Annotated in this window: 44 protein-coding genes and 1 riboswitch; of the genes, 9 read left to right on the top strand and 35 right to left on the bottom strand. The window is 61.8% G+C overall.

What is annotated here, in order from left to right; genetic code table 11:
• Positions 1 to 145: 145 nt before the first annotated feature.
• Positions 146 to 1,639 (bottom strand): FAD-linked oxidase C-terminal domain-containing protein, encoded by a 1,494-nt coding sequence (locus tag AB8B02_RS30570; RefSeq protein ID WP_120288542.1) that lies wholly within the window; start codon positions 1,637 to 1,639, stop codon positions 146 to 148.
• Positions 1,640 to 1,842: 203 nt separating this feature from the next.
• On the opposite strand from AB8B02_RS30570, the gene cycA reads away from it, so the two are divergent.
• The gene (gene cycA, locus AB8B02_RS30565) at positions 1,843 to 2,238 is read left to right on the top strand and encodes a cytochrome c-550 CycA (RefSeq protein ID WP_089261949.1); all 396 of its coding nucleotides are present in this window, start codon (positions 1,843 to 1,845) and stop codon (positions 2,236 to 2,238) included.
• Between the two features lie 68 nt (positions 2,239 to 2,306).
• Here the strand turns inward: cycA and AB8B02_RS30560 are convergent, their stop codons facing one another.
• The 5 genes from AB8B02_RS30560 to AB8B02_RS30540 all read right to left on the bottom strand — a co-directional run bounded on the left by AB8B02_RS30560 (position 2,307) and on the right by AB8B02_RS30540 (position 8,525).
• A complete protein-coding gene (locus tag AB8B02_RS30560; RefSeq protein ID WP_092139147.1) occupies positions 2,307 to 2,981 on the bottom strand; it encodes a TetR/AcrR family transcriptional regulator in 675 nt (224 codons plus the stop codon).
• 171 nt (positions 2,982 to 3,152) lie between these two features.
• On the bottom strand, positions 3,153 to 3,470 hold the full coding sequence (locus AB8B02_RS30555; RefSeq protein WP_089261953.1) for an AzlD family protein: 318 nt from the start codon (positions 3,468 to 3,470) through the stop codon (positions 3,153 to 3,155).
• Positions 3,467 to 4,216, bottom strand: coding sequence for an AzlC family ABC transporter permease (locus AB8B02_RS30550; RefSeq protein WP_439065887.1), 750 nt, complete (start codon positions 4,214 to 4,216; stop codon positions 3,467 to 3,469). Before AB8B02_RS30550 ends, AB8B02_RS30555 begins: the two co-directional genes overlap by 4 nt.
• A gap of 111 nt (positions 4,217 to 4,327) precedes the next feature.
• A complete protein-coding gene (locus AB8B02_RS30545) occupies positions 4,328 to 5,452 on the bottom strand; it encodes a ribonucleotide-diphosphate reductase subunit beta (RefSeq protein WP_120288541.1) in 1,125 nt (374 codons plus the stop codon).
• Positions 5,453 to 5,591: 139 nt separating this feature from the next.
• Positions 5,592 to 8,525, bottom strand: a complete 2,934-nt coding sequence (locus AB8B02_RS30540; RefSeq protein WP_120288540.1) for a ribonucleoside-diphosphate reductase subunit alpha — start codon at positions 8,523 to 8,525, stop codon at positions 5,592 to 5,594.
• A gap of 119 nt (positions 8,526 to 8,644) precedes the next feature.
• A riboswitch (cobalamin riboswitch) is annotated at positions 8,645 to 8,859 on the bottom strand.
• Between the two features lie 189 nt (positions 8,860 to 9,048).
• On the opposite strand from AB8B02_RS30540, the gene AB8B02_RS30535 reads away from it, so the two are divergent.
• Positions 9,049 to 9,234 carry a hypothetical protein gene (locus AB8B02_RS30535; protein ID WP_147421604.1) on the top strand — a complete coding sequence of 62 codons (186 nt, stop codon included), beginning with the start codon at positions 9,049 to 9,051 and terminating at the stop codon, positions 9,232 to 9,234.
• Between the two features lie 6 nt (positions 9,235 to 9,240).
• Here the strand turns inward: AB8B02_RS30535 and AB8B02_RS30530 are convergent, their stop codons facing one another.
• Entirely contained in the window at positions 9,241 to 10,020 is a 780-nt protein-coding gene (locus AB8B02_RS30530; RefSeq protein ID WP_439065963.1) for a GlxA family transcriptional regulator, read from the bottom strand.
• A 351-nt stretch (positions 10,021 to 10,371) separates the two neighbouring features.
• Here AB8B02_RS30530 and AB8B02_RS30525 point away from each other — a divergent pair, with 351 nt between their 5' ends.
• On the top strand, positions 10,372 to 11,013 hold the full coding sequence (locus AB8B02_RS30525; RefSeq protein WP_120288537.1) for an HD domain-containing protein: 642 nt from the start codon (positions 10,372 to 10,374) through the stop codon (positions 11,011 to 11,013).
• Here the strand turns inward: AB8B02_RS30525 and AB8B02_RS30520 are convergent.
• The 16 genes from AB8B02_RS30520 to AB8B02_RS30445 all read right to left on the bottom strand — a co-directional run bounded on the left by AB8B02_RS30520 (position 10,985) and on the right by AB8B02_RS30445 (position 28,558).
• A complete protein-coding gene (locus AB8B02_RS30520; protein ID WP_199712024.1) occupies positions 10,985 to 12,181 on the bottom strand; it encodes a glycosyltransferase family 87 protein in 1,197 nt (398 codons plus the stop codon). The genes AB8B02_RS30525 and AB8B02_RS30520 overlap by 29 nt on opposite strands.
• Before the next feature lie 166 nt (positions 12,182 to 12,347).
• A complete protein-coding gene (gene ftsH / locus AB8B02_RS30515) occupies positions 12,348 to 14,264 on the bottom strand; it encodes an ATP-dependent zinc metalloprotease FtsH (RefSeq protein WP_093759402.1) in 1,917 nt (638 codons plus the stop codon).
• Positions 14,265 to 14,497: 233 nt separating this feature from the next.
• A complete protein-coding gene (tilS, locus tag AB8B02_RS30510; RefSeq protein WP_120288535.1) occupies positions 14,498 to 15,529 on the bottom strand; it encodes a tRNA lysidine(34) synthetase TilS in 1,032 nt (343 codons plus the stop codon).
• 47 nt (positions 15,530 to 15,576) lie between these two features.
• Positions 15,577 to 16,584, bottom strand: a complete 1,008-nt coding sequence (gene ybgF, locus AB8B02_RS30505; RefSeq protein ID WP_120289126.1) for a tol-pal system protein YbgF — start codon at positions 16,582 to 16,584, stop codon at positions 15,577 to 15,579.
• Between the two features lie 163 nt (positions 16,585 to 16,747).
• Positions 16,748 to 17,242: a peptidoglycan-associated lipoprotein Pal gene (gene pal / locus AB8B02_RS30500; RefSeq protein ID WP_068733555.1), complete on the bottom strand. Its 495-nt coding sequence runs from the start codon at positions 17,240 to 17,242 to the stop codon at positions 16,748 to 16,750.
• A 269-nt stretch (positions 17,243 to 17,511) separates the two neighbouring features.
• Positions 17,512 to 18,252, bottom strand: coding sequence for an N-acyl amino acid synthase FeeM domain-containing protein (locus AB8B02_RS30495; RefSeq protein WP_374725695.1), 741 nt, complete (start codon positions 18,250 to 18,252; stop codon positions 17,512 to 17,514).
• A gap of 161 nt (positions 18,253 to 18,413) precedes the next feature.
• Entirely contained in the window at positions 18,414 to 20,741 is a 2,328-nt protein-coding gene (locus AB8B02_RS30490) for a putative bifunctional diguanylate cyclase/phosphodiesterase (protein WP_089261975.1), read from the bottom strand.
• A 186-nt stretch (positions 20,742 to 20,927) separates the two neighbouring features.
• Positions 20,928 to 22,253, bottom strand: a complete 1,326-nt coding sequence (tolB, locus tag AB8B02_RS30485; protein WP_093760005.1) for a Tol-Pal system beta propeller repeat protein TolB — start codon at positions 22,251 to 22,253, stop codon at positions 20,928 to 20,930.
• A gap of 76 nt (positions 22,254 to 22,329) precedes the next feature.
• Positions 22,330 to 23,361, bottom strand: coding sequence for a cell envelope integrity protein TolA (tolA, locus tag AB8B02_RS30480; RefSeq protein WP_120289124.1), 1,032 nt, complete (start codon positions 23,359 to 23,361; stop codon positions 22,330 to 22,332).
• Positions 23,362 to 23,413: 52 nt separating this feature from the next.
• Positions 23,414 to 23,887: a biopolymer transporter ExbD gene (locus tag AB8B02_RS30475; protein ID WP_120288534.1), complete on the bottom strand. Its 474-nt coding sequence runs from the start codon at positions 23,885 to 23,887 to the stop codon at positions 23,414 to 23,416.
• A gap of 37 nt (positions 23,888 to 23,924) precedes the next feature.
• A complete protein-coding gene (tolQ, locus tag AB8B02_RS30470) occupies positions 23,925 to 24,638 on the bottom strand; it encodes a protein TolQ (protein ID WP_089261977.1) in 714 nt (237 codons plus the stop codon).
• Between the two features lie 388 nt (positions 24,639 to 25,026).
• Positions 25,027 to 25,506, bottom strand: coding sequence for a DUF2852 domain-containing protein (locus AB8B02_RS30465; protein WP_089263604.1), 480 nt, complete (start codon positions 25,504 to 25,506; stop codon positions 25,027 to 25,029).
• A 107-nt stretch (positions 25,507 to 25,613) separates the two neighbouring features.
• Complete coding sequence (locus AB8B02_RS30460) at positions 25,614 to 26,318, bottom strand: TetR/AcrR family transcriptional regulator (protein WP_089261979.1); 705 nt, start codon at positions 26,316 to 26,318, stop codon at positions 25,614 to 25,616.
• A gap of 163 nt (positions 26,319 to 26,481) precedes the next feature.
• Positions 26,482 to 26,907, bottom strand: coding sequence for a YciI family protein (locus tag AB8B02_RS30455; protein WP_089261981.1), 426 nt, complete (start codon positions 26,905 to 26,907; stop codon positions 26,482 to 26,484).
• 27 nt (positions 26,908 to 26,934) lie between these two features.
• Positions 26,935 to 27,351, bottom strand: a complete 417-nt coding sequence (locus AB8B02_RS30450) for a YciI family protein (RefSeq protein ID WP_089261983.1) — start codon at positions 27,349 to 27,351, stop codon at positions 26,935 to 26,937.
• A 265-nt stretch (positions 27,352 to 27,616) separates the two neighbouring features.
• Positions 27,617 to 28,558: a LysR substrate-binding domain-containing protein gene (locus AB8B02_RS30445; protein ID WP_439065886.1), complete on the bottom strand. Its 942-nt coding sequence runs from the start codon at positions 28,556 to 28,558 to the stop codon at positions 27,617 to 27,619.
• Between the two features lie 76 nt (positions 28,559 to 28,634).
• Between AB8B02_RS30445 and AB8B02_RS30440 the strand changes: the two genes are divergently transcribed.
• Entirely contained in the window at positions 28,635 to 29,228 is a 594-nt protein-coding gene (locus tag AB8B02_RS30440; RefSeq protein WP_120288533.1) for an isochorismatase family protein, read from the top strand.
• 136 nt (positions 29,229 to 29,364) lie between these two features.
• Entirely contained in the window at positions 29,365 to 30,126 is a 762-nt protein-coding gene (locus AB8B02_RS30435) for a pirin family protein (RefSeq protein ID WP_120288532.1), read from the top strand.
• Between the two features lie 47 nt (positions 30,127 to 30,173).
• Here AB8B02_RS30435 and AB8B02_RS30430 read toward each other — a convergent pair whose 3' ends face one another.
• Both AB8B02_RS30430 and AB8B02_RS30425 read right to left on the bottom strand, forming a co-directional pair.
• Entirely contained in the window at positions 30,174 to 30,539 is a 366-nt protein-coding gene (locus AB8B02_RS30430) for a nuclear transport factor 2 family protein (RefSeq protein WP_120288531.1), read from the bottom strand.
• Positions 30,540 to 30,544: 5 nt separating this feature from the next.
• Positions 30,545 to 31,192 (bottom strand): glutathione S-transferase family protein, encoded by a 648-nt coding sequence (locus AB8B02_RS30425; protein ID WP_120288530.1) that lies wholly within the window; start codon positions 31,190 to 31,192, stop codon positions 30,545 to 30,547.
• A 331-nt stretch (positions 31,193 to 31,523) separates the two neighbouring features.
• Between AB8B02_RS30425 and AB8B02_RS30420 the strand changes: the two genes are divergently transcribed.
• The 3 genes from AB8B02_RS30420 (at position 31,524) to AB8B02_RS30410 (ending at position 37,050) form a co-directional block, all read left to right on the top strand.
• Entirely contained in the window at positions 31,524 to 33,719 is a 2,196-nt protein-coding gene (locus tag AB8B02_RS30420; protein WP_120288529.1) for a TonB-dependent siderophore receptor, read from the top strand.
• Positions 33,720 to 33,815: 96 nt separating this feature from the next.
• Positions 33,816 to 34,619: an SDR family NAD(P)-dependent oxidoreductase gene (locus AB8B02_RS30415; protein ID WP_092139189.1), complete on the top strand. Its 804-nt coding sequence runs from the start codon at positions 33,816 to 33,818 to the stop codon at positions 34,617 to 34,619.
• Positions 34,620 to 34,803: 184 nt separating this feature from the next.
• Positions 34,804 to 37,050 (top strand): TonB-dependent siderophore receptor, encoded by a 2,247-nt coding sequence (locus AB8B02_RS30410; RefSeq protein WP_120288528.1) that lies wholly within the window; start codon positions 34,804 to 34,806, stop codon positions 37,048 to 37,050.
• A gap of 30 nt (positions 37,051 to 37,080) precedes the next feature.
• Here AB8B02_RS30410 and AB8B02_RS30405 read toward each other — a convergent pair whose 3' ends face one another.
• The 7 genes from AB8B02_RS30405 to AB8B02_RS30375 form a co-directional block, all read right to left on the bottom strand.
• Positions 37,081 to 37,563 carry an anthrone oxygenase family protein gene (locus tag AB8B02_RS30405; RefSeq protein WP_120288527.1) on the bottom strand — a complete coding sequence of 161 codons (483 nt, stop codon included), beginning with the start codon at positions 37,561 to 37,563 and terminating at the stop codon, positions 37,081 to 37,083.
• Between the two features lie 40 nt (positions 37,564 to 37,603).
• Positions 37,604 to 38,803: a multidrug effflux MFS transporter gene (locus AB8B02_RS30400; protein WP_089262001.1), complete on the bottom strand. Its 1,200-nt coding sequence runs from the start codon at positions 38,801 to 38,803 to the stop codon at positions 37,604 to 37,606.
• 254 nt (positions 38,804 to 39,057) lie between these two features.
• The gene (locus AB8B02_RS30395) at positions 39,058 to 39,465 is read right to left on the bottom strand and encodes a VOC family protein (protein ID WP_068733526.1); all 408 of its coding nucleotides are present in this window, start codon (positions 39,463 to 39,465) and stop codon (positions 39,058 to 39,060) included.
• A 15-nt stretch (positions 39,466 to 39,480) separates the two neighbouring features.
• Positions 39,481 to 39,882, bottom strand: a complete 402-nt coding sequence (locus tag AB8B02_RS30390) for a DoxX family protein (RefSeq protein ID WP_439065885.1) — start codon at positions 39,880 to 39,882, stop codon at positions 39,481 to 39,483.
• 169 nt (positions 39,883 to 40,051) lie between these two features.
• Positions 40,052 to 41,386: an RNA polymerase sigma factor gene (locus AB8B02_RS30385; RefSeq protein ID WP_120288525.1), complete on the bottom strand. Its 1,335-nt coding sequence runs from the start codon at positions 41,384 to 41,386 to the stop codon at positions 40,052 to 40,054.
• Complete coding sequence (locus AB8B02_RS30380; RefSeq protein WP_092139199.1) at positions 41,383 to 41,748, bottom strand: YciI family protein; 366 nt, start codon at positions 41,746 to 41,748, stop codon at positions 41,383 to 41,385. Before AB8B02_RS30380 ends, AB8B02_RS30385 begins: the two co-directional genes overlap by 4 nt.
• Positions 41,749 to 41,838: 90 nt before the next feature.
• The gene (locus AB8B02_RS30375; RefSeq protein WP_120288524.1) at positions 41,839 to 42,501 is read right to left on the bottom strand and encodes a TetR/AcrR family transcriptional regulator; all 663 of its coding nucleotides are present in this window, start codon (positions 42,499 to 42,501) and stop codon (positions 41,839 to 41,841) included.
• 99 nt (positions 42,502 to 42,600) lie between these two features.
• Between AB8B02_RS30375 and AB8B02_RS30370 the strand changes: the two genes are divergently transcribed.
• Entirely contained in the window at positions 42,601 to 43,251 is a 651-nt protein-coding gene (locus AB8B02_RS30370; RefSeq protein ID WP_120288523.1) for a glutathione binding-like protein, read from the top strand.
• A gap of 125 nt (positions 43,252 to 43,376) precedes the next feature.
• Here the strand turns inward: AB8B02_RS30370 and phnE (AB8B02_RS30365) are convergent, their stop codons facing one another.
• The 3 genes from phnE (AB8B02_RS30365) to phnD form a co-directional block, all read right to left on the bottom strand.
• Entirely contained in the window at positions 43,377 to 44,225 is an 849-nt protein-coding gene (gene phnE, locus AB8B02_RS30365) for a phosphonate ABC transporter, permease protein PhnE (protein ID WP_120288522.1), read from the bottom strand.
• A complete protein-coding gene (gene phnE, locus AB8B02_RS30360) occupies positions 44,222 to 45,106 on the bottom strand; it encodes a phosphonate ABC transporter, permease protein PhnE (protein ID WP_093759421.1) in 885 nt (294 codons plus the stop codon). Before phnE (AB8B02_RS30360) ends, phnE (AB8B02_RS30365) begins: the two co-directional genes overlap by 4 nt.
• Positions 45,107 to 45,186: 80 nt before the next feature.
• Positions 45,187 to 46,125 (bottom strand): phosphonate ABC transporter substrate-binding protein, encoded by a 939-nt coding sequence (gene phnD / locus AB8B02_RS30355; protein WP_093759422.1) that lies wholly within the window; start codon positions 46,123 to 46,125, stop codon positions 45,187 to 45,189.
• Positions 46,126 to 46,167 lie beyond the last annotated feature (42 nt).

Here is a 46,167-nt window from a genome sequence, read left to right as displayed (position 1 = left end):
CGCCACACGCTCCGGAGATTGGGGTTACCCCCCTCCCCGGCCCTCCCCCCTAGCGAAGCTTTGCTTCGCGCGGAGGGGGGAGGGAGCACTTTGTCCGCGCGTGCTGCAAAAGCAGATGGCACTACTAACTTCACAGTTCTCATCATTAAAACCGCGGCAGATCGGGAAACGCCAGCTTGCCGCCATGCACATGTACGCGGCCAAGTTCGGCGCAGCGGTGCAATGTCGGGAACACCTTGCCGGGATTGAGCAGCCCCTGTGCGTCGAAGGCACATTTGATGCGCTGTTGCTGATTGAGATCGACCTCGCTGAACATCTCCGGCATCAGGTCGCGTTTCTCGATGCCGACGCCGTGCTCGCCGGTCAGCACGCCGCCGACCTCGACGCACAGCCTCAGAATATCTGCGCCGAAGTCTTCCGCGAGCTGCAACTCGCCGGGCTTGTTCGCATCGTACAGGATCAACGGATGCAGATTGCCATCGCCGGCATGAAACACATTGGCGACGCCGAGGCCGTATTTGGCAGACATCTCCTTCATGCGACGCAGGACGAGTGGCAAGGCCGCACGCGGAATGGTGCCGTCCATGCAGAGATAATCCGGCGAGATGCGCCCAACGGCAGGGAATGCCGCCTTGCGGCCGGACCAGAACAGCAGGCGTTCCTGTTCGGAGGTCGAGATCTGGCAGGTGGTCGAGCCGCAGCCGAGCGCTATCTTCTCGACGCGCTTGATGAGTTCGTCGACCTCGACGCCGGGCCCATCGAGTTCGATGATCAGCAGTGCTTCGACATCGAGCGGATAGCCTGCATGCACAAATGCTTCCGCTGCGTGAATGGCAGGCTTGTCCATCATCTCCATGCCGCCGGGGATGATGCCGGCGCTGATGACATCGGCAACGCATTGGCCGGCCTGCTCGACCTCGGCAAAACCGATCATCAGCGCACGCGCCGTTTCCGGCTTCTGCAGGATGCGCACGGTGATTTCGGTGATGACACCCAGCAAACCTTCGGAGCCGGTGATAATCCCCATCAGGTCGTAGCCCGATGTCTCCGCGGTCTTGCCGCCAACGCGAATGACTTCGCCGGACATCAATACAATCTCGCAGCCGAGCAGATTATTGGTGGTCATGCCGTATTTGAGGCTGTGCACGCCGCCGGAATTCTCCGCGACATTGCCACCGATCGAACAGGCGATCTGGGACGACGGATCCGGCGCGTAGTAAAAGCCCGCATGCGCCACCGCCTGGCTGATGGCGAGATTGGTGACGCCGGGCTCGACGACGACGGCGCGGTTGTCGAAATCGATCTCGCGCACGCGCTTGAACTTGCCGAGACCAAGCAGCACCGCGTCGGCCAGCGGCAGCGCGCCACCGGATAATGACGTGCCCGAACCGCGCGGCACCACCTTGATGCCGTTCTCCTGACAATATTTCAGAACTTTTGAGACTTGCTCAGTCGTATCGGGCAACACGACGACCATCGGCGGCTGGCGATAGGCCATCAGCCCATCCGACTCATAGGGCAGCATTTCGGCCGCGCTGGAGATCACCCCCTCGCCCGGCACCAGCTTTCGCAATGCAGCGATAATGGCCTCGCGCCTTGCGAGGACAGCCTGATCCGCCGCCGGCATCATGATGGTCATTGAACGCGCACTCCCGAAGATCGCAGCGATCACTCGGCTGCTTTGCCATGAATCAACCACGTCCGTGTGGCTTTGGGTAGCTTACCAAAGCATGACGCGTCGCATGGTGCCGGAACGCGCGGCAGCCACCATCGCACTTGTGGACTACTCGGAGCGTGTGCAACAAACTAAGCTGGAAAGCCAACCAACAAAAAGAGCCATCCATGAAGTCTGTCACTTTCGGCGCCCTGATCGTTCTTGCCGCCTCGACCGCCTCCTCCTTCGCACTTGCACAGGACGTCGCCGCCGGGAAATCCTCCTTTAACAAGTGCCTCGCCTGCCACGCTGTCGGCGACAACGCCAAGAACAAGGTCGGTCCGGAACTCAACGGGTTGAACGGCCGCAAATCCGGAACCGCCGAGGGCTATTCCTATTCGGACGCCAACAAGAATTCCGGCATCACCTGGGATGAAGCGACATTCAAGGAATACATCAAGGACCCGAAGGCCAAGATCCCGGGCACCAAGATGGCCTTTGCCGGCATCAAGAAGGAATCCGAGGTCAACGACCTCTGGGCCTTCCTCGCGCAGTTCGACAAGGACGGCAAAATCAAGCCGTAAGCGCTGAAGCCTTTTGGTTTGGCGCGTTTTCTTGATGCGAACCGGTGCCCACTGCGCTTGAAAACGCGCTAGGCGCCGGCCGCCATCTTGGTCGGCAGCACGGCCTGCACCACAAGCCCGCGGGCGCGAGCATCCATCACGCCGACGGCGCGCAGCGCCAGCAGCGTGACGGTCTGCACCGCGTCGCGCAGCTTGGCCTGATCTTCGAGATTGTCAGGCGCCATCGGCCCGACCAGCGCTTCATGCAACGCGCCGAGCAGTGCGGCGGCTGCGAGCGCCGTGTCCTGCGCCGGCAAATGACCGGCGCGAATGGCTGCAGCGATGCGGGATTCGATCTCGCCGGCGATCTCGCGGCGGCTGGCCAGTCGCGACTCCGTCACATCGACTTCGACCGGTTCGGCCAGGATGCCCCACGACAATTTGCGGTGAGAGACGACATGCACGGCCACAGTGGTCACCGCAGCGGCGAGCGCCGATGACGGACCCGGCGCGGCATCCGCAGCCCGGCGAATCGCGGCGAGTTCGTCGCGCGAGACGTCAGCGATGAGTTCGGAAATCAGGTCGGCCTTGGACGGGAAATACCGATAAACCGTGCCCGCCGCGACATTGGCGCGAACCGCAACGGGTGCAATCTGAACCGCCGCCATGCCACCTTCGGCACAGGTTTCGCGGGCCGCCGCCAGAATGGCGCTGCGCCGCGCCGCAAGCCGCTTCACGACTTGATGGGTCCGTCGGTAAACCATGAGCGTCTCATCCCCGGCACCCCTTGGACAACCTGACGGCTGTCACAAATAAGGCGCGTAACTTCAAGGTTTTGAGCGAGCTTGAGGGTGCCCGCGATAAGAACTGAACACTAGTTCAGACTCGTTGACAAGGTGTTTTGCGCATAGCGGGATTCAACTTTTCGGGTAGACCTAGCCGCCAAAACCGAGCGCCCGGGCGGCCGCGGCCACCGCCATGCCAGTGATGACGGCAATGAAGTCGTTGCGGCGGATGATGGTCACTGCCATCGCAGCCAGAATGGCGAAAACCACCACCGGCCCGCCATTGACCGCCACGGGCAGCGCGGCGGCGACGATGATCGAGCCCGGCAATGCATCGAGCATCCGCCGCACCCGCGGCGTGACATTGACGTAGCCCATCAGCCAGTAGCCTCCGAGGCGCGAGGCCACTGTGACCGCCGTCATGACAGCAAAAGCGACCATCACATCGCTGCGCAAAAATTCCGTCATGCGGACACGCCCGCCGGATGTTGCGGTTCGGGTTCGTCCATGAGCCCGGCACTGATCGCTCCCGATAGCGCGCCGGCGATGATGAACCACCAGCCCGGCACCAACCAATGCACCGCGAGGGCAACGACGCCCGACACGACCCAAGGGATGGCACGGCGGGGGCCCTTCCATGCGGGCACCAGCATCGCGGCATAGAAGGCCGGCATCACCAGATCGACACCATACTTTCTCGGGTCAGTGAGTTGTTCGGCCAGCAGGAAGCCCGGGATGGCCGAGAACAGCCAGGTGAAATACAGCACGATGCCACCGCCGAGATAGAACGACGCATCGGCCCCGCCATGATCGCGATAGCGCATCGCGGCGAGCCAGCCGCCGTCGGTCACGAGCAGCATCGACGGATAGGCCTGCCATGCGGGCAACGTGCCGAACCACGGGCGCAGTGTCGCGCTCATCAGGAAGAAGCGGATGTTTACGGTGAGTGTGAGCAGCGCCAGCGTCGCGATCGCACCCGGCGTCAAAACATCCGGCCACGACTGCACCGCAACAAACTGTGACAAGCCGCCATAGACCGTCGCCATCATCACCTCGACTTCGGCAAGCGAGAGGTTCTTCTGCGCGCACAGCGCACCGAATGCCATGCCGAAGGCCAGCGTGCCGGGCAGCATCGGACCGATGGCAATGATGCCAGGCACGATGGCGGCCTTCGACCAATAGGCTGGTGCTTTCGGGATGTGGCTGGAATGCATCGACTGATCCGCGTGACGCCCGCAGGCCAATCATGCCTGCGGGCATCACGCGATCAGGTCAAGCGATGCGGATTCATATGCGCCATGCAGCGGCGGATATGAGACCAAAGACTACTCCCAGTTCAGCGCGCCACCATTCTGGTATTCGATCACCCGGGTCTCAAAGAAGTTCTTCTCCTTCTTCAGATCCATGGCTTCCGACATCCACGGGAACGGATTTTCCGTCTCAACGAACACCGGCGCCAGGCCTATCTGGGCGCAGCGACGGTTGGCGATGAAATGCATATAGGTTTCGCACAGCGCCGCATTCAGCCCGAGGAAACCGCGCGGCATGGTGTCCCGCCCATAGGCCGCCTCGAGCTCGGCCGCCGTGCGGATCATGTCGCGGATTTCCTCCTGGAACGCCTTGGTCCAGAGATGCGGATTTTCGATCTTGATCTGGTTGATGACGTCGATGCCGAAATTCAGGTGAATGGATTCATCGCGCAGGATGTATTGGTACTGTTCGGCGATGCCGACCATCTTGTTGCGGCGGCCGAGCGACAGGATCTGCGCGAACCCCGTGTAGAACCACATGCCTTCGAAGATCACATAGAACGCCACGAGGTCACGCATGAAGGCCTGATCGGTCTCCGGCGTGCCGGTCTTGAAGTCGGGATCGTCGAGATGCTGGGTGTGCTTGAGCGCCCAGGCGGCCTTCTCGGTGATCGACGGCACCTCGCGATACATGTTGAACAGCTCGCCCTCATCGAGACCAAGGCTTTCGACAATGTACTGGAATGTGTGCGTATGCACGGCTTCCTCGAACGACTGCCGCAACAGATACTGGCGGCATTCCGGATTGGTGAGATGGCGATAGATCGCCAGCACGATATTGTTGGCGACGAGGCTCTCTGAGGCCGCGAAGAAACCGAGATTGCGCTTGATGGCGCGGCGTTCGTCTTCGGTGAGGCCATCGCGCGACTTCCACAGCGCGATATCCGCCTGCATCGAGACTTCGGTCGGCATCCAGTGATTGTTGCAGCCCGCGAGATACTTCTCCCACGCCCACTTGTATTTCAGCGGCAACAGCTGATTGACGTCGGCGCGGCAGTTGATCATGCGCTTCTCGTCCACCGAGACGCGGCCGCCGGAGCGATCGATGGTGCCGAGGCCGGTGGCGTCGGTGGGAGATTGCGGGATCGGGATGAAGGCGGGGGTTTTGGGAGCGGATGAGGTATCGGACCAGTCGAGCATGGGTGTTCCTGGAGATAGCTGAGTTTGATCGGTCGTCATTGCGAGCGAAGCGAAGCAATCCAGAAGGCCGCGAGCGCGGAAAGAACTGGATTGCTTCGTCGCTGCGCTCCTCGCAATGACGGCGGAGAGAACGCTGCCTTTACTGACACGCCTCGCATTCGGGATTATCGATCGAGCAGGCCATCGCTGCAGACAGATCCGGTGCAGTGACGGCGGAGGATGCCACGAGGATCGGCGCGCCTGCCGTCTTAGCTGTCGCGACCGTCGCCGAGACTGCGTTGAGCTTGCCGTCGGTACCCTTCAGCGTCGATTTCTCCACATGCGTCGCGCTGCGCGAGCGCAGGTAGTAGGTCGTCTTCAATCCCAGCGTCCAGGCCAGGCGATAGAGCTGATCGAGCTTCTTGCCTGAGGGATTGGCAATGTAGAGATTGAGCGACTGCGCCTGATCGATCCATTTCTGCCGGCGCGAGGCCGCCTCGATCAGCCACGCGCTGTCGATTTCGAACGAGGTCGCATACAGCGCCTTGAGATCGTCGGGCACGCGATCGATCGATCCGACGCTGCCGTCGAAATATTTGAGGTCGGAGACCATCACCTCGTCCCACAACCCGCGCTTCTTCAGATCGCGCACGAGGAAAGCATTCACCACTGTGAAATCGCCTGACATGTTCGATTTGACATACAGGTTCTGATAGGCCGGCTCGATCGACTGCGCGACGCCGCAGATATTGGAGATCGTCGCTGTCGGCGCGATCGCCATCACGTTGGAATTACGCATACCGGTGGACTTCACACGGTCACGCAGGCCGTTCCAGTCGAGCGTGGTCGAGCGATCCATCTGCACGCCACCGCGGGCTTCCGCGAGTATCTCGATGGAGTCGATCGGCAGGATGCCGCGGCTCCACAGCGATCCATCGAAGGACGGATAACGGCCGCGCTCGGCGGCGAGATCTACCGATGCGGAGATCGAATGGAAGGCAATCGCTTCCATGCTGGTGTCGGCAAACGCCACGGCCGCATCCGACGCCATCGCGATACCCTGCACCTGCAGTGCATCCTGAAAGCCCATCAGACCGAGACCGACCGGGCGATGCTTGAGGTTGGAACGCCGCGCTTCCGGGATGGTATAGAAGTTGATGTCGATGACATTGTCGAGCATCCGCATCGCCGTGGTCACGGTGCGCTTCAGCTGCGCGTGATCGAGACCGTCCTTGCCGATATGATTGAGCAGGTTGACAGAGCCGAGATTGCAGACCGCGACCTCATCATCGGACGTATTCAGCGTGATCTCCGTGCAGAGATTCGATGAATGGATCACGCCAGCATGCTGCTGCGGCGAGCGCAGATTGCAGGGATCCTTGAAGGTGATCCAGGGATGGCCGGTCTCGAACACCATGGTCAGCATGCGGCGCCACAAGTCAGTTGCGCGCACCTTCTTGAACACGCGGATCTCGCCGCGCGCAGCTTTTTCCTCATAGGCTGCGTAGCGCTCGGCAAACGGCTTGCCATAGAGATCGTGCAGTTCCGGCGTCTCGTCCGGCGAGAACAGCGTCCATTCGCCATCAAGCTCGACGCGCTGCATGAAAAGATCCGGCACCCAGTTGGCGGTGTTCATATCGTGCGTGCGGCGGCGGTCGTCGCCGGTGTTCTTGCGGAGATCGAGGAATTCTTCGATGTCGATGTGCCAGGTCTCGAGATAGGCGCAGACCGCGCCCTTGCGCTTGCCGCCCTGGTTGACGGCGATGGCCGTATCGTTTGCGACCTTGAGGAATGGCACCACGCCCTGGCTCTCGCCATTGGTACCCTTGATATGCGCGCCGAGACCGCGCACGCGCGTCCAGTCATTGCCGAGACCGCCGGAATATTTCGCCAGCAGTGCGTTGTCCTTCACCGACTTAAAGATGCCGTCGAGATCGTCGGCCACCGTCGTGAGGAAGCAGGACGACAGCTGCGGCCGCTGCGTACCCGAATTGAACAGCGTCGGCGTCGAGGCCATGAAGTCGAACGACGACAGCAGATTGTAGAATTCGATGGCGCGGGCTTCGCGGTCGATCTCGCGCAGCGCGAGGCCCATGGCAACGCGCATGAAGAAGGCCTGGGGCAGTTCGATGCGATTGCCCTGCACATGCAGGAAGTAGCGATCATAGAGCGTCTGCAATCCCAGGAACTGGAACTGAAGGTCCCCTTCCGGCTTCAGCGCGGCAGCGATTCGCTTCAGGTCGAAGCGCGCGAGTTCGGGATCGAGCAGCTCGGCCGCAATGCCGGTCTTGATATAGGCGCCGAAATATTCGGCGTAGCGCGTGGTCATGTCGGCCTGCGACGCGTGGGTCGGCGTGCCCCCTACAATGGACAGGACTTCGGTGCGCAGCTTGTCGAGCAGCAGGCGGGCGCTGACAAAGGTGTAGTTCGGCTCCTGCTCCACCAGCGTACGCGCGGCCATGATGCCGGCCAGTGCCAGCTCATCCAGCGTAATGCCGTCATAGAGATTGCGGCGGGTTTCCTCGAGCACCGGGGCGGCATCGACTCCGTCAAGGCCGGCGCAGGCCTCGTTGACGATCAGCGCGAGACGCGCCGAATCGAGAGGCGCGCGCGTGCCGTTGGCGAGCGTGACATGCAGCACCGGTGCGGTGGAAACCGGCGCGGGCTTGGCTGCCAGTTCCTCGGCGCGGGTGCGAGCGCGCTCCTCGCGGTACAGGACATAAGCGCGGGCCACCTTGTGGTGCTCGCTGCGCATCAGCGCCAGTTCGACCTGATCCTGGACGTCCTCGATATGGAAGGTGCGGCCTTCGCCGACGCGGCGAGTCAGCGCCGCCACGACTTCGCCGGTCAGCTGTTCCACCGCCTCATGGACGCGGCGCGAGGCCGCTGCCGTGTGGCCCTCGACGGCCAGAAAGGCTTTGGTCATGGCCACGGAAATCTTGCTACCGTCGAAGGGAGATACAGTGCCGTTGCGCCGGATGATCTGCATCGAGGGTTCGCGCGCAGGCGCAGCAAGCGTTTCCGGGGACAGCTGAATCAGCGGAGCGTGAGCCGCATCGCGGCCGTTGGACAGAGCGGAAGAGGAAGTAGGCATCGGCAAGACCCCGTGTGATGCATCAAGCAATGGGGGCTGGGGCCGAAAGGACGCTGCAAAATACACGGCGGAGATCCGCCGGCATTGCCTGCAAGCGACCGCTGGGACACCCCGCCCATGGACGTTCTGGTGTCGCGGCAGGTCTCCTGGCTCGCAGGTCAATGTCTGTTTCAGCCTTCCCGATGCTTGCGCATCAGTGACTTCAATCGAAACAGACTCACTGCTTACAGTTGCGGGGGCAGCGCCGGAATATGACGCAAAACAGCGTCTTTACCGGCTTCCCTCTTAGCCACCAAGTCTTGCGACAGGGCGGACCGTGACATCTACATTTGGTGTGACCCGCGGTGAAGTGTCAAGCGGGCATTGCGATCCACGGCAACAAATCCCGTAGGGCTGTTGGTTCAGTGGACAACCGCTTGCGTGGCGGAAACCGCGGGATCGTTGGCGGTTTCTGAACGATGCGATTCGTTGCCGCCGAGCACCGCGAAGCGCAGAACATCGTGATCAACCGATGGAGGATGCGATGCGCGACCTGATGACGACCACTGAAAGGATCAACTTCAACGGTTTCGTAGAGCGAGCGGGTGCGGTCACGACGTTCGAGACGACGGATCAGATCGCCCGGCGCCGCCTCGACGAGATGCTGAACGAAGCGCTGAGGGACAGCTTTCCTGCGAGCGATCCGATTTCTTCGCTGCAACTCGCCTGAGCAGAATCAAACCGCTCGAAAGCTGGCCCGATACTGGCTGGGCGTCAGACCCAGCCGTCGCACGAAAACCTGACGCATATGTTCGGCGGTGGTGAAACCGGATTCATAAGCCACCACCTTGAGCGGCAGATCGCTGCCTTCGAGACGGTTACGCGCCGTGTCGATCCGGGCGCCTTCGACAAAATCCGCCGGCGTCATCTTTGTTTCCTGCTTGAATACCCGCGCAAAGGTGCGCGCACTCATGCCCGCAACCTCGGCCAGTTCATCCACGCTGTGCGCGTCACGCAGATGGGCCATCACATGCGCGTGGACCCGCGCGATCGGAGAATGCGGCTCGGCCGGCGGTACCAGATAGGGACTGAATTGCGACTGGCCACCCTGGCGCTGCGCCACCACAACCAGACGCTTGGCTACGGCCAGCGCGACATCCGCGCCATGATCTTCCTGGACCAGTGCGAGACCGAGATCGATCCCTGCGGTGACGCCGGCCGACGTCACCAGCGCGCCGTCGCGGCTATAGATGCGATCGAACTCCACATGCGCTTTGGGGAAACGCAGCGCCAATAGCGGCGCATTCTGCCAGTGCGTCGTCACCGTCTTGCCGTCGAGCAGGCCTGCATGGCCGAGCGCGAATGCCCCGGTGCACACCGAGCCGTAACGCCTCGCCTGGAGCGCCGCATTGGCCAGCCACTCTGTAAGCTGCGGATCCGCCTCTGCCGTCGGCAGCCCAGGCCCGCCGGCCACCAGAACCAGATCCCAGGGTTTGTTCGCATCACTGAACGCCAGATCGGCAGATATCCGCAGACCGTTCGATGCACGCAGGGCGCGCAGTCTGCAGCGACAAGTGTGATGTCGTAGCCGTCGCCCGGCGCGACGAAGCCATTGGCCTCCATGAACACATCAAGCGGACCGGCTACGTCCAGCGACTGGACGCCCGGAAAGATCGCAAGAGCAACGGTCTTCATGGTGATGCTTCATTCCGACGGCGAGGACAGGCCCAAGTCATTCTGAATAGATAGTGGTCTTGCGGCAGGAAATCACGGGCGAATGGCAGCTTTGCAGGGCGCGGCGCGATTGCGAGGACACAGCCCCCGGACGACAACGGATGCATCATAGCGACAGTGCAAGGAGCATCCCATGAGCAAGACCATCGCCGGCATCACAGTCCCCGACAGCGCCCTCGCCCGCCAGGTCGATCAGCTGGTGCGCGACACCGAAAGCGATCTTCTGTATCATCATTCCAATCGGGTTTTCCTGTTCGGCGCGCTCGCCGGACAGCGCAAGGGTCTCAAAGTCGATTCCGAGTTACTTTATGTCGGCGCGATGTTTCACGACATGGGCCTGCAGGCGCCCTATGCGAGCAAGGAGGAGCGCTTCGAAGTCGATGGCGCAAATGCTGCCGCAGACTTTCTGCGCAGCCACAGGATCGATGAGCGCGACATCGACGATGTCTGGGACGCCATCGCGCTTCACACGACACCGGGCATTCCCAAGCACAAGCGGCCCGTGGTTGCGCTTGTGACAGCGGGTGTCGAGATGGATGTATTGGGTCTGGAGTATGATGCCTTCACGGCACATCAGCGCCATGAAGTCTGCGCCTGCCATCCGCGTGGGCATGACTTCAAGAACGGGATCATCGATGCATTCGCTGCGGGAACGATCCACAAGCCGGACACGACCTTCGGCAACGTCAAGGCTGACGTGCTCGACCTCCGCGACCCCACCTACAAGCGCGGGAATTTCTGCAGCATCATCCTGAACTCGGCGTGGAGCGAATAGCCTCGCGCACGCGCATGGCGATCAACGCTGCCACCAGCAGCGTTGCGCCAAAGCCTGTGGGAGCGCCGAGGAACGGATAGGCGATCAGCAGCGCAGCAGCGAGACCGAGCACCGGCAGTTCGTGACGGCGAAAGCCTTCCGCGAGACCTATACGGGCGATGAAGCCGATGGCAATCGCAAGCACCATCACGTCGTACAGGAAAAGGTAGGGCGTCGTGAGCAAGGCGCCGACTGCCAGCGCAGCGGCTTTCAGTTCATAGCGCACGCTGCTGCGCCACAACGGCACCAGCACCGCTACGACGGCACCAATCATGATCCACTGGAACATCCAGGCCAGCGGCTCGCTGCCGTCGAAATAGCGCACCAGTGCAAAGATGCTCTGCATCTTGCCCCATGGCGCTCGGCCTTCGGTGAGGAAGGCCTGCGAGAACATCGGCATCCAGTGAATAAATGCCTGCCAGCTCTCGGTGCCGAAAGCGAGCCACGACACCGCGGCCAGCAGCACGGTGGTGATGCCTGCGCTGACAAACGCCTTCCATTGTGCCGCCGCGATCAGCATCAGCGGAAACAGGAAACCATATTGCGGCTTGTAGCTGAGCAGACCCAGACAGATTCCCGACAGGATCGGCCGCATCGGCAGCAGCACCAGCATGCCGCCGATCAGCGCCGCGGTCAGAAATCCATTCTGCCCGACAAGGCCGTTGGTCATCACCACCGGAAAAGCCGCAGCCAGTAAAAGGCCGAAGGGACGACCGACGACCGCACGCATCGCCGCCAGATACGGCACGAAGCTGACCGCAGCCCAGCCGGCAAAGGCCACGGCATAAGGCAGCTTCGCGAGCAGTGCCGCGATGAACAGGAACGGCGGCGGATAGTGCCAGGCGAAATTGCCGGGATAGCTCTGACCGAGAACAGCGATCTGGACCTTTTTCTGGATGTCCCAGTCATAGGCCCAGGCCGGATGACCATCGAGCACCAATCGCCCGGCAGACCACACATTGACGAAATCGGTGGGCGAGCCGAGGCCGTCTTCATAGATCCAGCCGCGACCGTAGAAGGTCGGGAAGAAGGCGAGATGCAACATCGCCAGGATGATGCAGACAATCAGCAGCGCCGGCGGAATTGGGCCACGCTCGGGTGTCGAAGTCATCGTGAGCGGCGCTGGCATAGGGTCCCCAATGCGCATCAAGGGCGCCGGGCGACAGTGCCGAGGGAAGTTTGAGGAAGGTTTAAGTGGGACGTGGTCCCCAGATCGGGCCTCGCTCCATTTGAGCTACAGATAACAAAAAACGCGGCCTTTCGGCCGCGTTTTGCATATTTACGTGTGTACGACTTTACGCCTGCGGCTGCGGCTCCAGGCCACCGTCCGGACGCGGGCGCGGCTTGCCAGCGGGCGGCACAGCCGAGGTGCGCGGGCCCGACGGCTCCAGCACCGACTCGCGGTTCGGCTTCTTGCCGTTCAGCAAATCCGTGATCTCGTCGCCCGAGAGGGTTTCGAATTCCAGCAAGCCCTTGGCCAGCGTTTCGAGGTCATCGCGCTTCTCGGTGAGGATCTTGGTCGCTTCGTCATAGCCTTCGGCGACCAGACGCTTCACTTCGGAGTCGATCTTCTGCGCCGTGGATTCCGAGACCGCCTGGGTGCGGTTCATCTGCATGCCGAGAAAGACCTCGTCGTTGTTCTCGCCATACGACACCGTACCGAGTTCTTCCGACAAGCCCCAGCGCGTCACCATCATGCGAGCAAGCCGCGTGGCCTGCTCGATATCGGAGGACGCACCCGAGGTGACCTTGTTGCGGCCGAAGATCAATTCTTCAGCAACGCGGCCACCCATCATGATGGCGAGGCGCGAGGTCATCTGCTCCAGGGACATCGACATCTTGTCGCGTTCCGGCAGCTGCATGACCATGCCGAGCGCACGGCCGCGCGGAATGATAGTCGCCTTGTGGATCGGGTCGGTGGCGACGACGTTGAGGCCAACGATCGCGTGGCCGCCCTCGTGATAGGCCGTCAGCATCTTCTCTTCCTCGGACATCACCAGCGACTTGCGCTCGGCGCCCATCATCACCTTATCCTTGGCCTCTTCGAACTCGCTCTGCGTCACCATGCGCTTGTTACGGCGCGCGGCAGTCAGTGCGGCCTCGTTGACGAGGTTCATCAGGTCCGCGCCGGAGAAACCGGGCGTGCCGCGGGCAATGGTCTTGAGGTTGATATCCGGCGCCAGCGGCACCTTGCGGACATGGACCTTGAGGATCTGCTCGCGGCCGACGACGTCCGGATTTGGTACCACGACCTGACGGTCGAAACGGCCGGGACGCAGCAGCGCGGGATCCAGCACGTCAGGACGGTTGGTGGCGGCGATCAGGATCACGCCTTCATTGGCCTCGAAGCCATCCATCTCGACCAGCAACTGGTTGAGGGTCTGTTCGCGCTCGTCATTGCCGCCGCCGAGACCGGCGCCACGATGACGACCGACGGCGTCGATTTCGTCGATGAAGATGATGCAGGGCGCATTCTTCTTGGCCTGCTCGAACATGTCACGCACGCGGGATGCGCCGACGCCGACGAACATTTCGACGAAGTCCGAACCCGAAATGGTGAAGAACGGCACATTGGCTTCGCCCGCGACCGCACGCGCGATCAGCGTCTTACCGGTGCCGGGAGGGCCAACCAGCAGCACGCCGCGCGGGATACGTCCGCCGAGGCGCTGATACTTGCCGGGGTCGCGCAGGAATTCGACGATTTCCTGCAGGTCCTGCTTGGCCTCATCGACACCGGCGACGTCCTCGAAGGTGACGCGGCCGTGGGCCTCCGTCAGCATCTTGGCGCGCGACTTGCCGAAGCCCATCGCCTTGCCGGCGCCGCCCTGCATCTGGCGCGACAGGAAGATCCACACGCCGATCAGCGCGATGAACGGCAGCCATGACACGAGCAGCGAGACGAACCACGGCACGTTGTCGCCCGGAGCCTTGGCGGTGATCGAGACCTTGGCGTCATACAGACGCTTGATCAGGGTCGGGTCGCTCGGCGCATAGGTCTGGAAGCTGGAGCCGTTGGTGAAGGTGCCGTGAATCTCGGGACCCTGGATTACGACATCGCGGACGTGATTTTGATCAACTTCGGTGAGGAGCTGCGAGAACGAAATGTCCTGCGAGGCGGTGCGCTGACCAGGATTCTGGAAAAGCGTGAACAGCGCCAGCAGCAACAAAACGATAATGACCCAGAGGGCAAAATTGCGCAGGTTCGCGTTCATCGATCTTCCTTCGTCGCCGCGCGAAATCGCGGCCTTATTCCCTTGTGGGTCGCCACAAGGGTTCACCCTGGGTCGGTCGGATACAATCTAGGTGCGACCGAGGGCGCTGCCAAGGGAACTGGGATGGACTATTTAACGCATCTACGCGCATTTCCGGTTCAAATAATGGCAGTGCTGACGGGGTTTTCCCACGGTGGTTAAGGTACTGTGGGGCCACAGGTAGCTCTTTGCACTCAATCGGCGCGACGACGCCTGGGCGGCGCCGGGACGATTCTCAGGCGGTCCTGCGTCAGCGTGATCATGGCACCGGCGAGCGTCTGCTTCAGCAGAGTACCTTTCCCGCCCGATCGCGTGGCCTGAGCCATGGCGAATACCAGCGTTTCGACCTTACCGAGCTCGGCCGGCCCTTCGTGCCCGACCTGATCGATCATCCGCAGCAACAATCGAACGCGAATTTCCTCAGCCAGCCCCGCAAATGCTCCCGCATCGATGGCTTCGGGCACCCTGCCCGGGCTGTGCAGTGCCAGAAACCGCTCTGCCCCGTCGACCATCAGTTCCAGCGCAGCATCGGCACGCCGGAGCCGCGTCGCCAGCCGGGTGAGGTTGCGCGAATCGAAGCCCTCGGACGCCAGCGCCGGCATCAGCGCCCGCAGTCGCGGGCGGGTGTAGCTTGGGTCGGAATTACTGGGATCGGTCGCGAAGTCGATTTTCGCTTTGGTCAGCGTAGTAACAAGCTGCGCCTTCGCGATGTGCAAAAAGGGACGCGCGAGCTGGATGCCGTCACGCTCGGTCAGCCGCGCCATGCCCGCGAGGCCGGCAATGCCGCTGCCGCGCGCCATCCGCATCAGCAGGGTCTCGGCCTGATCGTCGCGAGTATGAGCAGTCAGTACATGGAATGCTCCGACGCTGCGCGCGGCCTTGGCAAGCAGCAGATAGCGCGCATCGCGGGCCGCGGCAGGCAGTCCGGTTTTCGGCTTGGCGCCAGTCCAGCGAAGAGTGCGGTGAGGAATATCGAGAGATGCCGCGAGCCGCTTCACGTCGCGGGCCTCGCGGGCCGCTTCAGGTCGTAAACCATGGTCGATGGTCACGGCAATAAGGTCGGGGCCGCGTTTGAGCGCACGCCGCCAACGCGCGGCGAGCCACATCAGGGCGACAGAATCAGGACCGCCGGACACGGCAAGGACCAATGCTGGCGCGGACGCCCAGTCAGCGAATAGCTGTTTCGCCATCTGGGCCGAAATCGGCGACTGGTCGTCGTCGGACATGCGCGTCAGAACCGGTTGCGACCCGGCTGATTGTCCGAGTCGATCACCTAGCACTTAACGCGTTTTTGCTCGCGATCCACGCCCTGTTTCACGCCGGCCGAGGCACGGGGATATTTCCGCGTCACTTCACCGAAGGCGGCACAGGCGGCTTCCTTTTCCTTCAGCGCGGCCAGCGACTGGCCGAGCCGCAGCAGGGCATCGGGCGCCTTGGCGGAGGTGTCGTATTTCGTGGTCACGCCCAGGAATGTCTCGGCGGCATCGCGATATTTCTGGCGCTGGAAGAAGCTCTCGCCGAGCCAATACTGCGAATCCGCAATCATTGGATCGCCAGGATATTTCTGGGCGAAGTTGCGCATAGTCTCTTCGGCCAGCGCATAGTCACGACGCTGCATATAGCCGATGCCGAGATCGAACTCGTCCTTCGGGGTCGCGCCCGGCGGCAACGTCGTCAGTGCTGGCGCAGCTCCGCCCTGGGCGGCATTGCCCAGCGGGAGCGGCTCGCCGGCCCCACGACCGCCCTGTGCACCGACTGGTGCGTTTGCCGGCATCGGCTGCTGCCCGCCACCCAGCGCGCGCGGCACGCCCGGCGCATTGGGGTTCGCATTGGGATCGAACGCATCGTTACGACGGCCAGCGCGAGGAGCTGGCGCGGGATCCTGAGCAATTGGTGCAGGTGCCGCGATCTGCGGCTGTTGCTGATTGTAGCCCGGCTGCGGCGCCTGCTGCACCGGGGCGGCAGCCATATTGGGGCGGCCACCGGCAGCACCGGGAGGCGCACCGGCCGAGGCGCCGCCGGCCTGCAGCTGCCGCAGCTGATCTTCGAGCTGGCGGTTCCGGAACTGGAGCTCCTCGTTCTGGCCGGTGAGCTGCCGCAGCTGGTTCTGCAACCGCTCGATCTGCAAGCCCTGATCGGCATCGTCGTCGCCCGACTGCTGGCCGTAGCCCTGCTGACGGGGAGCCGGTTGACCGAACAACTGCGCCCAAACCGGCGAAGCCGTGACGAGCAGCATGGAGACGAGTGCAGCGCCGGCGAGCGAATGAGATCTGGATGACATTTGAGCCTGAAAGTGACCGGTTTCGCGCCCCATCGGCGCGCATCACGATGAGGATTTCAGTACGCCAAAAATGTGACTTTCGACAGCGACAAAGGCGCCCGTTGAAAACAAAAACGGCGCCTGCCCGGGGGCAGACGCCGTTCTGTTTGATATCAGACGTCGCTTACGCGCCGGCGTTCAGCACGGTGACCGCACGGCGGTTCTGCGACCAGCACGAGATGTCGTTACACACCGCGACCGGGCGTTCCTTGCCGTAGGAGATGGTGCGCATCCGGCTGGCATCGATCCCGCGCGAGGCCAGGAAGGTGCGAACCGACTGGGCACGGCGGGCGCCGAGCGCAATATTGTATTCGCGGGTGCCGCGCTCGTCCGCATGACCTTCGATGGTGAAGGAATAGCGGTTGTACTGCTGCAGCCACTGCGCCTGCTTGTCCAGGGTCGCGATCGCCTGCGGCGACAGTTCGGTCTGATCGCTCTCGAAGAACACGCGATCGCCGACATTGACGACGAAGTCCTGCTGGCTGCCCGGCGTGGCGGCATTGGCCATCGCACCATCGGCACCCAAACCGTTCTTGTTGGCGCAGGCGCCCATCGACAGCGCCACGGCCAGCACTGCAGCCAGTTTTAATCCCTGGAGGATACGCATCTGATGCTTCATTCCCGGAGCCTCCACGCTCACGCTTTACCCAACTGTCATTCGGTCTACAGGGCGTTGGTTAAGCGAACGTTCCGTCAACCTTGATGAGGTGTTGCCAAAACCGATCAAAAGCCACAGGCCGCGAAAAAGCAACGACGTGGTTAATGGTTGGCAAATGTGGCGCGACGGTGAAGGTTCTGAGAAAGCAGCTGGTTTTAGGCAGAATCCCGCTGCAGGGACTGCTGAGAAGTCAGCAATGACCGACGACGGGACTGTCGCCCCCTTCCCCCTCAGGTGCGGGGCAACACCGCGGCCTGGGCGATATGGAACTCGGATGAATGGAGATCCGGCGCCAGAGGCTCGCTCTTGCGCTCGAACAGAGCCCGCTGCTCGAAGAGACTGGAGCGGAAATGTGGGTAGCGCATGAAAATGCGTTCGCGCACCGCGGCGTAGTCGGCCGCCATCAGGCATAGCGGCTTGGTCAGCGTCGGATAGGGCCGCGGCTCGCACATCGGCGTCTGCAGGAAAACCTTGCGATAGAACGCGCGATGCTCGGCGCGCACGGTCGCCGTCCCTATATCGGCTTTGAAATAGCCGCAGGCGACATAGCCCAGCCGAACCGTCATATAGGGCAGTTCAGGAAACTTGGTGCGGTTGTTCGGGTCGGCCACGAAGCGGTTCGGGTCGACGATGATCTTCCCTTTGTCCAGCTCGGGACGCAACAGGTCTCCGAATGCATCGACGGCAGGCGTTTCCGGATTGTCCGGCGTCGCTACGCTGACGCGCAGCGAACTGGCGAGCTCGCCATCAACGAATATCCCGAAAGTCCATGAATTCGGCAAATCATCGAAACGGTCGGCGAGACGGCGATCCGCGCGAGGCTCGATGGCCCCCTCATGGAGATAGGCTCTATAGCGCAGGCTATAGATCGCCTCTTTCTCAGCTTCGGTTTCGGCAAGACGGTAGTCAACCCGGTCGAGAATATCGCTGCGCTTCGAAGCTTCAGTCGCTTGATCGGCCGAAGCCATCATTCCGTCTCCTACGCACCAACGCCATGACTACGCGAGTAAGGAAAGGTTAAAGCTTTCTTAAAAGTTGTCAAAGGTTCTGCCACAATGTGGTTAACCCTTTTGGCCTATTCGGCGTGCGAAACGAATGGAAATGGAAATTCGAGAGTGTGGCCCGCGGCTGGTCAGGCCGGCGCGCGCGTGGCCTCTACATTGGCGCCGGGCTCGATCACGCGACGTCCGTGGGACGCGTCCAGGAGCTGCCTGATCCGGGTCGCAGGCACCGGGCGGCTGAACAGATAACCCTGGGCCTCGCTGATCGTGCCGTCGGCACTGATCAGCTCAAGTTGCTCGTTGGTCTCGATGCCTTCGACGACAACCGTCATTCCCAGATCGGCACTGAGGCGCGCGACGCCGCGCAGCAGCGTCAACGGACGGTCCGTATCGATCCCTTCGAGGAATGAGCGATCGATCTTCACTTTCTGCAGCGGGAAATTGTGCAGATAGCTCAGGCTCGAATAGCCCGTACCGAAATCGTCGAGCGAAATCCGGCAACCTGCTGCGTGAAGCTGCGCGAGGGCATCGTGGGTCCACTGCGTATTACGCAGCAGGGACGATTCGGTGATCTCGATCTCGAGACGACGCGCCGGCAGCCCGGACACATCGAGGGCGTAGCGTACCTCGCTCAACACATCGCGCTGATGAAACTGCTGTGACGAGAAGTTGACGGCGACGCTGACCGCGTCCGGCCACTTCATGCATTCGATACAGGCCTTGCGCAAAATCCAGCGGCCAAGATCGACGATCAGGCCCATGTCTTCTGCGACGGGAATGATATCGACCGGCGAAACAGTGCCGCGGACAGGATGATTCCAGCGCAGCAGCGCTTCGCAGGTCGAGATGCGTCCCGACTTCAGATTGACCAGCGGCTGGTAGTAAATCTCGAATTCTTCATTGGCGAGCGCCTGGCGCAGATCCAGTTCGAGCACGCGGCGCGCCTCGACCGTCTGGGCCATCTCGTCGCGGAAGAAGCAGAAGGTGCCACGGCCTGAGGCCTTCGCACGATACAACGCCATATCGGCGTTCTTCAAAAGGTTGTCAGCGCTGACATCGGGTTCCGTCAAGGCGATGCCGACGCTGGCGCCGATCTCGACCTGATGATTGTCGACCTCGTAGCGCTCACTAAGCCGTTCGACGATGCGACGCGCCAGATCGGCTGCATCATGATTTGTCTTGATGGCACGTTGGAACACGACAAATTCGTCACCGCCAAAACGGGCCACGAAGTCGTCCGCGCGCAACATTTCGCGCAGCCGATCGGCGACCATGCACAACAGCTGATCGCCGCATGGATGACCAAGCGTATCGTTGACCTGCTTGAACTGATCCAGATCAACGAACAGCAGGGCCGACAGCGTGGATTGGTCCGAGCTCTTCAGCATGCGGCCGATTTCGTTCCGGAAACTGACCCGGTTCGGCAGCCCCGTCAATTCGTCGAAACGCGCCATGTGGCTGATACGCGCTTCGGAATTGCGGCGCTCGGTAATGTCTTCAAGCAGAACGACCGTGCCGCCGCCGACCATCGGCTGAAACTTCCACGACAATGCGCGTTCGCTCTCGTGGGCATGATCAAGGGTCGTGATTTCGGCGGCCTTCGAGCTTTCAATCTCGGTGATGATGGTCATCGCGCTGGCCGACGACACCGTCCCCGCATTGACGCAGAGCGAGACGACTTCGCGCGCAGTCACGCCGCGTTGCACGAGATCCTCTGAAATCTCCATCATCGCGGTAAAGCGATTGTTGAGCACCGCCAACCGACCATCGGCGCCGAACATGCACAGGCCGTTGGGCATGTTGTTCAGCGCCGTATCGAACTGGCCGGCGATGGAGCCGACCCGCTCGGTGGCCAGCAGCGCCTTGACGTAGACGTCATGTAGACGAAGCGTGATCCGGCGCAGGCCGACAAAGAACAGGACGTTCAGAAACGCAAAGCCGATATAGTAGAAGTCACCGTGGATAATCAGCGCCAGCGCCATCGGACCGCACGCCAGCAGCACCTGCAACTGCGCGATCTTCGGACGGCCATAGGTTCGGCCGGCGCCGGCCGCGATATAGGCGACGGTCACTGCCGTACCCAGCATATGCGCGACCGGATCATCGCTGCCAAGCAAAACAACCCAACACCACAGGCCCAACGCGGCTGCATAGAGCGAGCCGCCAACCATGTAATTGAATTCCCAGCGGATCGCCTCGTCGGGCGTCAGCGCGGTCTCGCGCTTTTCATAGCGGCTAAGCTGAAGGGCCCGCAAAGCGCCAATGACGATGATCAGGGCGGCGCATGGCCACAGCAAAGGGTTGCCGGTCTTCACCGCAGTCATGACTGCGCCGGTCCCGGCGCAGACCGCACCGGCCAGCATCGGAATCGGATTTTCGAACAAGGAATCGACGAGCGCCGTGTAGATCGACGGCGACATCGATTTGCTGTTCGTCCGGTTGTGGTCGGCGAGCTGCATCGGGCGTAAATGCGTCCTGTTCAGGCGCACATTGGTACCGGGTCCTGATGAAGTCTTTCTGAGGGAACATCGTTAGCGAACTGTTTACGCATTCGCATAAACAGCAAATCTGCTCGTGATTTCAGCGCGGTGGGCAAAGTTTGCCGGGAATAGCCGGTAATCCGCCCGTCGCCGCCAATCGTTTGTTTACGATAGCAACGGCGACCAGGCCGGGTCGGACGCGAAGCCGGGCGTCGGGACCTTGAGTTCGTTACGACCCGAAACGTCGACCGTAAACAGGGACGGGCCCCCGCCCGTATCGCGGAAGAACATGATCACGCGGCCATTGGGCGCGAAGGTGGGACCCTCATTATGATAGCCGGACGTCAGCAGCCGTTCGCCGGACCCGTCGGGCTTCATGATGCCGATCGAGAACTGCCCGCCGCCCTGCTTGGTGAAGGCGATATAGTCGCCGCGCGGCGACCAGACCGGGGTCGAATAGCTGCCTTCGCCGAACGAGATGCGCTGGGCACCGCCGCCGGTGGCCGCCATCGTATAGATCTGCGGTTTGCCGCCGCGATCGGATTCGAAACAAATCCGTGCCCCGTCCGGCGAATAGGACGGCGAGGTATCGATCGCCGGCGTATCAGTCAGGCGCGTCGTCGACTTCGACCGCAGATCCATGACGAACAGGTTCGAATTGCCGCCCTGCTGCAGGCTCATGATGACACGCTGGCCATCCGGCGAGAAGCGCGGCGAGAACGACATGCCCGGGAAGTTGCCGACGACCTCGCGCTGACCCGTCTCGATGTTGAAGAGATAGACCTTGGGATCACCCTGGCCGAATTCCATATAGGTAATCTCTTGCGTGGACGGCGAGAACCGCGGTGTCAGCACCAGATCCGCCCCGCGCGTCAGGTAACGCACATTGGCACCATCCTGATCCATCAGGGCCAGTCGCTTGACGCGGCGCTCCTTGGAGCCCGTTTCGTCAACGAAGACCACGCGGCTATCGAAATAGCCTTTCTCGCCGGTCAGGCGCTCATAGATCTGGTCGGAAATGATGTGGGCGATACGACGCCAGTATTCCGGCGAGGTGAAATATTGCTGGCCAGCCAATTGCTGACCGGTGGCGACGTCCCACAGCCGGAATTCGGCCTTCAGGCGACCATCGCCCTGTCGGGTCATGCGGCCAGTGACCAGCGCCTGCGCATTGACGGTCTTCCAGTTCACGAAGTTCGGCGGCGCGTCAATATTGATGGCCTTCTCGACGAAGGCCGCCGGATCGATCGGCGCGAACAGGCCGCTGCGCTTCAGATTGTTGGTGATGACCTGGGAGACGCCGACGCTGACTTCGTTATCCGCACCGGTGCCGGCGGAGAAGTTCGGGATCGCGATCGGCAGCGGCGCGACATTGCCTTCCGTGATCTGCACGCGCGCCTGCCCGAAGGCGGTTCGCGCGCTGGTGCCCATCAGCAGACCGGTCGCCGCCATTCCTGTGATGATCTGTCGGCGACTTGGGCGAAACAACATCGGGGGCAATCCATTCTTGTCGGTCATTATTGCGGGCTTTGCTCGGTATTCGTGATCGTCACCAGGAGTGACGTGCTCATGACCGTCGTTCGGTGAAAACGGGTTCGAAAAACTTCCACTCGTCAAAAAACGCCGTAGGCAGTTTATACGGCGCGCATTCTATGATCGCACGCAGTGCGCTCTCCTGATAGACGCGGAAATACGGCGTCGATGGATTGCTGATGGCAACCGGCGTCGTTTCCAACGACCCGTCACGCCTCAGCTTGACGCTGAAAATCGACTCGGTCATCTGCGCTTCGATGCCGCCATAGGGCTTCTTCCAGCAGCGCTCGACCTGCGACTTGAACATTGCGCCCCAGGTGGCGACGTTGTTGCTCGCATTGCCTTTCGCCAAACCCAGAGCCTCGTTCGGATTGAGGTCGGACCCCGTCACCGAATTCCGGGTCGGATCGCGCTTGTCGATCAGCGCCGCGATCTTTGACTGATCGAACACGCGCTCGGCCTTCTTGGCCTCTGCTGCCTTGGCCTGTGCTTCGGCCTTGGCTTTCGCTTCGGCGTCAGCCTTGGCTTTGGCCTCAGCCTTCGCTTTGGCTTCTGCTTTAGCCTTGGCTTGCGCCTCGGCCTTCGCCTTGGCTTCTGTCTGCGCCTTGGCGTCAGCCTCGGCCTTCGCTTCAGCCTCTGCCTTGGCGTCAGCCACCGCCGCCGCTTTGGCTTCTGCCTTTGCCTTGGCATCGGCCGCGGCTTTCGCTGCAGCCTCGGCTTTTGCCGCAGCCTCCGCCTTCGCTGCTTCGGCCGCCGCTTTCTCGTCAGTCTTCGGCTGTTCCTTCGGCGCCGTCTCGGTGATCACCGGCGGCTTCTTGTCGTCGATCTTGCCGACGGTATCCTCGACCGGCGGCTTGGCCTCGGCGACCTTCTCCACCTTCGGCTTCGGATTTTCCTTCTTGCCGGTCTTTTGACCGACCATGGACTGGCTTTCGACGCTGATGTCGACCCCGACGGAATCCTCCGGCATCACTTCCAATGCCTTGGAAGAGAACGTGAGAAGTCCCCACCCGATCACGATGACGTGCAGGGCTACCGATGCGATGAGTGTCTTGTCGACCTTCACGATCAGATTTCCAATCCTGCTCCTGCCCAGATCAACCGGCTGTTCCACGAGCTTACGTCCCCTGCTCCGGCAGGATCACGATATTGGCCTTGAATCCGGCAGAGCGAACAGTGCCGAGCAATTTCATCATGTCCGTGTAACAGACGTCCTTGTCACCACGGAGAAACACGGTGTTGTCTGTCTCCGAACGCGTCGCCCGGATCGCCTTGATCTTGGCGTCGAGCTCACTCACCGGCACCAGGGCGTCGCCGACATACATTTCGACTGCCGAATTACAGCCACCGCCGGTTCGCTTCACCGACACGGTGAGTGGCGGAGCATTCTGCGATATCGACTTGCCGCCGCTTGCGATCGGCAGGTCGATATCGATGGTCGAGGTCATCAGCGGCGCCGACACCATGAAGATGATCATCAACACGAGCATGACGTCGACCATCGGGGTGACGTTGATCTCGGCCATGACGGCAGCACGCCGGCGCCCGCGCCGACCTCCGCTACCACCGCCCGAGCCCATATTCATCCCCATGACAGGGTGCTCACTTCAAGGTTCAATTCGTCACCCATCAGACGCGCTCGTCGATCTGGCGCGACAGGATCGCTGAAAACTCGTCGGCAAACCCCTCCAGGCGCTGGGCCTGTTTGTTCACTTCTGACGTGAATTTGTTGTAGAAAATAGTCGCCGGGATGGCGGCGATAAGGCCGATGGCCGTGGCAAACAGCGCTTCGGCGATACCAGGTGCGACCACGGCGAGCGACGTGTTCTTCGAGGCGGCAATCGCCTGGAAGCTCGACATGATGCCCCAGACGGTGCCGAACAGGCCGACGAAGGGGCCGGCCGAACCGACGGTCGCCAGCACCAGAAGGCGGCGCTCGAGGCGCTCGACCTCGCGGGCGATGGAGACGTTCATCACCTTGTCGATGCGCATCTGCAAGCCGGTGAAGGAGCGCGCCTGGCTTTCGAAAGACCGCTTCCACTCGCGCATCGCCGCGACGAAACACGCCGCCATCGACTGCGTCGGCTTGGCGGACAGCGCGCGGTACAGATCCTCGATGGACTCGCCGGACCAGAAGGCCTGCTCGAACCGGTCCATGGCGCGGCGTGTGCGCGCATACAGGAACATCTTGTCGATCGCGATCGCCCAGACCCACACCGAACAGCCCAGCAGTCCCAGCATGACCGCTTTCACGATCCAGTGGGCCTGCAGGAACAGCGCGATCAGCGAAACGTCGGATGAAGCCAGCGGCAGGGCTGACTGCGCCACATCGGCCGGATTCATGAACGGTATCCTCTCAACGCAAAAATCCTCAATTTGCCAGCGACTTGCTCATCGCTGGTGCCGCGGCCACGCATCGCGCGCGGCGCGGAACGCCAGTGCAATGTTCTTGTTGTGTCGCATGGAGGGCTTGTCCGAAGCCGAGCCCTAAATTCCCTGCCAACATGTCAAAACAAGGGCTTGCACGCGTTTCTGCGGCTTTTACCAGACGCCAGTCATGGTTAATGCGGAGTTACCAAAGCGTGTTTTGGCCGAGAAATGAAGCGGTATTCGCTTGTTCGTGAAGGGCCCGTGACAAAGCAAAACCGCCCGTCTGAATGATCAGACGGGCGGTTTTGTCGGCATCGGGCGAAGGGGGCGCTACCGCCTGACGCCTATCAGTTTGGGGCTGTTAGCCCTGCGGCTGATTGTTATCCGATGGCGGGGTCGGCTTTGGACGGTGTTGCGCCATGAACTGGTCGAACTCTTCCTTGTCCTTGGCGTGACGCAGACGATCGAGGAAGTTCTTGAATTCGTGCTGTTCTTCCTCGAGGCGGCGCAGGGTTTCGACGCGATATTCGTCGAAGGCGCGGTTGCCCGAGGTCGGCGGGCCGAAGCCGAAGCCCGATCCGAAGCCTGAGCGCTCCATGCGGTTGCGCATGCGCTCCATCTTGTACTGCATCCGCTCCATCTTGTTCTCGAAACGGCCGTTACGATCCCAGCAACCCATTTTTCTGCTCCCGAGTGTGAAGAAGAGAAGTGCGAGGCCAACCGGCCACCAGATGATAAAACCGAGCACGATCAATACGATGTGCCATGGTGAGCGCATCTGGTAGGACACCCGATCATCGGCGGGTGGACCCCATCGATTGTAATCTGCAGCGTTGGCCATTTTCCTCTCCATCAGCGGCACCATGCCGCTTGTGAATGTAAATAACATTTACATACCTAGCTCACAGCCGGATTTTGTCAAGACGACCGCAAGGGGAGCGCCGCGAATTATTTTGGGGCGGTTCCCCAAGGACCCGATTTGGGCGCTGTAGATGTGTCGGACTTGTGGACGTTTTGGTCGGTTGGAAAGCCCAGTCCGCGCAAATAAATCAGCGCACCGGCCTCCAGCAGGTCGTCCGGCGACATCGGCAATTTGCGCCGCGCGGCATCGCCGCGGCCGAACAGCGAGGCCACGCCATGCGCCAGCGACCAGATATGCAGCGCCATCATCATCGCCGGCGGACGCGTCACACCGGGCGGCGTCAAGGCGGCCAAACGTTCTGCCGCCGCACGGATCACACCGAAGGCACGTTCTCCCGCCGCGGCCAGTTCAGGACTGGAATCTACGGGGATTCCGGATTCGAACATCGCCGAATAGAAGGCCGGTTCAGTGCGGGCGAAAGCGAGATACGCCTTGCCGATCCGCTCGAAGGCCGTGACCGTATTCGGCCGGCCATCGTCCCACGCCGCCGTCAGCACCAGCTCGAACTGCTCGAAGCCACGCTGCGCGATGCTGGCGAGGAGGTCGTCGCGATCGCGGAAATGGCGATAGGGCGCGGCCGCGCTGACGCCGGCCGTGCGCGCGGCATCGGCGAAGGTGAAGCCCGCAGGCCCCTTCTCCGCAATCAGCCCCAGCGCTGCCTGCAGCAGGGCCTCCTTCAGATTTCCGTGGTGATAACCGCGCTCGCCGCGGCTGTCTTTGCGCCAGCTCATGTGAAGGGCTTTAACATGAGCCGGGCCAAAAGGTCACACCAAAACGGTGTGACCGGCGCAAATTCCCTCAACAAATCAACGCCCGCCGCATGCGGAAATCCTGCGGCAGGCATGCGGCCGTGTTGCGACACGACCGTTTCATCCCCGTCGCAGTGATTTTGCCTCAGCCGAGCCGCTTTGCGGTGGTCTGCATTTCCTCAAATCCCGAGGCGACGGCCTGCACGTCCTCCGGATAATCGGCCATTTCCTGCACCTGGCGGATCTCGATCACCTCGTTGGGCGTCGCCGGGCAGCGACTGGCCCAGGCGATGGCCTCATCGCGCGAGGCGACGTCGATCATCCAGTAGCCGCCGAGCACTTCCTTGGATTCCGCAAACGGCCCGTCGGTCACCACCGGCTTGCCGGATGGAAAGGACACCCGCGCGCCCATCGATGGCGGGTGCAGTCCATCGCAGGTGATCAGCACACCGGCATCCATCAGCGCCTTGTTATAGGCCATCATCGCGGCGACGCGCTCGACATCCTCCGGCACGGTGCCCGGCGCCGCAGTCTCATAGCCGCCGGGGATCATCAGCATCATGAATCGCATGGTCACTATCCCTATTGATCTCTTTGCTTATTTCTTCGCGGCTTGCGCGCGCAGACGCTCTTCCTTCTCGCGCAATTCGGGCGTGAGGGCGTCGCCGAAATCCTCGGCCGCAAACACCTGACGGATCTCGATCTCGTCGCCGGCCGCAAACGGCGCGCGCTTCATCCACGCGATCGCCTCGTCCTTCGAGGCGACGTCGATCAGCCAGAAGCCCGCTATCAGATCGCGCGTCACATCGAACGGCCCCTGCTTCACCACTGGCTCACTGCCGGTAAAAGCGATGCGCGCGCCCTTTGAGGTCGGATGCAGCCCCTCGCCGGCCTGCATCACGCCGGCATTGCACATCTCTTCATTGAACTTGCCCATCGCGGTCAGCAGTTCCGTCGTCGGCATCACGCCGGCTTCGGTGTCCTTGTTCGCATGCACAATCACCATGAAACGCATCGGTCTCTCTCCGTTGGAAGGTTCGACTGCAAATATGACGATTGGCTCTTTGCCTGACCGACATGACCGGTGAAATTATTTCAGACGTCATGACCAATGGATTTTTTCCTTCAACCATGGTCAGCGGCAATCCCGCTGCGAAGTTGGGCTATGCCGCTGCCCAATCGGCCTGGTCCAGGCTTCTACAATTACAGGATCAAAACTGGCCGCCCGTGTGGCTCTCCCGGAAACGCAATTATCGCTCAACAGCATTTCGAATGATCGACTAGCGCGACGCCCGATCATCTTTCAGCGCATCTGCGAATTCGGTCACGATTGCCTTTATCAGGCGGCCGCTGAATCTATCCTTTTGCCACAGCGCCGTCATTTCGACAGGAGATGGCTCCCAACCTGTCAGGACGCGGACAAGCGCACCGGATGTCAGTGCGGCTTCAACCAAAAAGAATGGCAGGTTGGCAATCCCGAGGCCCGCAATTGCGGCGTCCACCAATATCGTCTGCCGGTTGGCCGCAAAGCTGATTTTGGGATGGATAGTCGCGGTCACGCCTTTGTCGTTTCGCAGATCCCATTCGACCAGATCGCGACGGATCGCAAGCGCGGGAATTTCCCTGAGGTCCTGCGGCTCGTTCAAACCGGGGTGTGCCGATAAAAAGCCCGGACTCGCGACCAGCACTCTCGGCAAGGTGGCAATTCTCCTGAAGATGAGTTCGGAGTCCGCGACCGGCCCCATCCGAACCACCAGATCATATCCTTCCTCAATCAGCGACACTCTGCGATCGGCAAGCGTTATCTCAATCGTGACATCGGGATGTCTGACTCCGAACCGGATCAACGCAGGCGCAAGCACTGCAGTGGCGATATCGGGCGGCAAGGAAAGACGAATGTTGCCCGACAGGGCTGCGCGCTCGTCCTGAACCTCGGCTACGGCCTCTTCAGCGAGCGAGAAGGCCGCACGGCTTCGTTCGAAAAGTTGCTGCCCCTGCTCTGTGAGCACGACGCCCTTTTTCGTCCGCCGGACGAGTCGGACGTTCAAGGTATTTTCCAGCACCGACAGTCGCCGGGACAGCGTCGCTTTCGGAATGCCCGTCGCACGCTCGGCCGCCGCGAGCCCTCCCGCCTGGACGATGCGGGTGAATAGCGCAAGGCCGTCGAAATCTCCGAAGACTGTCATGTTCCATTTATGAAACATGATGAGGTCATTTTTCAAGTCTGCCGCGGGCTTTGTTTCATTTCTACACTTATGGACGAGCAATGACGCTCTTTGAGCCAAACGAGGTCAGATCATGCCCAATTACTTCACCCCGGAAAATTCCGCGCTTCTGCTTATCGATCATCAGATCGGCACGATGCAGTTGATCAAGAACATCGACGTCGCCCGGGCCAAGCGCATGTCGCTGGCACTGGCGAAAACAGCGAGCATCCTGAACATTCCGACCGTCCTGACGTCGAGCCAGGAAGATCGCCTGCAGGGGCCGCTGTTGCCGGAGCTGCAGGAGATCCTGCCAGACGCCTTCAAAGCGCGTGTCAAGCGCGAAGGCATCGTCAATGCCTGGACCGACGTCAACTTCAAGGCGGCGGTGGAAGCGACGGGACGAAAGAATCTGATCATGGCCGGTGTCACGACCGACGTCTGCCTCGTCTTCCCAGCGATCGATGCGGTGACCGAAGGCTACAGCGTCCAAGCGGTCATGGATGCTTCGGGGTCTCCATTCGAGCTCTCCGAGGATATGTCCCGCCGGCGCATGCAGGATGCTGGCGTTGTTTTAACAGCGACCAACACGATGATCGCCGAGCTCGCTCAGAACTGGGGAACGCCCAATGGGCAAAAACTCATCCAGTTGCTGTTCACCGAAGTGCTTCCGCCGATCAATCCGTAACGCCGTCGCGCCCGCCGAAGCTGGAGCCTCATTGGTTCTGATTGAAGCAGAACCGGGCTCCAGCTTTTTGTTTGACGCGTTTTCTTGACGCGAACCGGCATCCACTTCGCTCGAAAACGCGATAAGGAGAAAAAACATGACCTCAGTACCAACCATCGAAGGGATCGGCGTCGTCTCGCCCGAAAGCCATCAGGTGCGGTCGCAAGGGCCATTCCAGTTGCGTCGAATCCATCCCGGCATCTCTCTGGGACAGCCAAATGACGCAGGCTTCGGCGGGCTTGGCGTTATCGACCACGCCCGGCTGCAACCCGGCCTCGTCGTGAGGATGCACGAGCATCGCAATGACGAGATCATAAGCTACATGCGCGCAGGCCGCATGCAGCACACCGACTCCGCCGGAAAGAGCGAACTTATATCGCCCGACCGGTTGATGGTGATGAACGCAGGCCGCGGCTTTCATCACGAAGAGCGAGTTGTCGGAGACGACCAGATCGAAATGCTGCAGATTTTCGTTCGGCCTGAGGCCGCAGACGAAGAGCCGATCGTTCAATTTGTTGAACTCGATAAAATCAAGCGCAACGATCAATGGCGGTTGCTGACCGGACCGAAAGGATCGGGCGCGCCGACCTTCGTACGTCAGGCCATCTATTTGTACGATACCCATCTATCGGCAGGTCGAAGTATCGACCTCCCGTCCAAACCCGGGTTTGATCGTTGGCTATATGTTTTTCAGGGCAGAATATCTGCGGGACAGCACGACGTCGGAACGCACACCGCGCTGATGCTTGCCGCGGATCAGGCCGAGATGAATGTTACCGCTGTCCAGGAAACGGACCTCGTTGTTTTCCTCGTTGATCGGAGCGCTAAGTTCTCGCGTGGAGGAACTATCAGTGGCTGATCCGAATGGATGGTTCGGATCTTATCCGCACTCGTATGATTACGCCCTTACGACGCCTGCTTCTGAAACACCCCGTTCTTGTAACTCGCGCCGAAATACACATCGATCGACCGGATGAGATCGCCCTCGAAGCCGAAGACTTCGGTGTTGCGAAAGCTCTTGCCGTCTTTGGCGACGCAACGATAGGTCACGAAAGCCGTATCGCCATCGACGGCGATACGCTCGAGATCATGCTGCGCGATCCAGTCGGCGACACGCCAGCAGCGGGCGAAATAGGTAGGCTTGTCGATCCCGTCATCGAACGGGCTCGTAAAGGTGAAGTCGTCCGTGAACGCATCTTCGACGGCCCCGCGGTCATTGCGCAGATAGGCTGCAAACAGGTCTCGAATGATCCCCGCCTTGTCGGCACTCATGATGCTCACTCCTCCGGAAACATGTGCGCGTACGGCTCCGCCTCCTTCACCACCCGCGCGAATGATGGACGCGCCAGCAACCGGCCGAGATAGGCCGAGACGTTGCGATGTGCGTCTCCGAACGGATGCACCTTGTTCGCGTAGTACAACGCCGGAGCCGCGGCGCAGTCGGCGAGCGTGAACGCTGCGCCCATCGCCCACGCGTTCGTCGCCATCTGCTTGTCGATCATGCCGTAGGATGTGGTGAGCAACGCACGCGCCATGGCCACACCATGCGGATCCTTCTTGTCGGCCGGCACCAGACGGTCGCCGACGATCTTCTGCGTCGGCGTGTGCACGTAGAGATCATAGAAGCGGTCGCGTAACCGCATCTGCAGGCCGGCGTCGCCATCGGGGATGAAACGCGTGCGGCCGGGAAAATGCCGGTCGAGAAACTCGATGACGATGGAGGACTCCGGCACGATCGCGCCGCGCTCATCATCTTCCAGCACGGGGAATTTGCCGATCGGCCACAGTTTCAACAGCGCCGCGCGCTCGGCTTCGTCGCCGAGATTGACCATATGCGGCGTAAACGGCGTGTCGTTCTCGTACAGCGCGACCAGCGTCTTCCAGCAATAAGACGACAGCGGATGGAAATGCAGTGTGAGGGACAAGGGAACCTCCTGTCGGGATGGATGAAATACATCGCCGCTGCATGAGCCTGGCGAATGACGTCGACCAAGGACGAATGAGCTCTACGCGTTCCGACAAGTATCGGCCCATTTTCGCGACAGGGGAGCCAAAATCCTTCCATGCGGGCCTTGGACATATTCAGAGCTCGAAAAGTAGAACGATACTAAGCTGGCAACCTGTGGAAATGGCCATTTGCCGTTCACACCGCTTCACGCGCGCGTTACCGACTTAGCTGAAAATTAGCTAAGGAGCGTAAGCGTGGCCATTTCCCAAACCTCACAGCGACTCTTCGGAGCGTCTATCGCAGTTCTTATGACCTTCGCGATCGAAGCTCCGGCGCAGGCGCAGAGCCAGCTTCCGCCCGTCGTTGTCGAGCAGGCCAAACCTCGTGCCACGCCGGCAGGTCCGCAGCGGTCGCGGGCGGCGCGCTCCGCCGCCAGCCGTCGAACTGCAGCGCGGGGGCCGACGGCGCCGGCCGCGACCGCCGCTCCGGCTGCTGCAGCTTTCGAATCCGGCACGGGTCCGGTCCAGGGCTACCTCGCCGGGCAGAGCACCACCGGCATGAAGACCGACACGCCGCTGCGCGAGACGCCGCAGTCGATCACGGTGGTCACGACCGATCGCATGGCCGATCAGGGCGCGACGAGTGTTCAGGATGCCCTGCGCTATATCCCGGGCGTCTTCGCCGACGCCTACGGTGTGGACTCACGCGGCGACTATCCGCGCATCCGTGGTCAGGACCCCAATATCTATCTCGACGGTACGCGCGCGGCGGACGCCTATCGGTTCAACGAATGGCGGCCCGATCCCTATACGGCCGAGCGCATCGAGGTGATGCGCGGACCGGCGTCCGTACTGTACGGCGACACGTCCACGGCGGGCCTGATCAACCTGATCTCGAAGCGCCCGCAGGCGGAAGCGGCGAGCGAGATCGGCGTTCAATTTGGCAGCTTCAACCGCAAGCAGGTGCAGATCGATACGACCGGCAAGCTGACCAAGGATGGCGAGTGGTTGTATCGCTTCGTCGGCGTCTTCCGCGACAGCAACATGCAGACCGACTTCACCAAGGACGACCGCATCGTGCTGGCACCGTCGCTGACCTGGCGGCCGACCAACAACACCAGCTGGACTGTGCTCGGCACCTATCAGAAGGACACGAGCGGCAGCTCTACGGCGTTCCTGCCGCATGAAGGCACGCTGTTCGCGGGGCCGAACGGCTTCATTCCGGTGAATCGCTTCGCGAGCTATCCCGGCTACGACAAATACCAGACCGAGACCGGTGCTTTCAGCAGCCTGTTCGAACACAGCTTCAACGATGCCGTGAAAATCACCCAGAACCTGCGCTTCACGCATGTCGAAGGCATCTATCGGACGGCCTACCCGGATTCCTACTCAAATCCCTCGAATCCGTTTCTGGATCCCGAGCACCGAACGGTGGCGCGCTACATTTCCAGCCAGGAAGTGGCCAAGGACAGCCTGACCATGGACAACAATGTCCAGCTCAAGCTGCTGACCGGACCTGTTTCACACAAGATGCTGTTCGGCCTCGATTATCGCGACCTGAACCAGCGCACACGTTCAGGCGGTGGCTTTGATCCAACACCGTTCGATCTCTATGCTCCCGTCTACACCAGTCTTACGGCGCCTGTGTTGTCCGACACCCCCGCGGTGCGGCAAAGCCAGCTCGGCCTGTACGCGCAGGACCAGATGCGGCTCGGCCCCTGGCTCGCCACGGTCGGCGTTCGACAGGACTATGTCAGCAACCGCGTCGCAGGCAGCCCCGACGAAGACACCAAGGCCACAACGGGCCGCGTGGGCCTGATGTATGAAACGCCTGTTGGCTTCAACCCCTACGTCACCTACGCGCAGTCGTTCAATCCGATCTTCGGCGCCAATGTCTGCGCCGAGATCTGCAAGGCGCAGCGCGGCGAGATCTACGAGGTCGGTTTCAAGTACAATCCATTCCCGGGCACCGCGATCAATGGCGCTATTTTCGACACAGTTGAGAAGAACCGGCTGGCCTCAGGATCCGTGCCCGATGCAAATGGTTTCATCGCTTCGATCCAGACCGGACAGGTGCGTATCCGTGGCGTGGAGCTCGAGGTCATCACCCAGGTGACGCCCGACCTCAGACTGATTGGCAGCTACTCCTATCTCGATGCCAAGGTTGAAAGCGGCGACAATGTCGGCAAGCATGTGGAAACCGTGCCGGATCACCAGGCATCGCTGTGGGGCACCTATCGCTTGACGTCGCTGGGTCTGCGCGACGTCACCCTCGGCGGCGGCGTGCGTTATATCGGCCAGTCCTGGGACGGCACGGATACGCTCCGCACGCCGGACTACACGCTGTTCGACGCCATGATCAAATACGAGACAGGCCCTTGGCGTTTCCAGGTCAACGCCAGCAACATCACCGACAAACGGCACCTCGCCACCTGCCTCGCGCGTGGCGACTGCTTCTACGGCATCGGGCGCACAGTGTTGGGGTCAGCGACCTACCGGTTCTGAGTGGTCAGACCTGCCACAACCAGTTCGCGGCCGGGCTTGTCCCGGCCGTTGTCGTTCTCTAAACAGCCCTGAAGTGATCAAGACACAGGGCAGGACATGACCAAGGCTGACGGCAAGGAACAGATTCGCAAGGTTGCACTCGTCACCGGCGCCGCGCGCGGCATCGGCCTTGCCGTGGCCAAGCGCTTTCTTGGCGAAGGCTATCGTGTCGCGCTGCTGGATATCGAACGCGAGCTGCTCGACGCCAGCGTCAAGGCGCTGAACGATCCCGACAACACGCTGGCGCTGCATACGGATGTCTCCGACGCTGCTGCTGTCGACAAGGCCTTTGCTGCCACGCAGGCCCGCTTCGGCCGGCTCGATGCGCTGGTCAACAATGCCGGCATTGCGAATTTCAAGCCTCTGCTCGAGACGACGCTCGAGGAGTGGGAACGCATCATGGCCGTGAACCTCACCGGCCCGTTCCTGTGCACCAAGGCGGCGGCCCCCTTGATGCGCGAGCATGGCGGCGGCGCCATCGTCAACATCGCCTCGATCTCGGCGCTACGCGCGTCCACGCTGCGCGTCGCCTACGGCACCAGCAAGGCCGGCATCATTCACTTCACCAAGCAGTCCGCTGTCGAGCTCGCGCTGCTCGGCATCCGCGTCAATGCGGTGGCGCCAGGCCCGGTGGAGACGGCGATGGCCAAGGCCGTGCATACGCCGGCGATCCGCGCCGATTATCACGATGCGATCCCGCTCAATCGCTATGGCGGCGAGGACGAACTCGCGGACGCGATCTTCTTCCTGTGCAGCGACCGGTCGAGCTACATCACCGGCCAGATGCTGGCGGTCGACGGCGGTTTCGACGCCACCGGCATCGGCCTGCCGACGCTGCGGCGCGAGGGCATCAACGGCTAGCGAAGGTCCGTGCCCGGATGACGTGCAGCATCATCCGGATTGCGCGGCTGCCGATTCGATCGCGCAGCTTTGCCAACTTAGAGAGATACTAATTCCAGACTAATTGTATGACGCCCCGGACGTCTTCCGGCTGCGTCGCTGCGTGATAAGTCGCCTGCATCACTTGGTAATGGGGTGCGGGCAAATGACATTCAAATCTTCCACACATCTGGGATGGCTGGTCGGGACGGCGCTGCCGATGCTGGCGTTGATCACGACGCCATCGCAGGCTCAATCGCCGCAAGGCAGCACCGCATTGCCAGCCGTGGTGGTGGATCAACCCGTTCGCCCGGCCGCGCGTGCACGAGCGACCCGCCCATCGACCGCTCGCGCGCGTGCAACACGCCAGGCTGCGGCACGCAACAATGCGCCGGTTGCGGCCGTCGCCGCGGCTCCCTGGGTTCGCGCGGAAACCGCCACCGGCCCGGTGCAGGGCTATCTCGCCAATCGCGGCATGGGCGGCACCAAGACCGACACGCCACTCCGCGAGACGCCGCAGTCGATCTCGGTCGTGACTGCCGATCGCATCACCGACCAGGGCGGCCTATCTGTCCAGGAAACCCTGCGCTATGTGCCCGGCGTGACCGCCGATCCGTTCGGCGGCGATGCCCGCGGCGACTACACGTTGATCCGCGGCCAGGAGCCGAGCCGCTATCTCGACGGCATGCAGGGCTCGCGGCTCAGTCAGGTACTGGAATGGCGCCGCGATCCCTACGCGCTGGAGCGCATCGAGGTGCTGCGCGGGCCATCGTCCGTGCTATATGGCGGCTCGTCCACCGGCGGCGTGCTCAACGAAGTATCGAAGCGCCCGCAGGCCGAATCCCGTAACGAGATCGGCGTGCAGTATGGTTCCTTCGACCGCAAACAATTGCAGATGGACTCCACCGGCAAGCTGACCAAGGATGGCGAGTGGCTGTATCGCTTCGTCGGCGTGCTACGCGACTCCAACTCGCAGGTCGACTACGTGCCGAACGACCGCATCCTGCTGGCGCCGTCGCTGACCTGGCGCCCGACCAATGATATCTCCTGGACCGTGCTCGGCAACTACCAGAAGGACAGTTCCAGCTCGTTCAGCGCCTTCCTGCCCATCGAAGGCGTGCTGAAGCCCGGCCCCAACGGCTATATTCCGGTCAACCGCTTCGCCGGCGAACCGAATTACGATCGCTACAACATCACCACCGGCGGCGTCACCAGCCTCTACGAGCAGAGCTTCGGCGATATGCTGAAGATCAAGCAAAGCTTCCGCTACAGCCACACCGACGGCGATTACGCCATCATGTATCCGGACCTGTATTCCAACCCGACCAACCCATTCCTCGACGCCGGCCGGCGTACCGTGCAGCGGATCTATTATGCCCGTCAGGCCGCGAAGGACGCCTTCACCTCCGACAGCAATGCCGAAATCAAGCTGCAGACCGGAGCGGTGTCGCACAAGGTGCTGGTGGGCATCGACTATCTCGGTCTGCACGAGAAAACCCGCAGCGGCAGCGGCCTCGATCCGCGGCCGTTCGACCTGTATGCACCGGTCTATAGCAGTTTCTCCGCGTCGCTGACCGACGATCCCCAGGCACAGCAGGGCCAGACCGGCTTCTATGCCCAGGACCAGATGCGGCTGGGCCCGTGGCTGGCGCTGCTCGGCGTGCGGCAGGACTATGTCAGCTATAGTGTCGAGGGACTGCCCACCCAGAACGACAGGGCCACCACCGGCCGCGCCGCGCTGATGTACGAATTGCCGTTCGGCGTGACGCCCTATGTGTCCTGGGCGCAATCGTTCAACCCGGTATTCGGCGCCAACACCTGCGAAAGCGGATTCTGCAAGCCGGTGCGCGGCGAGCAGTTCGAGGTCGGTTTCAAGTACAATCCGTTCGCCGGCACCGCGATCAATGCGGCGATCTACGACACCACCGAGCGCAACAGGCTGTCCTCCGGACCCGGCGTCTTCTCGATCCAGACCGGCCAGGTGCGGATCAAGGGCCTTGAGCTGGAAGTGCTGACCAGCGTCACACCCAATCTCGACCTGATCGGCGCCTATGCCTATACGGACGCGCGGATCGAATCCGGCGACAATGCCGGCAAGCGCGTCGCCAGCGTGCCGCAGCAGCAGGCATCATTGTGGGGAAAATATCGCCTGGCATCGCTCGGCCTGCCTGAGGTCACCGTCGGCGCCGGCGTGCGTTACATCGGCGAATCCTGGGACGGCATCGACCTGCTGCGCACGCCCGACTACACGCTGTTCGACGCCATGGTGCGCTGGGACAACGGCCCGTGGCGGCTGCAGTTCAATGCGACCAATATTGCCGACACCCGCAACATCGCCACCTGTCTGTCATTCGGCGACTGCTTCTACGGCATGGGCCGCACGCTGCTGAGCACCGCGACGTATCGGTTCTGAGACCTGGCACCCGCTTCGCTCGAAAACGCTCTAGAGAACGCGGAGCCCCAGCATAAAAAAGGCCAGCGCGCCGGTGGATGCCGCCGTGCGCACGTGGTTCCAGCCGGTCCAGACCGACAGATAGCGCGTCCACAGACTTGCAGTCTCGGCGCTGTCGGCGGGTGCGGCAGCGAGCGCGTCGTTCAGCGGCACGTTGAAGACAACGGTGACGAGGAAGGTACCGACGGTATAGAGCAGTGCACCCGTGACGAGATAGGGTGACGCCGGATGCGACCAGTTCAGCACCGCGATCACAGCGATGACGACGCAGAGCAGCACCGTGCCCATGAAAGCGGTGAGGAACAGCGGGCTGAGAATCGTGCTGTTGATCGACTGCATCGCGGCAATACCGGCCGGTGCCGGCAACTTGCCGAGCGCGGTCATCACCGTGACCGAGAATACGAAGAACAGCCCGGCCATCAGGCCGGAGCCTATCGCTGCCGCAAATGTCAGGCCGAACGACATTCGTCCCATCCTCACCTCGACCCCGTCGGCGCGCAGCCTAGCAGTTTTACTACTCCGCAAGCTGCGGCGAAAGTTCGCGCGGGCGTAGCGTGGCGATACTGACGGCAAGCGCACCAACTGCCGTGCAGGCGATGGTCGCCACCATCGGCAGCGAGGTGCCATCGAAGAACAGGCCGGACACGCCGATCATCAGACCACCGGTGACCATCTGCAGCGTACCGCCCAGGGCGGAGGCGATGCCGGCGATGGGGCCGTGGTTCTCCAGCGACAGCACCATGGTCGACGGGATCACCAGACCGAGGAAGGCGAAGGACACGAACAGCAGCGGGATCAGCACGGCAAGGCTGGTGAAGCCGGCCAGTGTCAGCGCCAGCAGCACGACTGCGAAAAACGCATAGGCCGACACCGCCGCCATCACCACGCGGCCCATGCCGAAGCGGCCACCGAGATAGCCCGCGAATTGCGAGGCGCCGATGAAGCCGATGGCATTGACCGAGAAGGCCAGGCTGTATTGCGTCGGCGTCAGGCCGTAGTGCCCGATATAGACAAAGGACGATGTCGCAAGGAACGCAAAGAAGCTCGCCATGCCGAGGCCACCGATGAAGGTGAGCCCGAGGAAGTGCCAGTCGCGCAAAAGCTCGCCGAAGCTGCCGAGCACATTGCGCACACTGCCCGAGATGCGCTCATGCGCGGGGCGCGTCTCCGGCAGCAGCGAGGCCACCAGCACAAGAGCAATGACGGCTGCGATGGTCGTTGCGACGAACACCGCACGCCAGCCGAACGGCACGATCAACGCGCTGCCGCCGAGCGGCGCGAGAATCGGCGATACCGAGAATACCAGCATCACCAGCGCCATCAGTTTCGTCGCCTCAGGGCCGGTGTGCAGATCGCGAATGATGGCGCGCGGGATCACGCCCATGGCGGCGGCGCCGAGACCCTGGACAAAGCGGAACGCGATCAGCCACGCCACACCCGGCGCCAGCGCGCAACCGATCGAGCCGGCGATGAACAGCGTCAGACCTGCATAAAGCGGCGCCTTGCGGCCATAGACGTCGGATAGCGGACCATAAGCGATCTGGCACAGGCCGAAGGCGATGAAGAACGCAATCAGCGTCATCTGCGTCGCCGAGGTCGTGGTGTGCAAATCGGCGGTGATCGCCGGCAGCGCCGGCAGATACATGTCGATGGCGAAGGGACCGACGGCGGAGAGCAGGCCGAGCACGACGGCGTTGCGGGTAAAGGCGGACATGGGATTTTCTTTTCTTGTTCAACGTGGCCGCGACGCATCTTCGATCGCTGATCGTGACACGCCGGCTGGGATGAGGAGCAAGGCACAGCCTCTCACAACACCAATGATCTGACGGGGCGCCTTGTAGCGGAAGCGAGCCCTACACGCCAATCAAGCGGTTGGCATCGTGCCCCGCCCCTCACCCGCCGCGAAGACGCGGCGACCTCTCCCCGCGCAGGCGCGGGGAGAGGTAAGAAAGCGGCGTACGCCTCACATCACTCCATCGCGCAGTTGATCATCCAGGGCGCACCGAATTTGTCGACACACATACCAAATCCCTTTGACCAGAACGTGGCGCCGAACGGCATCTTGATGGTGCCGCCCTCGGACAATGCCGCGAAGACCTTGGCGCCATCTGCAGGATCCTGGATCTGCAGACAGACCGACATGCCCTGCATCTTCTCGAAATAATCCGGCGGCGCGTCCGAGGCCATGATGACCTCGCCATCGACCGAGATCTGGCCATGCAGCACCTTCTTGGCCATCGACGGCGGCATCTGTTCCGCCGCGGGCGAGCCTTCCACATGCATGATGACGTCGATCTTGGCCCCGATTGCCTTCACATAGAAATTGAGGGCCTCTTCGCAATTGCCGTTGTAGTGAAGATAGGGATTGACCTGCATCGCTCTTTCCTCCGGTTAAAAACTCTGGTTTCGGATCGGGATCATCGCGCGCATAGCGGGATCGCGCAGGTACAGCCCACCCCATGCCATCACGCCGATGTAAAAGCCAAACAACAGATGCGTGAACAGCGGGCTGTCGACGCGCAGATGTGTCGCCATCGCGCCGCCGAGAAGCCCGGTGAGCAGAATGGCGCCGAAAACGGACGTGCGCGGGATCGCGTACAGCAATGCGCAGAGCAGCGTGAGAACGCCAAGGCCGCGCGCCTGCGCCATACTGCCACTATAGCCGAGCTGCTGCATGGTCTCGGTAACCTCCTTGATCGGCACCAGCTTGATCCCGCCATCCATCACAAGAAAGAGAATGACGAGGCCGCTGAGAATGCGGCCGATCCAGAGCGCGGTAGGGGAAACGGGCATGAAATGGTCCTGTGTTCGAATAGCTGCCGATGTCTCAAAGACGAGCGGCATCGACGCAATCCGACACCGCCATAGAAATTATTCGCGGTGTACTTTCTTCCCTCCCCCCTTGCGGGGGAGGGTGGCGCGCAGCGCCGGGAGGGGGTGCCACACACGCCATCGCTTGTGGTTACCCCCCTCCCCGGCCCTCCCCCGCAAGGGGGGAGGGAGCAGAAAGCGTCTCGCCCGTCTTTCGTTTGCGGCTACTGTTCGGCGGCTTGCTCTCCAGCATCAGCCGGTCGAGATGCATCCGGATGTGATCGGCCTCCGCCGACGTATTGGCCAGCGCGATGGCGCGGTTGAAGCTTTCCCGCGCTTCATCGTTGCGGCCGAGTTGCATCAGATATGCGCCTTGCACGCCGAAAAAGTGGAAATAGTTCGAGAGCTTTGCGGCCAATGGCGCGATCATCTCCAGCGCCGCTTCGGGACCGCGCACTTTCGAAACCGCCACCGAGCGGTTGAGCGTGATCACCGGCGACGGCTGCAGGATTTCCAGCGAGCCATAAAGCAACTCGATCTGCGCCCAGTCGGTGTCTTCCGGCTTGGCCGCGCGGGCATGCAACGCGGCAATGGCCGCCTGGATCTGATAGGCGCCGGTGCGGCGATGGCGCATCGCCTTGTCGATCAACGCCAGGCCTTCGGCGATCATCTTGCCGTTCCACAGCGTGCGGTCCTGATCGTCGAGCAACACCAGCGCGCCATTGGCATCGAAGCGCGCCGCCGAACGGGCATATTGCAGCAGCATCAACGCTGCGAGGCCCATGATCTCCGGTTCGGCCGGAAATAGCTTAAGCAGCAGCCGTCCCAGGCGGATCGCCTCCTCGCATAATGGCGCGCGCAGATCGATGCTCTCGCCTGACGCCGAATAACCCTCGTTGAAGATCAGATAGAGCATGGCGGCCACGGCAGCGAGACGCTCGCTGCGTTCCGGCGCGCCGGGCGTCTCGAACGGCACATTGGCCTTGGCGACGGCAGATTTGGCACGGGTGATGCGCTGTTCCATCGCGGCATCCGAGACGAGGAACGCGCGGGCGATCTGCTTCACCGTCAGGCCCGAGACGATCCGCAGTGCCAGCGCAATCTGCTGCGTCGCCGGGAGTTGCGGATGGCAGCAGATGAACAACAGCCGCAGGATATCGTCGCGATAATGCGAGCCATCGAGACGCTCGGCGAGTTCGCTCTCGGCATCATCCAGATCGGATATCGCGTGGTCGTCCTCCGGCAGCGGCTGCTGCTTCGCGCCACGGCGGATATCGTCGATAGCGACGTTGCGACCGACCATGATCAGCCAGGCCGCGGCATCGCGCGGCGGGCCATTTTGCGGCCAAGTCTTCAGCGCGCGCAGGCAGGCATTCTGGAACGCCTCCTCTGCTGTGTCGAGATTGCGGAAATAGCGCAGCAGCGCGCCAAGCGCCTGGGGACGCGCCGAGGTCAGCGCCGCATCGATCCAGGCGACATCGGTCATGGCTGGAACGCTCCGTGGAAGACGCCGATCGGGCGAATTTCATAGGCGCCGCCGGGATTGGCGCGGCCGAGGTCCTGCGCAATCTCCAGCGCGCCGTCGAGGTTTTCGGCCTCGACGACATAGAAGCCGAGCAACTGTTCCTTGGTTTCAGCGAAGGGGCCGTCCAGCACCACCGGCGGCTCGTCCTTGCGCAACGTTGTCGCCGCGGTGGTCGGCAGCAGTCGCGCCACGGGACCGAGCCGGCCCTGCTGCGCGAGCTTGCCGTGCACAACGGCGAGCTTCGCCATCACGGCGTCGTCTTCGTCCTTCGACCAGCCGCCGACAACGGCTTCATCATGGTAGCAGAGGATGGCGTAAAGCATGGGGTCTCCTTGGATGAAAGACGGTCGGCATCGTGCGATCCCGACAGGTTAGCGGAAATTATTGTTGGGAGCGCGGCGACGTGGAACACGTCATGCGGCGAACCGGCATAACAGGCCGACCGCCTTCTGCAGGAACGCCTCCAGCTCTGCGCGCGGAACACCGGCACGGGACCGGATCGAGAGCATATTCAGTATCGCAGACGCCATCTGCGACAGCGTGGGAACATCGATCGTCTCCGGCAATTCGCCGCGCGCGACGGCGGTCTTGAAACACCAGCCAAAGGCGTCATCGAGCTCGACAAAATTTTCGCGCATCATCGCGCCGATCTCCGGATCGGCGATAGCGTCGGACGCCACCGTCATGACAGCAAAACAGCCGCGCGGCGCGGTATCGCCTGTGGTGTAGATGTCGAGTGCCGCATCGAAGAACCGGCGCAGCCGCTCCCGGATGTCGATATCGGCCTTGAAGATCGCGATGACCCGGACGGTGTAGTCGTCGCGATAGCGCTGGTAGCTCTTGATATAGAGCGCGCGCTTGTCGCCGAAGGCGCCGTAGAGCGACGGCCGGTTCATGCCGGTCACTTCGCTGAGATCGTCGAGCGACGTCGCCGCATAACCGCCCTTGCGAAACAGCGCCAGCGCCTGACCGATCGCCACGTCGGGCTCATAGGCGCGTGGCCTGCCGCGGCGCTTCGGCTCGGTGGCCACCTCCGGCTTCGCCACGCCGACGGGCTTTTTCTTTTTTTGTACCATTTCGCATTAAATCCCTTGACCGAATTTATATTATGCGAGACGGTACGAAAATCAACCGGCGGACCGGTCGCAACAGTCCGCCATCTCAAGGAGGCTTCCATGGATCTGTATTTCTCCCCGATGGCCTGTTCGATGGCCACCCGCATCGCGCTGTATGAGGCCGAAGCCGGCGCCGATGCCCGGTTCTTCGAGGTCGATCCACTGAACAAGGAGGTGCGCAACGACGGTTCGGATTTCCGCGACGTGAATCCGCTCGGTCTGGTGCCGACGTTGCGCACCGACGATGGCGTCATCCTCACCGAGAATGCTGCGATCCTGCAGCATGTCGCCGACTGGTTTCCGCACTCCCCCATCGCCGCGGGTTCGGGCATCGACCGCAGCCGGCTGCAGCAGTGGCTGTGTTTCATCGGCACCGAGCTGCACAAGGGGCTGTTCGTCCCGTTGCTGGCCAAGAAGGCGCCCCCGGAGATGAAGGCCTATGCACTACAAAGCGGATTGTCGCGGCTGACCTATCTCGAAAACCATCTCACCGGACGCGGCTTCCTGCTCGACAGGTTCAGCGTCGCCGACGCCTATCTTGTCACGGTGCTGAACTGGACGATGGTGTTGCCGGAGATCGATCTGAACAATTGGCCGGCGATCAAGGCCTATCACAAGCGCCTGCGCGAACGCCCGAGCATCGTGCGCGCGGTTGCCGAAGAGTTCGAACTGTTCAAGGCCGAACAGGAGCGCCACAAAGCGGCGGCGTGATCAACTAATCCACCCTGGATCTAACTAGAACTCGTCATGCCCGGCGCCATGCCGGGCATCCACGTCTTGGCCGCATACAAAGACGTGGATGGCCGGGACAAGCCCGGCCATGACAGAATGTGTTGTTAGGCCACCGCGCGGCGACCGATGATGGCAAAGCGCAATCGGCTGGAGATCCAGTCGATTGCCGCCACGGCGACCAGGATCATCAGGATCAGAAACGAGACCTTCTGCCATTCCAGCACGCGGATTTGCTCGGCGAGCTGAAGACCGATACCGCCCGCACCGACAATGCCGATGATGGTGGCGGAGCGGGTGTTGGACTCGATGAAATACAGCACCTGTCCGGCGATGATAGGCAGAACCTGCGGCATCAAGCCGAAACGAATCTCGTGCATTGCGCTGCCGCCGGAGGCCCGAATGCCCTCGACCTGCTTCTTGTCGGCGGCTTCAATGGCTTCCGAAAACAATTTGCCGAAGGCGCCGAAATCCGAAATCGCGATCGCCAGCACGCCGGCAAACGGGCCGAGACCGACGACGTTGATCCAGACCAGCGCCCAGATCAGCGTATCGACGCCGCGGATCGAATCCAGAAACCGCCTGACCGGAAAGCGTAGCCATGCCGACGGAATGACATTGCGTGCCGCGAGCAGGCTGACCGGCAGCGCGAACACCGCGGCCAAAGTCGTGCCTAGCAAGGCGATCGACAGCGTCTCGCCCATCGCCTGCAGATAGGCAGGCAGCGACGAACCGGGATTCGGCGGGATCATCATCATGGTGATCCAGCCGAGTTCGCGCAGGCCGGTCCACATCCGCGCCGGCGAGAAATCGAGTTCATTGAGCCCAAAGATGAACAATGCCAGCGCCGCGACCAGGATGGCGGGCACGCCGGCGCGCGACGCCATCGGGCGGCTGAAGACATCAGGATAGCGCCCGCGCAATGCGGGGGTATTGATGTCAGGCTGCCTGTTCATGATCTGGCTTCCTTGCCGAACAGACGGCCGCGCAGCCAGCCCGTGCCGATGTCGATGATGAAGACCGTGACGATGATCATCAGCAGGATCGCACTGACGTCGGAATAGTAGAACTTTCTGACAGCAACGACGAGTTCCTGGCCGATGCCGCCGGCGCCGACGAAGCCCATCACGGAGGCACCACGCACATTGATCTCGAAGCGCAGCAGCGTGTAGCTCGCAAATCCGGCCGCGACCTGCGGCAGCACCGCAAAGCGCATGCAGTCGATCCAGCCCGCTCCGGTCGAGCGAATGCCTTCCACCGGCTTCATGTCGATATTCTCGACGATCTCGCCATAGAGCTTGCCGAGCGCCCCAACGCAGTGGATCGCAATGGCCAACACGCCGGCCATCGGGCCGAGGCCAAAGGCGATGACGAAGATCAGCGCGAACACGATATCCGGCACGGTCCGGCAGAATTCCATGAAGCGGCGCACGGCAAAGCGCAGCGGCACTGAGGGCGCAGTGTTCTCGGCCGCGAGAAAATTCAGCCCGAAGGCCAGCACGGCGCCGATCAGCGTACCGACATAGCTAATCAGCACGGTCTCGCCGAGCAGCGACAGCCACTTCTTCCAACCCCAGAACCATTCATTGACATCTGTCCAGACCCGGGTGCCGGCTTCGAGCGTGAAGATGCGATCGAAATAGCTGCCGAAGTTGCCGATCTTCTCGATGAAGGTCCTGAGATTAACCTCGGCGCCCAGCGCCGCGACGAACAGCGCTGCAAAGCAAGCCACCACAACGAACAGCGTGCGCAACCGCCGGCGTGCCACCGCCTTGCGATAGGCGTCGTTCAGCGCAGCGAGCTGCGGAGCCGGAAGAATGGAAACGGCGGCGGACATGATGTGCGGGCCTATCTGGGATCAAACACAGAAAAGGAGCCGGACCATTTCTGATCCGGCTCCCTTCAATCGTCTGGCGATCAGGACGCCTTCTTCTTGCGAAGCGCGTCCACGAACTTGATCAGGTCGATGGTCGCGTCCCAATCCTTGGTGGTCGCGGCGTGGAAGCCCTTCTTCTGGCCGTCCGACAGGCGATCAAAAGCCGCCTTGTCCTTGGTCGGTGCATCGACGAAGGCCTTGGCGATGGCGACCTTCAGCTCTTCCGGCAGGTCGGAGCTATAGGCATAGGGGCCGTTGATGATCGGGGCCGACTTGTGGATGATGCGGAAGTCTTCCTTCTTCATCGGCGTGCCGTCGGCATTCTTCAGCATGCCCTTGGTCAGCATCTGCTGCAGCGTCGAGTCGTTGTCGTTGGTCCACTGGTTGGCGGCGACATCGACGGTGCCCTGCGACAGCGCCAGTAGCGCATTTTCGTGGCTGCCGGTGAACACGACCTTGCTGAAATAGGTGTCGGCATCGGAGATGCCCATCTTGTCCAGCTCGAAGCGCGGCACGTTGTTGCCGGAGGTCGAATTCGGATCGACCAGACCGAGGTTCTTGCCCTTCAGATTATCGATGGTCTTGTAAGCGCTGTTCGCCTTGACGAAGAACACCGAGTAATAGCCCGTCGAGCCATCGATGTTGATGTCGTTGGCAAAGGCATCGGTCTTCACGCCGGTGAGGCGGGCGCGCGCGAACGAGGCCGAACCATAGCTGGCGATGTGGATGTTGCCGGAGCGCTGGCCTTCGATGACGGCTGCGTAGTCATTGGCGATGCGCAAATTGACCTTCACGCCGAGTTCTTTCGACAGATAGGCGACGAAGGGCGCCCAGCGCTCGGTGACGCCCGAGGCGTTTTCCGCCGGGATGATGGCGAAGGTCAGTTCCGGATACTTGGCCTTGTAATCCTGGGCCGAGGCCGAGGTGGCGGCGAAAGCCAGCGCCGCGGCGCTGAGCAGAATGGAGCGACGGTTGATCATGACAGTCCCTGTTTTGATCTGAGGTGAAACGTTTTTTCTTGG

It is taken from the genome of Tardiphaga sp. 862_B3_N4_1 (genome assembly GCF_051811085.1).
Lineage (GTDB): Bacteria > Pseudomonadota > Alphaproteobacteria > Rhizobiales > Xanthobacteraceae > Tardiphaga > Tardiphaga robiniae.
Note: the sequence above shows the minus strand (reverse complement) of the source record. Positions and strands in the feature narration are given on the sequence as shown.

Coding starts and splice junctions, on each gene's coding strand:
- AB8B02_RS30560 (WP_092139147.1), bottom strand. CDS start 2,981: ATGGTTTACCGACGGACCCATCAAGTCGTGAAGCGGCTTGCGGCGCGG.
- ybgF (WP_120289126.1), bottom strand. CDS start 16,584: ATGTCATCCAGATCTCATTCGCTCGCCGGCGCTGCACTCGTCTCCATG.
- phnD (WP_093759422.1), bottom strand. CDS start 46,125: ATGATCAACCGTCGCTCCATTCTGCTCAGCGCCGCGGCGCTGGCTTTC.
- AB8B02_RS30420 (WP_120288529.1), top strand. CDS start 31,524: ATGACCTTCGCGATCGAAGCTCCGGCGCAGGCGCAGAGCCAGCTTCCG.
- AB8B02_RS30475 (WP_120288534.1), bottom strand. CDS start 23,887: ATGGGGATGAATATGGGCTCGGGCGGTGGTAGCGGAGGTCGGCGCGGG.
- AB8B02_RS30390 (WP_439065885.1), bottom strand. CDS start 39,882: ATGCCCGTTTCCCCTACCGCGCTCTGGATCGGCCGCATTCTCAGCGGC.
- AB8B02_RS30465 (WP_089263604.1), bottom strand. CDS start 25,506: ATGGCCAACGCTGCAGATTACAATCGATGGGGTCCACCCGCCGATGAT.
- AB8B02_RS30545 (WP_120288541.1), bottom strand. CDS start 5,452: ATGCTCGACTGGTCCGATACCTCATCCGCTCCCAAAACCCCCGCCTTC.
- phnE (WP_093759421.1), bottom strand. CDS start 45,106: ATGTCCGCCGCCGTTTCCATTCTTCCGGCTCCGCAGCTCGCTGCGCTG.
- AB8B02_RS30380 (WP_092139199.1), bottom strand. CDS start 41,748: ATGCTTTACGCCATCCTCTGCTACCATGATGAAGCCGTTGTCGGCGGC.
- cycA (WP_089261949.1), top strand. CDS start 1,843: ATGAAGTCTGTCACTTTCGGCGCCCTGATCGTTCTTGCCGCCTCGACC.
- AB8B02_RS30450 (WP_089261983.1), bottom strand. CDS start 27,351: ATGCGTTTCATGGTGATTGTGCATGCGAACAAGGACACCGAAGCCGGC.
- AB8B02_RS30490 (WP_089261975.1), bottom strand. CDS start 20,741: ATGCAGCTCGCCGACCACAACCGGACGAACAGCAAATCGATGTCGCCG.
- AB8B02_RS30460 (WP_089261979.1), bottom strand. CDS start 26,318: ATGAGCTGGCGCAAAGACAGCCGCGGCGAGCGCGGTTATCACCACGGA.
- AB8B02_RS30395 (WP_068733526.1), bottom strand. CDS start 39,465: ATGCAGGTCAATCCCTATCTTCACTACAACGGCAATTGCGAAGAGGCC.
- ftsH (WP_093759402.1), bottom strand. CDS start 14,264: ATGAACGCGAACCTGCGCAATTTTGCCCTCTGGGTCATTATCGTTTTG.
- AB8B02_RS30415 (WP_092139189.1), top strand. CDS start 33,816: ATGACCAAGGCTGACGGCAAGGAACAGATTCGCAAGGTTGCACTCGTC.
- AB8B02_RS30430 (WP_120288531.1), bottom strand. CDS start 30,539: ATGAGTGCCGACAAGGCGGGGATCATTCGAGACCTGTTTGCAGCCTAT.
- AB8B02_RS30375 (WP_120288524.1), bottom strand. CDS start 42,501: ATGGTACAAAAAAAGAAAAAGCCCGTCGGCGTGGCGAAGCCGGAGGTG.
- tolQ (WP_089261977.1), bottom strand. CDS start 24,638: ATGAATCCGGCCGATGTGGCGCAGTCAGCCCTGCCGCTGGCTTCATCC.
- AB8B02_RS30520 (WP_199712024.1), bottom strand. CDS start 12,181: ATGCCAGCGCCGCTCACGATGACTTCGACACCCGAGCGTGGCCCAATT.
- AB8B02_RS30435 (WP_120288532.1), top strand. CDS start 29,365: ATGACCTCAGTACCAACCATCGAAGGGATCGGCGTCGTCTCGCCCGAA.
- AB8B02_RS30455 (WP_089261981.1), bottom strand. CDS start 26,907: ATGCGATTCATGATGCTGATGATCCCCGGCGGCTATGAGACTGCGGCG.
- AB8B02_RS30440 (WP_120288533.1), top strand. CDS start 28,635: ATGCCCAATTACTTCACCCCGGAAAATTCCGCGCTTCTGCTTATCGAT.
- AB8B02_RS30535 (WP_147421604.1), top strand. CDS start 9,049: ATGCGCGACCTGATGACGACCACTGAAAGGATCAACTTCAACGGTTTC.
- AB8B02_RS30370 (WP_120288523.1), top strand. CDS start 42,601: ATGGATCTGTATTTCTCCCCGATGGCCTGTTCGATGGCCACCCGCATC.
- phnE (WP_120288522.1), bottom strand. CDS start 44,225: ATGAACAGGCAGCCTGACATCAATACCCCCGCATTGCGCGGGCGCTAT.
- tilS (WP_120288535.1), bottom strand. CDS start 15,529: ATGTCCGACGACGACCAGTCGCCGATTTCGGCCCAGATGGCGAAACAG.
- pal (WP_068733555.1), bottom strand. CDS start 17,242: ATGAAGCATCAGATGCGTATCCTCCAGGGATTAAAACTGGCTGCAGTG.
- AB8B02_RS30405 (WP_120288527.1), bottom strand. CDS start 37,563: ATGGGACGAATGTCGTTCGGCCTGACATTTGCGGCAGCGATAGGCTCC.
- AB8B02_RS30400 (WP_089262001.1), bottom strand. CDS start 38,803: ATGTCCGCCTTTACCCGCAACGCCGTCGTGCTCGGCCTGCTCTCCGCC.
- AB8B02_RS30385 (WP_120288525.1), bottom strand. CDS start 41,386: ATGACCGATGTCGCCTGGATCGATGCGGCGCTGACCTCGGCGCGTCCC.
- tolB (WP_093760005.1), bottom strand. CDS start 22,253: ATGTTGTTTCGCCCAAGTCGCCGACAGATCATCACAGGAATGGCGGCG.
- AB8B02_RS30555 (WP_089261953.1), bottom strand. CDS start 3,470: ATGACGGAATTTTTGCGCAGCGATGTGATGGTCGCTTTTGCTGTCATG.
- AB8B02_RS30570 (WP_120288542.1), bottom strand. CDS start 1,639: ATGACCATCATGATGCCGGCGGCGGATCAGGCTGTCCTCGCAAGGCGC.
- AB8B02_RS30495 (WP_374725695.1), bottom strand. CDS start 18,252: ATGATGGCTTCGGCCGATCAAGCGACTGAAGCTTCGAAGCGCAGCGAT.
- AB8B02_RS30525 (WP_120288537.1), top strand. CDS start 10,372: ATGAGCAAGACCATCGCCGGCATCACAGTCCCCGACAGCGCCCTCGCC.
- AB8B02_RS30410 (WP_120288528.1), top strand. CDS start 34,804: ATGACATTCAAATCTTCCACACATCTGGGATGGCTGGTCGGGACGGCG.
- AB8B02_RS30550 (WP_439065887.1), bottom strand. CDS start 4,216: ATGCATTCCAGCCACATCCCGAAAGCACCAGCCTATTGGTCGAAGGCC.
- AB8B02_RS30540 (WP_120288540.1), bottom strand. CDS start 8,525: ATGCCTACTTCCTCTTCCGCTCTGTCCAACGGCCGCGATGCGGCTCAC.